The following is a 55815-nucleotide window of genomic DNA, read 5'->3' as shown; positions in this document are numbered from 1 at the left end:
CGGTTCCGACGGGCCTTCGCGAGGTGAACGGACGGGGGGTCAGCCCAGCGGCAGACCCTGCGCCGACCAGCGGTCGCCGTGGCGCTCCAGGGTCAGCGGCAGGCCGAAGCACTTGGAGAGGTTACGGGCGGTCAGCTCGGTGTCGATCGGGCCGGCGGTGAGCACCTTGCCCTGGCGGATCATCAGCACGTGGGTGAAGCCGGGGGCGATCTCCTCGACGTGGTGGGTGACCATCGCCATGGCCGGCGCGAACTCGTCCTGGGCGAGCGCGCCGAGCCGGCGGACCAGGTCCTCCCGGCCGCCGAGGTCCAGACCGGCCGCGGGCTCGTCGAGCAGCAGCAGCTCGGGGTCGGTCATCAGCGCGCGGGCGATCAGGGTGCGCTTGCGCTCGCCCTCGGAGAGGGTGCCGAACTTGCGGCCGGTGAGGTTGGCCATGCCCATGCGGTCGAGCAGGGCGAGGGCGCGGCCCTCGTCGGACTGCTCGTAGGTCTCCTGCCAGCTGACCGTCATGCCGTAGGCGGCGGTGAGCACGGTCTGCAGCACGGTCTGCTCGGCCGGCAGCTTGTCGAACATCGAGGCGCCGGCCAGGCCGATCCGGGAGCGCAGCTCGAAGACGTCGATCTCGTCCAGCTTCTCGCCCAGCACCGAGACCTTGCCCGAGGTCGGGAACAGGTACGAGGAGGCGATCTGCAGCAGGGTGGTCTTGCCGGCGCCGTTCGGTCCCAGGATGACCCAGCGCTCACCCTCGGAGATGGACCACGAGACCTGGTCGACCAGCGCGCGCCCCTCCCGGACCACGGATACGTCCACCAGCTCCAGCACGTCGCTCATGCCTACGCCTTCCCCAAATACAAAAATGTCGGCCGTCGGTGCGGGCGGCGAGCCTACTCCGGCGGCCGGTGGGCACGGGGTGGGTGCGCCGCACGCGCATGGGCAAACCTACGCCACGCGGATGACCGCCGATTCCGTAGGCTGGCTGGATGCTCGCGACTCCTGCCGACAATCCGTACGAAGAGCCCCGTTCGGGGCGGCTGACCGCCTGGGGCAACGCCCTGCTGAGCGGCCTGGTGCCGCCCGACAACGCCGCCGCGGCCGTGCTGGGCGCCGACGAGGGCCACCGGGTGACCGGGCTGCCCGGGGACGCTCCGGGCGAGCAGCACGGGCTGACCTGGGCGCTCGGCCGGCTGCGGGTGCTGGGCGTGAAGGGCCTGCGCCTGGCGCTGCCCTCGGCCGGCCACCCGCTGGGGCTGACCGGCCCGGCGGCCTTCAACGAGCGCGCCATGGCGGCGGGCGAGGCGGTGCTCGCGGTGGGCGTACCGCTCGGCCTGGTGCCGGAGGTCACCGTGTACGGCCCGGAGGGGGACCGCTCGGCCACCGTGCTGTGGCGCTGCGCCGAGGTCAACGACACCCCGCCGGCCGACGTGCCCTCGCTGCCCGAGGCCGAGCGCGAGCTGACGGAGGGGCTGCGCGAGGCCACCGTGCTGCTCACCCGGCTGGACGTGGCGGGCGCCGGCCCGGAGGCGCTGCGCGCCCTGGAGGCGTACCGCCGGCGCGGCCACACCGAGCTGCTCGCCCCCGGCTACCCGCCGCGCGCCGTGCGAGTGCTGGAGTCGGCCCGTCAGGTGTCCGCCCTGCTGGCGATCGCCTCGGGCGGCCACGGCGCGGCCGTGAGCGCCTCCGAGATGGCCGCCCGCCAGTCCGTGCTGGCCCCGCTGCGGCGCACCACCCGCCGCGCTCAGGTGGCGGCCTACAACGCCCTGGTGGACGAACGCGAGGACGGCTAGGACTCGCGGGTCTCGCCGTTGCGGACGGCCCACAGCGCGGCCTGGGTGCGGTCGGCGAGGTCCAGCTTCATCAGGATGTTGGACACGTGGGTCTTCACCGTCTTCTCCGACAGGTGCAGGCTGCGGGCGATCTCCCGGTTGGAGCGGCCGTCGGCGATGTGGCCGAGCACCTCGCGCTCGCGCTCGGTGAGGGTGCCCCCGCGGCCCTGCGGGGCGCGCGGGCCCTCGTCGGCGAGCAGCGCCTCGGCCAGTTCGGGCTGGAGCAGCACGTGACCGGCGTGCACCGAGCGGATCGCCCCGGCCAGCGCCTCCGGGTCCACGTCCTTGTAGACGTACCCGGCGGCGCCGGCCCGCAGCGCGGGGACCATGGTGCGGTGCTCGGTGAAGCTGGTGACGATCAGGATCCGGGCCCGGCTGCCCTCGCCCTTGAGCGTGCGCAGCGCCTCGATGCCGTCGACGCCGGGCATCTTAAGGTCCATCAGGATGACGTCCGGGTCGAGTTCGCGGGCGCGGTCGACGCCCTCGGCCCCGTCGGCGGCCTCCCCGACCACCTCGATGTCGTCCTGGACCTCCAGGAAGGTGCGCAGCCCGCGGCGGACCACCTGGTGGTCGTCGACCAGCAGGACGCGGATCGACGGCGTGCTCTCAGGCACCGGGGACCTCCATCTCGACGAGCGTCCCCTTGCCGGGGGCGGACTCCAGGGTGAGCGTGCCGCCGACGGCGGCCGCGCGGTCGCGCATCGAGGCCAGGCCGAGGTGTCGGCCGGCCCGGCGGACGGAATCGGGGTCGAAGCCGCGCCCGTCGTCGCGCACCCGCAGCACGGCGCCGCGGGCGGGAGTGCCGGCCAGGGTGACGGTGACCCGGCCGGCACCGGAGTGGCGCAGCGCGTTGTGCAGCGCCTCCTGGGCGACCCGCAGCAGCGCGGCCTCCTGGGCGGGCGGCAGGGCCCGGACGCCGTCGGCCGCGAAGGCGAGGTCGGCGGTGTGCGCGCGGTCGAGGACCTGCACCTGGGAGGCGAGGGTGGCGCTCAGCCCGTCCTCCTCCAGGGCGGCGGGGCGCAGTTCGACCACCACCGCGCGCAGTTCGTCGGCGGCCTCGGCGGCGAGCCGGGCGACCTCGGCGAGTTCGGCGCGGGCGCGGGCCGGGTCGCGGTCGACGAGCTTGGCGGCGGCCTTGGCGGTCAGCCGCAGCGAGAAGAGCTTCTGCGAGACGGCGTCGTGCAGGTCGTGGGCGATCCGGGCGCGCTCGCCGGCCAGGGTGAGTTCGCGGCTGCGTTCGTACAGGCGGGCGTTGGACAGGGCGAGGGCGGCGTGCGCGGCGAGGATCCGCAACAGTTCCTCGTCGTGGTCGGTGAACAGGCCGCCGCCGCGCTTGTTGGCGAGGAAGATGACGCCCATCACCTGCGGTTCGTCCTCGGCGGCGTCGGTGTCCAGGACGGGCATGCCGAGGAAGGCGTCCATCTCGGGGTGGGCGGCGGGCCAGCCCTCGAAGGCGGGGGCCTTGCGGACGTCGACGAGGCGGGTGGGGCCGGTCTCGTGCAGGAGTTCGGCGAGCACGCCGTGCTGACGGGGCAGCGGGCCGATCGCCCGCCACTGCTCGTCGGTGACGCCGTCGACCACGAACTGGGCGAAGCCGCCGTGGTCGTCGGGCACGCCGAGGGCCGCGTACTCGGCGTCGAGCAGGTCGCGGGCGGAGGCGGTGATGCGGCGCAGCACCTCGCGCACCTCCAGGTGCCGGCTCATCGCGAGCAGGGCTTGGCTGACGGCTTCGATGCCGGCCAGCGGGTCGCAGGCGGTGGGCGGGCCGTCGGGGGTCCGGTGGTCACCGGTGGTGCTGGGCATACCGCCAAACTACCGCCGTCGCGGGGGCGTCCGCGTCCGTCCCCGGCCGTCCCGGACGCAGGTCCGGGGACCTAGGACCGGCGTCCCCCGGCCCCCGGTCCACGGCCGACGGGACCACGAAGGGCGGCCCTCCCCTCGCGGGGAGAGCCGCCCTGTGCGGCGAGGGGTGTCAGCCCTTCTGCATGACCTCCGGCTCGTGCCGGCGCTGCAGCCGGGTCACGATCACGCCGATCACGATCGAGATGACGACCAGCACGCTCGCGTCGATCGCCCACTGGGCGACGGAGTGCTTCCACAGCGGGTCGTAGTTCGGGTGCTGGAAGTCCTTGTTCCAGGGGCCCATGAGCTCCGACAGGTTGAGCGTGGTGGAGACGATGCCGGTGCCCCAGCGGGCGGGCATCAGCCAGGCGACCTGCTCCAGGCCGGGCTTGCCGAAGATCTGGAACAGGCAGCCGGTGAAGACGACCTGGACGATGGCGAACATGACCAGCAGCGGCATGGTCTTCTCGGCGGTCTTCACCAGCGCGGAGATCATCAGGCCGAACATCATCGCGGCGAAGCTCAGCAGGATCATGCCGATGGTCATCTCGATCATCGGCATGTTCTGGACGATCAGGCCGTGCTCGGGGAGCTTGCGGGGCAGGAAGCCGACCGCGGAGATGATCGCGCCCTGGATCACGGAGAAGATGCCCAGCACGATGATCTTGGACATCATGTACGCCGAGCGGGACAGGCCGGTGGCCCGTTCCCGTTCGTAGATCGCCCGTTCCTTGATCAGCTCGCGGACCGAGTTGGCCGCTCCGGAGAAGCAGGCGCCGATCGCCAGGATCAGCAGGATCGTCGCGGCCCCGTTGTTGAGGTGGAGCTGCGTCTTCGGGTTGGGTGCGAGCCCCGGTTCGTTGGGGATCAGCACGCTGACCGCGCCGATGACCGCGGGCAGCAGCACCGACAGCGCCAGGAAGCCGCGGTCGGAGGCGAGCACCGACATGTAGCGGCGCATCAGCGTCCACAGCTGCGAGCCCCAGCTCTGCGGCTTGGGCGGCTTGATGGCCTCCTGGGCGACCTGGACGTGCTGCACCTCGCCCGCCTCGACGGTCGGGGCGGAGTACTGCTGGTAGTGCACCGAACCGCGGTAGCGGCCGGCCCAGTCGTGGTCCGGGTAGTTCTCGAAGGCCTGGAAGACGTCCGCCCAGGTCTCGTACCCGAAGAAGTGCAGGGCCTCGTCCGGCGGGCCGAAGTAGGCCACCGAGCCGCCCGGCGCCATCACCAACAGCCGGTCGCAGAGCGCGAGTTCGGCCACCGAGTGGGTGACGACCAGGATCGTGCGGCCGTCGTCGGCGAGGCCGCGCAGCATCTGCATGACCTCGCGGTCCATGCCCGGGTCGAGGCCCGAGGTGGGCTCGTCCAGGAAGATCAGCGAGGGCTTGGTGAGCAGCTCCAGCGCGACCGAGACGCGCTTCTGCTGGCCGCCGGAGAGCGCGGTGATCTTGTTGTCGGCGCGCTTGTCCAGGCGCAGCTCGTAGAGCACCTCGTCGATCCGGGCGTCGCGCTCGCGGGCCTCGGTGTCGCCGGGGAAGCGCAGCCGGGCCGCGTACTTGAGGCCCTTCCGGACGGTGAGTTCGCGGTGCAGGATCTCCGACTGCGGCACCAGGCCGATGCGGGAGCGCAGTTCGGCGAACTGCTTGTAGAGGTTGCGGCCGTCGTACAGCACCTCGCCGCGGTCGGCCGGGCGGTAGCCGGTGAGGGCGCGCAGCAGGGTCGACTTGCCGGAGCCGGACGGGCCGATGACGGCCACCAGGGACTTCTCCGGGACGCCGAAGCTGACGTCGTTGAGCAGGATCTTCTTGCCGCCCTTGTGCTCGACCTCGACGGTCAGGTGGCGGGCGGAGAAGGAGACCGCACCGGTGTCGACGAACTCCTGCAGCTGGTCCCCGACCAGCACGAAGCTGGAGTGGCCGACGGTCAGCCGGTCCTGCGGGCCCATCAGCTGGCGCTGCACCGGCTGGCCGTTGAGGAAGATGCCGTTGTGGCTGCCGAGGTCGACGATCTCGTAGCGGCCGTCCGGCAGCTGGCGCAGCTCGGCGTGGTGGCGGGAGACCTGGAGGTCGGACACCACGATGTCGTTGTCCAGCGCACGGCCGATCCTGACGGTGCGCATGCCGGCCGTCAGGCTGCGGATCATCGTCGGCTGCGGGCCGCCGCCACCGCCCTGCTGCGGCGGGGCCGTGAAGCCCTGCTGCTGCGGGAACCCGCCGTGCTGCGGCGGCTGCTGGTCCTGCGGCTGCGGCGCGTACGGCTGCTGTTGCGGCACGTACTGCTGCTGGGGCTGGCCCGGCCAGGCCTGCTGCGGCTGCTGGTACGGGTCCTGACCCGGCCACGGCTGCTGCGGCGCGGCCTGCTGGGGCGCCGGGTTGGGGCTGCGGCTGGTGACGGCCTCGTGCACCGGGGAGGGCTGCGGGGCGGCGGCGTGCGCGGGCGCGGAGAAGGCGAGTCGGGGCCCGTTCTCCGGGTTGCCCAGGTTGACGACGCCACCGGGGAACAGCTGGGCCTGCATGGTGCGGGCGCCGGACACGTACGTGCCGTTGGTGCTTCCGTGGTCGTCCAGCTGCCAACCGCTGCCGTTGAAGCTGATGGTCCCGTGCTGCCAGGAGACCCTGGCGTCGTCGAACGGGAAGTCCGACTGCGGGTTGCGTCCGATGGTGTAGGACCGCCCGGGCTCAAGAGTCCGCTGCTGTCCGTTGATCTCAATGACGAGTTGCGGCACTGCTCGCCTGCCCCGCTCTCTCGGTTCCCCCGAATTCGGCCCCCGGCCGGGGTGCGCTGTTCCTCTGACTGACGGGGGAATCATTCCAGCCCGCCGTCCGCCGATGAAAGTCACCCCGGGTGACTGTGACCAGGCTGCTACCCGCGGCCGCCGGACGGGCCCGGCGCGCGCGTGTCCCGCGACGTGGGACGGGTGCCCTCGGCCCGGCGGCCGACGGGTAGCGTTGGAATCACCATGAACGCATCGCCCCTGGCCGCTGAGCCCCTCCCCGCCGCCCAGCCCCGGACCGCGGACGAGCGCACCCTGCTCGTCAAGGTGTTCGGCAAGGACCGCCCCGGCATCACCGCCGGCCTCTTCGCCACCCTGGCCGGCTTCGGCGTCGACGTGATCGACATCGAGCAGGTCGTCACCCGTGGCCGCATCACGCTGTGCGCCCTGGTCACCCCGCCCCACGCGCCCGGCGCCGAGGGCGGCCTGCGGGCCACCGTGCACCGCTGGGCCGACGAGCAGAAGCTGCAGGCCGAGATCCTCTCCGGCATCGGCGACAACCGGCCGCGCCGCGAGGGCCGTTCGCACGTGACGGTGCTCGGCAACCCGCTGACCGCCTCCGCCGTGTCCGCGCTGACCTCCCGGATCACCGCGGCGGGCGGGAACATCGACCGTGTCTTCCGCCTCGCCAAGTACCCGGTGACGGCGGTCGAACTGGCCGTCTCCGGGGTGGCCACCGAGGAGCTGCGGGCCGAGCTGGCCCAGGAGGCGGCCGCCCAGCGGGTGGACGTCGCGGTGGTGGCCGCCGGGCTGGAGCGCCGTGCCAAGCGCCTGATCGTGATGGACGTGGACTCCACGCTGATCCAGGACGAGGTGATCGAGCTGTTCGCCGCCCACGCGGGCTGCGAGGAGCAGGTGGCCGAGGTGACGGCGGCGGCGATGCGCGGCGAGCTGGACTTCGCCGAGTCGCTGCGGGCCCGGGTCGCGCTGCTGGCCGGGCTGGACGCCTCGGTGACGGAGAAGGTCCGCGCGGAGGTCCGGCTCACCCCGGGCGCCCGCACCCTGATCCGTACGCTGCAGCGCCTGGGCTTCCAGGTCGCGGTGGTCTCCGGCGGCTTCACCCAGGTCACCGACCACCTGGTGGACCTGCTGGGGCTGGACTTCGCGGCGGCCAACACCCTGGAGGTGGTGGACGGCCGGTTCACCGGCCGGGTGGTCGGCGAGATCGTGGACCGGGCCGGCAAGGCCCGCTGGCTGGCCCGCTTCGCCGAGCAGGCGAAGGTGCCGCTGGAGCAGACGGTGGCGATCGGCGACGGTGCCAACGACCTGGACATGCTGAACGCGGCCGGGCTCGGGGTGGCCTTCAACGCCAAGCCGGTGGTGCGCGAGGCCGCCGACACCGCGGTGAACGTGCCGTTCCTGGACACCGTGCTCTACCTGCTGGGCATCACCCGCGAGGAGGTCGAGGCGGCCGACGGCCTCCCGATCGAGTAGGTCCTGTGGACGTATGTGAGGGGCGCGCGGATCCGGCCCGCACGCCCCTCACGCATGTTTCAAGAGTCAGTCCTGCGGCGTGTGGTACGAGACCAGCTCGGCCACGCCCGGCTCGACGCCCTTCCAGGAGCCGCTGAAGCTGAGCACCGCGATCGCCGCCGTCGGGAAGCCGCCCAGGCGCAACCGCTCCAGCGCGTCCCGGTCGCCGGCGTCCCCGGCCAGCACCTGGGTCAGGCCCAGCACCCCGGGGTTGTGGCCGACCAGCACCACATCCGCGACATCCTCCGGGGTCTCCTGGAGGACGGTGATGATCTCGCCTGGGCTGGCCTCGTAGATCCGGTCCTCGTACACCGTCTTGCGGGCCCGCTTGGGCAGCTCGTGCGCCGCCAGCTTCCAGGTCTCGCGGGTGCGCAGGGCGGTGGAGCAGAGCACGAATTCGGGGTTGATCCCGGAATCGGCCATCCAGCGTCCTGCGTCCGGGGCCTGGTGGCGGCCCCGGTCGGCCAGCGGCCGCTCATGGTCGTCCACGCCGTTCGGCCAGTCGGCCTTGGCGTGACGGAGAACGATGATCCTGCGGGGCGTGTCGGCGCTCATACCCAGCAAGCTTGGCAGAAAAGCGGCCCGGGGGCGCGACGCGCCCGGCGGCTGCCACCCCCCAGGGGGTCAGCCCATCGAGGCGGCGACGGTGGCGATGATCGCCACCAGCACCACGATGCCGCCGAAGGCGAGGGCGATGCGGCCGAGCTGCTTGCGGCCGTCAGTGGGATTCGGGTCGAGAACGGGCATGTCCGGATTCTCCCACCCCGAACACGCCCGTCCCCCGCCGGCCCCGCCGCCTTGGCCAGGCCTTGACCTTGCCGGTCAGGCCTTGACCCGCTCGGCCGGGTGAACGGCCTCGTCCTCGATGTGCCGGGCCCGCGCGGCGCGCAGGCCGAACAGCATCTGCGGCACCAGCAGCAGCGCCAGGAAGCCCAGCGGTCCGTACCACTGGCCGGTGGCCTGGTAGATCCGGCCGACCAGGATCGGGCCCGGGATGGAGATCAGGTAGCCGACGCCCTGGGCGAAGGCGGACAGCTGCGCCACCCCGCCCGCGGTCCGGGCGCGCAGCCCGATCATCGTCAGCACCAGCGGGAAGGCGCAGTTGGACAGGCCCACCAGGACCGCCCAGACCCACGGCGCCCCGGCCGGGGCGAGCGCCAGACCGGCGTACCCGGCGATGCCGCAGGAGGCCAGCACCACCACGAACAGCCGCTGGTCACCGCGCCGGGCGGCCAGGTTGGGCAGCACGAAGGAGACCGGCACGCCGATCACCATGGTGACCGCGAGCAGCACCCCGGAGGTGCCCTTGTCGACACCGGCATCCTGGAAGATCTTCGGCAGCCAGCCCATCACCACGTACGCGCCGGTGGCCTGGAGGCCGAAGAAGCAGGCCATCGCCCAGGCGGTGCGGCTGCGGGTGATCGGCAGCTTGGCGGGGGCGACGGCGCCGCCCGCGCGCTCGCCGCGCTCGCGCCGGCCGATCAGCACCGGCAGCCAGAGCAGCAGGGCGAGCGCGCCCAGTCCGGCCCAGATGCCCAGGCCGTAGCGCCAGTCACCGCCGAGCGCGCTGGTCAGCGGCACGGTGACGGCGGCGGCCAGCGCGGTGCCGGCGGACAGCGCCATGGAGTACAGGCCGATCATCGGACCGACCTTCTCCGGGAAGTACCGCTTGATCACCACTGGCAGCAGCACGTTGGAGACCGCCACGCCGGCCAGGGCGAGCGCGGTGAGCAGCAGGAACACCGCGGTGCCGCCGGCGAAGGAGCGGGCCAGCACGCCCGCGGTGATCGCGCCCATGCCGGCCGTGACCACCGCGATCGGGCCGATCCGGCGGGCCGCCGCGGGGGCGGCGAAACCGAACAGCGCGAAGCACAGCGAGGGGACGGCGGTGAGCAGTCCGGCCAGGGTCGGGTTCATCCCGAGGTCGGCGCGGACCTGGTCGAGCAGCGGCCCGAGGCTGGTGACCACGGGACGCAGGTTGACGGCGGCGGCGGCGATCGCGACGGCGAACAGCACGCCGAGGTACTTGGCGGGGGCGGTGGGCCGCTCGGTCTGCGGCCGGGCCTCGGTTCGTGGGGAGGCGGTGGTGTCTGCTGCGGGAGGCATGCGGGCCATCATAGAATGATGGGATGAATTGATGCACCTTGGAATTGGCATGATGTGCCGACCGTTCATCCACCGGCCACCTCCCTCCAGGGGCCACCCACCCCGTAGTCGCAAGGAGTCCCCGTGGCGCTGTCCTCTCCGAGGCGCACCCCGCTGTCCGACCAGGTGATCGCGCAGCTGCGCGCCCAGATCACCTCCGGGGAGTGGCCCGTCGGCTCGCGCATCCCCACCGAGGCCGCCCTGGTCGAGCAGCTGGGGGTGGCCCGCAACACCGTCCGCGAGGCCGTCCGCGCCCTCGCCCACAACGGGCTGCTCGACATCCGCCAGGGCTCCGGCACCTACGTGCTCGCCACCAGCGAGCTGGCCGGGGTGATGCACCGCCGCTTCGCCGACGCCGACCAGGCGCAGGTCGCCGAGCTGCGGGCGGCGCTGGAGACCTCCGCGGCCGGCCTGGCCGCCGTCCGCCGCACCGAGCGCGACCTCGGCCTGCTGGACGCCGCGCTGGACCGGCGCGAAGCCGCCTGGCGCTCCGGCGACGCCGAGGACTTTGTCCAGGCCGACGCCGCCTTCCACCAGGCCGTGGTGGCCGCCGCCCACAACGACGTGCTGCTGGCCGTCTACTCCGACCTCGGCGAGGTCACCCGCGAGCACCTGCGCAACGACGTCGGCCCCGAGCTGATCGCCGAGCGCTACATCGGGCACGACACCATCCGGGACGCCATCCGGGACCGCGACGCCCAGCGCGCCTCGGTCGAGGCCGGCCGCGCCATCGGCGCCTGCGCGACCGCGGAGGCGTGACTCACCCGGTCCCCGGGAAACACCGCTGCCCGGCACCCCTCGACGGGGTGCCGGGCAGCGGAGGACTCAGCCGATCAGGCGCCGATGGCGTGCAGGCCGCCGTCCACGTGGATGATCTCGCCGGTGGTCTTCGGGAACCACTCCGACAGCAGCGCGACGATGGCGCGGCCGGCCGGCTCCGGGTCGCTCAGGTCCCACTTCAGCGGGGAGCGGTGGTTCCAGGTGTCGGCCAGGTCGCCGAAGCCCGGGATGGACTTGGCGGCCATCGAGCCGAGCGGGCCGGCCGAGACCAGGTTGCAGCGGATGTCCCGCTCGCCCAGGTAGCGCGCCAGGTAGCGGTTGGTCGCCTCCAGCGCGGCCTTGGCCGGGCCCATCCAGTCGTACTGCGGCCAGGCGAACTGCGCGTCGAAGGTCAGGCCGACGACCGCGCCGCCATCCTGCATCAGCGGCAGCAGCGCCATGGTCAGCGACTTCAGCGAGTACGCGGAGACGTGCATCGCGGTGGCCACGGACTCCCACGGGGTGTCCAGGAAGTTGCCGCCCAGCGCGTCCTGCGGCGCGAAGCCGATCGAGTGGACGATGCCGTCCAGCGTCGGCAGGGTCTCGCGGACCTGGTCGGCGATGCCGGCCAGCTGCTCCGGGTTGGAGACGTCCAGCTCCAGCACCTTGACCGGCTTCGGCAGCTTCTTGGCGATCCGCTCGGTCAGGCTCGGGCGCGGGAAGGCGGTGAGGATGATCTCCGCGCCCTGTTCCTGCGCGAGCTTGGCGGCGTGGAACGCGATGGAGGACTCCATCAGCACGCCGGTGATCAGGATCCGCTTGCCCTCGAGGATTCCACTCATGATCAGTGACCCATGCCCAATCCGCCGTCGACGGGAATGACGGCTCCGGTGATGTACGCGGCCTCGTCCGACGAGAGGAACCGCACGGTGGAGGCGACCTCGGCGGGCGCCGCGTAGCGGCCCAGCGGCACGCCCGAGACGATCTCCGCGCGGCGCTCTTCGCTGAGCACGGCGGTCATGTCGGTGTCGACGAAGCCGGGGGCGACCACGTTGACGGTGATCTTGCGCGGGCCGAGCTCGCGCGCCAGCGAGCGGGCGAAGCCGACCAGGCCGGCCTTGGAGGCGGCGTAGTTGGCCTGGCCCGGCGAGCCGGAGAGGCCCACCACGGAGGAGATCAGCACCACGCGGCCCTTCCTGGCACGCATCATCAGCTTCGACGCGCGCTTGACCACCCGGAAGGTGCCGGTCAGGTTGGTGTCCAGGACGGAGGTGAAGTCCTCCTCGGACATCCGCAGCAGCAGGGTGTCGTTGGTGATGCCCGCGTTGGCGACCAGCACCTCGACCGCGCCGTGCTTCTGCTCGATCTCGGTGAAGGCGGCGTCGACCTGCGCGGCGTCCGTGATGTCGCAGCGCACCGCGAGGACGTCGTACTTGGCCAGCGCCTCGGGCACCTCACCCGAGCGGCTGGTGATGGCCACCTTGTCGCCCGCTTCGGCGAAGGCCTGAGCGATCGCGAGGCCGATGCCCCGGTTTCCTCCGGTGACGAGAACCGAGCGGCTCAACGATCCACCTCTCTCCGTGTGTGAGCGCGTACGTCGGAATGCGTACGCAGTGTGACGCTATCGGGCGGTCGGCGGCGGCGGCGAATCGGGCTCCCACAGCGCCGCACCGGCGGAACTGTCGCAATCCGACAATCCGCACCCGCAGCACCGGGCGTCCCGGGGCCGTCCGCCGCAGGCCGGAGCCCCGCCGGGATCGGGGCGAGCTGTCCGGGAACAACACGGGCGGGCGTGCCCGTTGCCCCCGTGGTGCGAACCGCCCCGGGACCGGCCGTACCCTTCCCCGAAGAGTCCCGGCGAGGAAACGAAGGCAGGGCGCATGACCAAGGCACGGCCCGGGAGCACCCACCGACGCGGACGACTGCTCGCCCTCACCGCCCTGGCGGCGGGCCTGGGCGCGACCGTCTGGTCGCTGCGCGACCTGCCCGCGGCGTTCGGGCGCCGCCCGGACGGCGAGCGCGAGGAGCGGGTGCGCGACTCCCCCCAGTACCGCGACGGCGTCTTCCACAACGCGCCCTCGACCCTGGCCCGGGCCGGCAGCACCCCGGACTTCGACCGCGACACCGTCCGCCGGATGCTGTTCCAGCGCGAGGGCCGCGTCCCGGCCCGCCCGGTGCCCACCGTACGCCCCGCCGCCGCCGCGACCGGCCCGGCCGCCGAGGGCGTGGAGATCACCTGGTACGGACACGCCTCCGCGCTGGTGGAGGTCGAGGGCTCGCGCGTCCTGCTCGACCCGATCTGGAGCGACCGCTGCTCCCCCGCCGCCCACGTCGGCCCCAAGCGGCTGCACCCGGTGCCCGTCGAGCTGGAGGAGCTGCCGCCGGTCGACGCGGTGCTGATCTCGCACGACCACTACGACCACCTCGACATGGCCACCGTCAAGCGCCTGGTGCGCAGCCAGTCCGCGCCCTTCGCGGTGCCCCTCGGCATCGGCGGCCACCTGCGCCGCTGGGGCGTCCCCGAGCACCGGATCATCGAGCTGGACTGGGACGAGACCTGCACCCTGGGCGAGCTGGTGCTCACCCTCACCTCCGCGCACCACTTCTCGGGCCGCGGCCTGACCCGCAACACCACCCTCTGGGGCTCCTGGGTGATCGCCGGCCCCCGCCGCAAGGTCTTCTACACCGGCGACTCCGGCTACTTCGAGGGCTACGCCCGGATCGGCGAGCAGCACGGCCCCTTCGACGCCGCCCTGGTGCAGATCGGCGCCTACGACGCGGCCTGGGCGGACATCCACATGACCCCCGAGGACGCCGTCCTCGCCCACCGGGACCTCAGGGCCGGGCTGCTGGTGCCGGTCCACTGGTGCACCTTCAACCTGGGCCTGCACCCGTGGGCCGAGCCGATCGAACGGCTGCTCAAGGAGGCCAAGACCCAGGCCGTCCCACTGGCTGTCCCGCGCCCCGGCGAGCGCGTCGACGTGGACAACCCCCCGGAGCTGGACGGCTGGTGGGAGGCCGTCTCCTGACGGCACCGAATCACCCTGGCCGAAACCGCAACGCACCGGGCCGAATACGCTGGCCGGAACCCCGGTGGACGGGAAATGATGCGGTGCGGACGCCCCTGTGGCGCCCGCACCGCCACCCTCCGCGACCTGGGAGCCCGATTGCCTCCGATCCCTCCGGCCGACGGCGCCCGCGCCCTGCACGGGCGCGCCGTCGACCCGCTGTTCCTCGCCCTCCCGCTGCGCTCCCTCGCCGACGCCGCCCTCAGCCGGGCCCGTGAACTCGGCGCCGGTCATGCCGACTTCCGCCTGGAGCGGGTCCGCAGCGCCTCCTGGCGGCTGCGCGACGCCCGGCCGGCCGGCACCTCCGACAGCGTGCAGCTGGGCTTCGCCGTCCGGGTCCTGCTGGACGGCGCCTGGGGCTTCGCCGCCGGGGTGGACCTCACCCCCGAGGCCGCGGCGAAGGTCGCGGCCCAGGCCGTCGCGGTGGCCCGGCTCTCCGGCGGGATCAGCCGGGCGGCCGGCTCCACCGAGCAGGTCGAGCTGGCCGACGAGCCCGTCCACCGGGACGTCACCTGGGTCTCCGCGTACGAAGTCAACCCCTTCGAGGTGCCGGACGCCGAGAAGACCGCCCTGCTCGCCGAGCGCAGCTCCCGGCTGCTGGCCGCCCGGGGCGTCTCGCACGTCCAGGCCGCCCTGCTGACGGTGCAGGAGAACAAGTTCTACGCGGACACCGCGGGCACCATGACGACCCAGCAGCGGATCCGGCTCTACTCCGACCTGGAGGCCACCTCGGTCGACGAGCGCACCGGCGCCTTCGACTCGATGCGCACCCTGGCCCCGCCGGTCGGCCGCGGCTACGAGTACCTCACCGGCGGCGAGTGGGACTGGGACGCGGAGCTCGCCGAACTGCCCGTCCTGCTGGCCGAGAAGATGAAGGCCCCGAGCGTCCGGGCGGGCCGCTACGACCTGGTCATCGACCCGTCCAACCTCTGGCTGACCATCCACGAGTCGATCGGCCACGCCACCGAGCTGGACCGCGCGCTCGGCTACGAGGCCGCCTACGCCGGTACCTCCTTCGCCACCTTCGACCAGCTCGGCAGCCTGCGCTACGGCTCCGACCTGATGCACGTCACCGGCGACCGCACCGCCGAGCACGGCCTGTCCACCATCGGCTACGACGACGAGGGCGTCGCCACCCAGTCCTGGGACCTGATCCGCGACGGCGTCCTGGTCGGCTACCAACTCGACCGCGGCATGGCCAAGTTGAAGGGCTTCGAGCGCTCCAACGGCTGCGCCTTCGCGGACTCCCCCGCGCACGTCCCGGTCCAGCGGATGGCCAACGTCTCGCTCCAGCCCGCCGCCGGCGGCCCGGACACCGAGGGCCTGTTCGCCGGGGTGGAGAACGGGCTGTACATCGTCGGCGACCGCTCCTGGTCGATCGACATGCAGCGCTACAACTTCCAGTTCACCGGCCAGCGCGCCTACGCCATCAGGAACGGCGAACTCGCGGGCCAGGTCAAGGACTTCGCCTACCAGGCCACCACCACCGACTTCTGGGGCTCGATGGCGGCGGTCGGCGGCCCGCAGACCTACGTCCTCAACGGCGCCTTCAACTGCGGCAAGGCGCAGCCCGGTCAGATCGCGGCGGTCAGCCACGGCTGCCCCTCGGCGCTGTTCCGCAACGTCAACGTGCTCAACACCCAGCAGGAGGCGGGTCACTGATGACCGCGATGCAGCCCCACGAACTCGTCGAGCTGGCACTCGGCCTCTCCCGCACCGACGGCTGCGTGGTGATCGCCGACGAGGAGTCCACCGCCAACCTGCGCTGGGCCGGCAACTCCCTGACCACCAACGGCGTCACCCGCGGCCGCCGCCTCACCGTGATCGCCACCGTGGCCGGCGCCGAGGGCACCGCCTCCGGCGTGGTGTCCCGCGAGGCCGTCACCGCCGAGGACGTCGAGGGCCTGGTCCGGGCCGCCGAGGCGGCCGCCCGCGCGGCCGGCCCCGCCGAGGACGCCCAGCCCCTGGTCGCCGACCGGCCGCAGTCCCCGGACTTCACCGCCCCGCCCGCGGAGACCTCGATCGAGGTGTTCGACGCCTTCGGCCCGGCCCTCGGCGAGGCCTTCGCCCGCGCCGCCGCCCAGGGCGAGCTGCTCTACGGCTTCGCCCGGCACGAGCTCACCACCAGCTACCTGGGCAGCTCCACCGGCCTGCGGCTGCGCCACGACCAGCCCACCGGCATGGTCGAGATCAACGGCAAGACGGCCGACCTCACCGGCTCGGCCTGGGTCGGCGCCGCCACCCGGGACTTCACCGACATCGACGTCCCGGCCCTGCACGCCGAGCTGACCAAGCGCCTCGGCTGGGGCGCCCGCAGGATCGACCTGCCGGCCGGCCGGTACGAGACGCTGCTGCCGCCCTCGGCCGTCGCCGACCTGATGATCAACCTCCACTGGTCCTCCGGCGGCCGGGACGCCCACGAGGGCCGGACGGTCTTCTCCAAGCCCGGCGGCGGCACCCGGCTCGGCGACAAGCTCGCCGGCCTGCCGCTGACGCTGCGCGCCGACCCGGACGAACCCGGCCTGGAGGCCGCCCCGTTCGTGCTGGCCCACAGCAGCGGCGGCGACGTCTCGGTCTTCGACAACGGCACGCCGATCACCGCCACCGACTGGATCCGCGAGGGCGTGCTGACCGAGCTGGTCACCAGCCGCCACGCGGCCGGCCTCACCGGCCTGCCGCTGCGCCCCGCGATCGACAACCTGGTGCTGGAGACGGCCGACCAGGAGTCGGCGCCGACCCTGGACGAGATGATCGCCCGCACCGAGCGCGGCCTGCTGCTCACCTGCCTCTGGTACATCCGCGAGGTGGACCCGGCGACGCTGCTGCTCACCGGCCTCACCCGGGACGGCGTCTACCTGGTGGAGAACGGCGAAGTGGTCGGCGCGGTCAACAACTTCCGGTTCAACGAGTCCCCGGTCGACCTGCTCGGCCGGATCACCGAGGCGGGCCGCACCGAACGCTGCCTGCCCCGCGAGTGGAGCGACTACTTCACCCGCACCGCGATGCCACCCGTGCGTGTCGCGGACTTCAACATGAGTTCGGTCAGCCAGGCCTCATAGCCGCTGGCCAACGGGGGGATACGAAGAACATGATGGACGAGAAGCGGCTGGTCAGGTCGAGCAAGATGCTGTCGCGCATCCTGCGCCACGAGCCGGAGCTGGTGGGGATCACGCTGGACGGCTCCGGGTGGGTCCGGGTCGAGGTCCTGCTCGACGCCCTCGCGGCGAAGGGCAGGCCGCTCACCAGGGCCGAACTCGACCACGTCGTGGCCACCAACAACAAGCGCCGCTTCGGCTTCTCGCCGGACGGCCTCTCCATCCGCGCCAACCAGGGCCACACGGTGGCGGTCGACCTCGGTCTGACCGCCGCCGCGCCGCCCCACGTGCTCTACCACGGCACCGCCGACCGCCACCTGGCGTCGATCTTCCGCGAGGGCCTGCGCCCGATGACCCGGCAGGACGTGCACCTCTCGGCGGACACCGAGACCGCGACCCGGGTCGGCGCCCGGCACGGCCGCCCGGTCGTGCTGACCGTGAACGCGGCCGCGATGGCGGCGGCCGGCCACGAGTTCCGGCTCAGCGAGAACGGCGTATGGCTCACCGACGCCGTACCCCCGCAGTACCTCTCCCGGCGCTCCTGACACCAGCTGGGGCCGTACGGCCCTCCGATCACGCCCGACCGGGTGGGCCCCGCCCACCCGGTCTCGTCGTCCCCGGCGCCCGGGCGTACCGTGAGGAGGCCGCGCGGCACGGCGCGCGGGTGCGTGGACGAGGGCGGTAGGACACATGGGCAAGAGCGCCGAAGGCGAACAGGTCTACCGGATCACGGGGGCGCGCAGCAGCCTCACCGAGGACGTCCGGGGTCGCCAGCGCCGTTACGTCATCTCGATGCTGATCCGCACCCTCTGCGTGCTGCTCGCGGTGGCGCTGTGGGACGTCCAGCGCTGGCTCGCCTTCGCGGCGCTGGCGGGCGGCGTGCTGCTGCCGTACTTCGCGGTGCTGGTCGCCAACGCGGGCCGGGAACAGGCGCCGAGCCTGCCGAGCACCTTCGACTTCCCCTCCGAAACCCCGCTGATGCTCGGCCCGGGTGGTACGGGTGGGGCTGGTGCGCCCACTGGTACAGGACAGGCAAAGACCGCTGGCACCGGAACTTCACAGGGCACGGACTGACCGTCCGCTTCACGGTGGTTGAGCCCGAATCGGCTCGGCGAAAGCTCAAAAGAAGCTCAGATTAATCATGCAAGACCTCCCCATCCGAGGGTCTCGGCGTGACATACTGCGTACGCGCTCCGCATCCCCCGTCGGAGCGACGGACCGACGCCGGGCGGCTCCCCCCGTGGCTGCCCGGCGTCGCCATGCCCGGATCCGGTCGGGCCCGGGCGGCGTGACAGACTTGGCGGTGACGACGCACCCGCCGAGCACCGAGGACGGCCCCCGATGGACACCCCGCAGACCCCGATCTGCTCCGCCAAGGGCTGCCGGGCGGACGCCCGTTGGGTGCTGGTGTGGAACAACCCCAAGCTGCACACCCCGGACCGCCGCAAGACCTGGCTCGCCTGCGAGGAGCACCGCGAGCACCTGTCCCAGTTCCTGGGCGTGCGCGGCTTCCTCAAGGAGGTCGTCGCCTTCGCCGACTGGGCGCCCGAGGAGGACCAGGGCGCGCTCTAACCGCCGATCGCCGACATCGGCCGCTCGGGCTGGTGGAACTCCGGGTCGTCGATCCCGGCCCCGGCCTTCTTGCCCCACATCGCCGCCCGCCACAGCGCGGCCAGCTCCGCGTCGTCCGCCCCCGAGCGCAGCGCGGTGCGCAGGTCGGTCTCCCCGGTCGCGAACAGGCAGTTGCGCACCTGTCCGTCTGCGGTCAGCCGGGTCCGGTCGCAGGCCCGGCAGAACGGCCGGGTGACGGAGGCGATCACGCCGACCCGGCCCGGGCCGCCGTCCACCGTCCAACGCTCGGCGGGCGCCGCACCCCGGCGCGCGGACGCCTCCGGGGTGAGCTCGAAGCGGGTGCGCAGCAGTTCGAGGATCTCGCCCGCGGTGACCATCGACGAGCGGTCCCAGCCGTGCTGGGCGTCCAGCGGCATCTGCTCGATGAAGCGCAGCTCGTAGCCCCGCTCCAGGCACCAGGCCAGCAGGTCGGCCGCCTCGTGGTCGTTGACCCCGCGCATCAGCACCGAGTTCAGCTTCACCGGCGCCAGTCCGGCGGCCTCGGCTGCGGCCAGCCCGTCCAGCACGTCCTGGTGGCGCCTACGGCGGGTGAGGGTGAAGAACACCTCGGGGTCGAGGGTGTCCAGCGAGACGTTGACCCGGTCCAGCCCGGCCTCGCGCAGCGCGGTGGCCGTCCGGGCCAGCCCTATGCCGTTGGTGGTCAGCGACAGCTCGGGGCGCGGCTCCAGCTCCGAGCAGGCGGCCACGATCGCGACCAGTCCGGGGCGCAGCAGCGGCTCGCCGCCGGTGAAGCGGACCTCGCGCACGCCCAGGTCGCGCACGGCCAGGGTGACCAGCCGGACGATCTCCTCGTCGGTCAGCAGGTCGGGCTTGGCCAGCCACTGCAGGCCCTCCTCCGGCATGCAGTACGTGCAGCGGAGGTTGCACCGGTCGGTCAGGGAGACCCGCAGGTCGACGGCCTGCCGTCCGAAGGTGTCGAGCAGCACGTGGCTTCCCTTCCCGAAGAGCGGCCGGCTTCCGAGAAAGCAGCCGGCCCGGCCACCGTCACGGCGGGGCCGGGCCAGCATAGTCATGCCGCAACGATCAGTGGGCACCCAGCCCGGTCAGCGAGCGGACCTCGAGTTCAGCGTACTTCGCCGGGTCGGGACGTTCCTTGGACAGCAGGGTGCCCAGCCAGCCGGCCAGGAAGCCGATGGGGATGGAGACCAGGCCGGGGTTCTCCAGCGGGAACCAGTGGAAGTCGGAGTGCGGGAAGAGCGAGGTCGCGCCGCCCGAGACCACCGGGGAGAAGACGACCAGCAGCACCGAGCTGATCAGGCCGGCGTAGACCGAGCTGACCGCGCCGGCGGTGGTGAAGCGCTTCCAGAACAGCGAGTAGAGCAGCGTGGGCAGGTTCGCCGAGGCCGCCACCGCGAAGGCCAGCGCCACCAGGGCGGCGGTGTTGAGCTTGTCCGCGTAGAGGCTGAGCACGATCGAGACCGCGCCGATCCCGACGGCCGCCCACTTGGCCGAGCGCACCTCCTCCCGCTCGCTCGCCTTCCCGCGCCGGATCACGTTGGCGTACAGGTCGTGCGCGAAGGAGGCCGACGAGGCCAGGGTGAGCCCGGCGACCACGGCGAGGATCGTGGCGAAGGCGACCGCCGAGATCACCGCGAGCAGGATCGCCCCGCCGGTGCTGCCACTGCCGCCACCGAGCGCCTCGGCCAGCTGGGGGGCGGCCGCGTTGCCGGCCGCATTGGCCGCCTTGATCTGCTTGGAGCCGACCAGCGCCGCCGCGCCGAAGCCGAGTGCGAGGGTCATCAGGTAGAAGACGCCGATGATGCCGATCGCCCAGAGCACCGACTTCCGGGCCGCCTTGGCGGTGGGCACGGTGTAGAAGCGGACCAGGATGTGCGGCAGGCCGGCGGTGCCGAGGACCAGCGCGATGCCGAGACTGATGAAGTCGAGCTTGGCGGTGCCGGTGCCGTACTTCTGCCCGGGCTGAAGGAAGGCCTCGCCCTTGCCGCTGGCGCTCGCCGCCGCGCCGAGCAGCTCCGAGGGGTTGAAGTGGTACTTGGCCAGCACCAGGACGGTCATCAGCGCCGCGCCGGCGATCAGCAGCACGGCCTTGACGATCTGCACCCAGGTGGTGCCCTTCATGCCCCCTATCACCACGTAGATGATCATCAGCGCGCCGACCGCGACGACGGTCCAGCGCTTGGCGGCGTTCCCCTCGACCCCGAGCAGCAGGGTGACCAGCGTCCCGGCGCCGACCATCTGGGCCAGCAGGTAGAAGATCGACACCACGATGGTGGACACGCCCGCGGCGGTGCGCACCGGGCGCTGGCGCATCCGGAAGGCGAGCACGTCCGCCATGGTGAACCGGCCGGAGTTGCGCAGCGGCTCGGCGATCAGCAGCAGCGCGACCAGCCAGGCGACCAGGAAGCCGATCGAGTACAGGAAGCCGTCGTAGCCGGCCAGCGCGATGGTGCCGGCGATGCCGAGGAAGGACGCGGCGGACATGTAGTCGCCGGAGATGGCCAGGCCGTTCTGGAAACCGGTGAAGCCGCGCCCGCCGGCGTAGAAGTCGGAGGCGCTGCGGTTCCGCCGCCCGGCCCAGAGGGTGATGGCCAGGGTCGTCAGTACGAAGAGGCCGAACAGGGCCATCGTCAGGCCGCGGTGATCGGTGGCGGAGCTGGCGAGCACTGTCATTCGGCGGCCTCCCGGGGGGCGTTGACGACGGCACCGTGGGCCTCGCGGATCGCGGCGGCGGGCGGGTCGATCCGCCGGTCCGCGTAGCGGGCGTACCAGCCGGCGATGACGAAGGTGGTGACGAACTGCAGCAGCCCGAGCACCAGGGCCACGTTGATGTGCCCGAGGACCCTGGTGCCCATCAGGCCGGGGGCGTAGCAGGAGAGCAGGACGTAGAGCAGGTACCAGAGCACGAAGCCGATGGTGACCGGGAAGGCGAAGCTCCGGAACGAGCGCCGCAGGGTACGGAACTCCTCGCTGTCGTCGATGAGTTGGACTTCCGTGGCGGTAGTGGTGATCGGCGGCGAATCCACTCTGTCTCCTCACTCCTTCGGTGTGGCGGTCACACGAGGGGATGAATCGAACGTGAGGGGCGTCACATTCCTCGTGCGCGCCGCGCAATGCTAGGAGCGTCGCGCCCACCCCGGAAGGGGTTGACCGCGATCAGCTGGTCGTTCACCCCCTCGCGCCATCCAATTGGCCGAAAAACACCTCTCCGGTCACTCATGGATCCGGCCGCGGCAACCGAAAAGGGCGGCACCGTCCAACGGTGCCGCCCTTTTGACGAAAGGTCAGAAGGCGATCCGGACCTTCAGCGCGGAGCGGTCGTCCATCGCCCGGTAGCCGTCCGGCACGCCGTCCAGGTCCACCGTCCGGTCGAAGACCAGGCCCGGCTCGATCGCGCCCGAGAGCACGTCCGGCAGCAGCTCGGGAATGTACGCCCGGGCCGGCGCGACGCCGCCGTTGAGCGAAACGTTTCGGCCGAACATCTGACCGATGTCGACGCCCGCGCTGCCGCCGTGCGGCACACCCACGTAACCGACCGCGCCGCCGTCCCGGGCGATCGAGATCGCCGTCCGCATCGACTCCTCGGTGCCGACCGCCTCCAGCACCGCGTGCGCGCCCAGCCCGCCGGTCAGCTCCTTCACCGCCTCGATCGCGGCATCGCCGCGCTCGGCCACCACGTCCGTCGCCCCGAAGCGCCGCGCCAGCTCGGTCCGGGCCGGGTGCCGGCCCAGCGCGATGATCCGGCCCGCGCCCAGCCGGTTCGCCGCCAGCACGCCGCACAGGCCCACCGCGCCGTCGCCGACCACCGCGACCGTCGCGCCCGGGCGCACCCGCGCCGACACGGCCGCGTGGTGCCCGGTGGACATCACGTCGGACAGCGCCAGCAGCCCCGGCAGCAGCTTCTCGTCACCCGCCGCCTCCTTGGGCAGCTTCACCAGCGTGCCGTCGGCGAACGGCACCCGGACCGCCTCGCCCTGGCCGCCGTCCGAGCCGACCTCCCCCCAGAAGCCGCCGTGCGGGCAGGACGTCTGCAGGCCTTCGAGACAGAACTCACAGACGCCGTCCGACCAGACGAAGGGGGCGACCACCAGGTCGCCCTTGGCGAAGCCGCGGACCTCGGCGCCGACCTCCTCGACCACGCCCAGGAACTCGTGCCCGATCCGCTGCCCGGCCACCCGCTGGGCCACCCCGCGGTAGGCCCACAGGTCACTGCCGCAGATGCAGGCGTTCACCACCCGCAGCACCACGTCCGTCGGGCGCTGGATCACCGGGTCCGGTACCTCCTCGATCCGGATGTCGTTCGGTCCGTGGATCACCGTGGCACGCATGCGTTCTTCCTCACACAAGTCCGGCCGAGCGGCCGGAAACGATCTCGACCAGATGTACGACACCCCCGCCGACCACTCTATTCCGGCCGCCCGACCGGAACATTTCGACCGGACCGCGTCAGCTCGCCCCTTATCCTGTTGGACCATGCAACCGATCCAGCCCGAGACGTACGGCGCGCCGCGGACCGCCCCGGTTCCCGCCCAGCGCTCAGCCGCCCCCGCCGAGGGCTTCGCGGTCGTCGACGTCGAGACCACCGGTCTCGGCCGCTCCGACCGCGTCATCTCGGCGGGCGTCTACCAGCTGGACCACGACGGCGAGGTCACCGACCACTGGTACACCCTGGTCAACCCCGAGCGGGACCCGGGCCCGGTCTGGATCCACGGCCTCACCGCCGAACTGCTCTCCGGCGCGCCGACCTTCCCCGAGATCGCCGACGAGTTCGCCACCCGCCTGGAGAACCGCGTGCTGGTCGCGCACAACGCGCTCTTCGACTGGAACATGATCTCCCGCGAGTTCTCCCGGGCCGGCCGCCACGCCCCGGTCGAACAGCGGCTGTGCACCATGGTGCTCTCCCGCGACCTGCGCCTCCCGCTGCCCAACGGCAAGCTCTCCTCGCTCGCCGCCCACTTCGGCGTCCAGCAGCGCCAGGCCCACAACGCCCTGGACGACGCCCGGGTGCTCGCCGAGGCCTTCCGCCCCAGCCTCCACCTGGCCCGCCTGGCCGGCCTCCCGCTGCCGCTGCAGACCTGCGTCGCGGTCACCGACCTCGGCGAGGACGAGCCCGCCACCCCCGGCCGCGGCAACTGGACCGGCTCCCAGTACCGCCAGGCCAAGAAGCGCCCGCCCTGCCCGTACCCCAACCCGGGGCGCTGGGAGGACGGCAAGCCGCTGGTCCAGGGCATGCGGGTGGCCTTCACCGGCGACACCGCCACCGACCGCGAGGTGCTGGAGGACCGCGCCGCGGAGGCCGGACTGCACATCGCCACCTCGGTCAGCCGGCTGACCAGCCTGCTGGTCACCAACGAGCCGACCAGCTGGAGTGGCAAGGCCCGCAAGGCCCGCGACGTCGGCACCCCGATCGTCACCGAGGACGCCTTCCTCCAGCTGCTGCGCGAGGTCGCCCCGCACCCCGGTGCGTGAGCCGGTTGTGAGGTCGGCGTACCGTTCCCATGTGTACCGATTTCTGCTGACCCGCCAGTGGCTGATCACCATGCTGATCGCGCTGCTGCTGATCCCCGCGACGATCAAGCTGGGCTTCTGGCAGCTGCACCGCCACGAGGCCCGGGTGGCCCGGAACGAGCTGATCGGCAAGGCCCTCACGGCATCGCCGACGCCCTTCGACACCCTGGCGCCGGCCCCCGGCGCCGCGGTGCCCTCCGACCTCACCTGGCGTGCCGTGACGGCCACCGGGCAGTACGACCCGGCGCACGAGTTCGTGGTCCGCAAGCGGACCGACTCCAACGGCACCATCGGCTACTTCGTCGTCACCCCGCTGAAGCTCTCCGACGGCAAGGGCACCGTCCTGGTCAACCGCGGCTGGGTCCCCTCCGGTGACGGCGCCACCGAGTACCCGCCCGTCCCGGCCGCCCCGACCGGCGAGGTCACCCTCACCGGCCGGCTGCGCGCCGACGAGACCACCGGCAGCAGCGGCGGCTTCGTCCGGGACCGGGCCGGCCTCCCCGCCCGCCAGTTCAACCTGATCAACACGGAGCAGCAGTCCAAGGAGACCGGCACCACCCTCCTCGGCGGCTACCTGGAGCTCACCGCCACCACCCCGGCCCCGGCCGACCAGCCCCAGCTGATCCCCGAGCCGAACCACTCGGACATCGGCCCGCACATGGCCTACGCCATCCAGTGGTGGCTGTTCACCGCGATGATCCCGGTCGGTGTCTGGGTGCTCATCCGCCGCGAGGCCAAGGACCGCGCCAAGCAGGCCGCCGAACCCGAGGTCGAGCTCGACGCCCTGCCCGCCTGAGGGCCCGGCCGCGCTAGAGGACGTCCTCCAACTCCCGCAGCAGCCGGGCCTTCGCCCGGGCGCCCACCACCGACCGCACCGGCTGCCCGCCGCGGAACAGCATCAGGGTCGGCATCGACAGCACCCCGTACGCCGCCTGGGTCCGGGGGTTGCGGTCCACGTCGACGCTCACCACCCGCATGCGGTGGGCCTCCTCCCGCGCGACGTCCGCCAGCACCGGCGCCATCATCCGGCACGGCGGGCACCAGTCCGCAGTGAAGTCCACCAGCACCGGCCCCTCGGCCGCCAGCACCTCCGTCGCGAAGGTCTCGTCCGTCACCGCCGGCACACCCGCGATCCGCACCATCGTCTACTCCTCCGTCAGTTCACACTGGGGCGGCTGCTCGGAGACGGCGAGTTCGTCCCGCGCCCGGACGGCCCGGTCGAACTGCCCGGCCACCTGCTCGCGCACCTCCTGGAGCCGCCCGATGCACTCGTCCAGCTCGGCGAGCTTGCGCCGGTAGACCTCCAGCGAGGCCGGGCAGGAATCCCCGTCCGGGTGTCCGGCCCGCAGGCACTCCACGAACGGCCGGGTCTCCTCCAGTTCGAAACCGAAGTCCTGGAGCATCCGGATCTCCCGCAGCAGCCGCAGGTCCCCCTCGTCGTACGCCCGGTACCCGTTGCCCGCCCGCCGGGCCGGCAACAGCCCCAACTGCTCGTAGTACCGCAACGCCCGCGTGGTCGTCCCCGCCCGCTCCGCCAACTCCCCGATCCGCACGCCGAACCACTCCTCCCGAACAGCCGGTACCGACCGTAAACCTTCCCCCCGACGTCAACGCCAGAGCGAATCCGCAGGACAGGGCTTCGCCCGGCAAGATGTCCCCATGGATCTCGGACTGAAGAACAAGGCCTACATCGTCACCGGCGCCACCCGGGGCCTCGGCCTCGCCGCCGCCCGCGAACTCGTCGCCGACGGCGCCCACGTGCTGGTCAGCGGCCGCACCCAGGAAGCCGTCGACGCCGCCGTCGCCGAGCTCGACGGCCCCGGCACCGCCCACGGCCTGGTCGCCGACAACGCCGACCCGGACACCGCCGAGCGCCTGATCGCCGAGGCGAACCAGCGCTTCGGCCGCTTCGACGGCATCCTGATCAGCGTCGGCGGCCCCCAGGCCGGCCCGGTCGAGACCACCCCCGAGTCCGCCTGGCGCGACGCCTTCGAGTCCGTCTTCCTCGGCGCCCTCCGCCTCGCCCGCACCGCGGCCGCCGCCCTGCCCTCCGGCGGCGTGATCGGTTTCGTGCTCTCCAGCTCGGTCCGCCAGCCGATCCCCGGCCTCGGCATCTCCAACGGCCTGCGCCCCGGCCTCGCCATGGCCGCCAAGTCCCTCGCCGACGAGCTCGGCCCGCGCGGCATCCGGGTGCTCGGCCTGCTCCCCGCCCGGATCGACACCGACCGGGTCCGCGAACTCGACGCCCTCGCCCCCGACCCGGAGGCCGCCCGCGCCGAGGCCGGCGCCGCCATCCCGCTCCGCCGCTACGGCACCCCCGAGGAGTTCGGCAAGGTCGCCGCGTTCCTGCTCTCCCCGGCCGCCTCCTACCTGACCGGACTGATGGTCCCCGTCGACGGCGGCGCCCTCCGCTCGCTCTGACCTACTCCAACTCCCGGTGCCCCCGCCGGCCCCGCCGCCGAGCGGACCGGGGCCGCTTCCCGGCGGGGGCCTCCTGCAGCACCCGGATCCGCAGATCGGCCGGCAGCTCCGCCAGCCTCAGGCTCCGGACGGCGTCCGCCCGCGGCCCGTCCTCGAAGTGCTCCACCAGCCCCACCGGATCCCCACCCGGCGTCAGCCGTACGGCCCCGCGCAACCGGGGGTGCCCGGGCGCCCGCACCAGCCGCACTGCGGCCCGCTCGACCTCCGGCAGCACCGTCGTGCCGTGCTCCAGCGCCTCCTCCAGCGCCCGGGCGCTCACCTTCAGCCGCAGCCCGCCCGTCCCCGGGGTCGGCACGTCGATCGCGGCCAGTCCGGTCCGCCGCAGCTGCGCGACCAGCCACCACGCCATCCCCACCACCAGCACCGACAGCCCGCCGATCACCGTCGGCCACCACCAGGAGGACCCCACCCACCGCCCCCGGGAGCGCGCGCTGACCACCGGCTGATGCGGCGAGGTCAGCGGCCACCAGCCCGGCGGGTCGACGCCCAGCCGCCGGTACAGGTCCAGCCCGCCCGCCAGCACCAGCACCCCGACCCCCAGCAGCACCACCCCCACCAGCCCCAGCAGTATCCGGTTGACGACCGTCCGGCTCACCCCGACGCCTCCCCCGCCCGGTCGGCCGGCTGGTCCGGCGTCCCGTCGGCCACCACACCCGCCGACCCGCGCCAGGACCGCACGTCCAGCCGCAGCGGCCGCGCCAAGCCCACCCGCCCCAACTCCTCCCGCAGCTGCCGCTGCACCAGCGCCGGATCCACCGGCCCGCTCACCGACACCCGCACCCGCCGCCGACCGACCCTGATCCGCAGGTGGTCGATGCCCGTCAGCCCGGCGGCCCGGTCCGTCAGCAGGTGCCCGATCCCGGCCCGCTCGATCGCCGCGTCCGTCCCCCCGTACGGCCTCAGCACCAGCCACCGCCGCAGCCCGGGCGCGATCGCCAGCCACAGCAGCCACCCGCCCAGCAGGGTCGAGACCCCGGCCCCCACCAGCACCCACAGGTCGTCCAGATGACGTGTGGCCAGCTCGTCCGCGATCTGCGCCCGCCACCGCCGGGCCGGCTGCCCGACCCGCACCGCGACCACGTCGTACAACAGCGCCCCCGCCACCACCAGCACCACCGTGGCGACCAGCGCCGCCGCTGCCGCCCGCCCCGCCCGCAGCCGGGGCACCCTCCGCGCCGAGCCGGCCTCCGGGTCCCGGCTCACCACGCTCCCCCGGCGACCAACTTCTCGACCACCACGACCACTTCGGACACCCTGGTCCCGGTCAGCCCCACCACCCGCCCCGCGACCCGTTCCCGTACGCCCCGGGCGAGGCCCGCGAGATCGGCGGGGAACGGCGCGTCGACGGCCACCCGCACGGTCACCGTGCTGCCCGGCCGGGCCACCGACACCCGGGGCGGCGCCCCCTTCACCGACCGCCCGGCCCACGCCTCGGAGAGCACCTCCCGGGCCGCCTTCCCCGCGATCCGCGCGTACACCCGGTCGGCGATCCGGAGCCGCCCCCGGCGCGCCGCACCGGGGGCGGGAGCGGGAACCGAGGCCCCCATCAGCGCCGCCGGTCGCGGCCGCGGAACAGGTCCCCGAGGTCGCCCAGGTCGATGTCGCCCTCCAGCAGCCGCCCGGCCACGAAGCCGACCAGCCCGAGCGCCGCCACCAGCAGGAACGCCGCGAACCCGCCGAAGTACCCGGCGAAGCCGAGGGCCATGCCCACCACCAGGCCGACGATGGCCAGGTTCATCCGCTACTCCCTCGTCCTCCGCCGGTCGCTACTTGAGCTTGGGCCGCTGCCCGGATGTCGTCACCGACTCCTCTTCCTCCTCGAACTCGGGTTCGTCCGGGAGGTGGACGTCGTTGACCGCGATGTTGACCTCGACGACCTCCAGGCCGGTCATTCGCTCGACCGCGTCGATGATGTTCTCCCGCACCTGGCGGGCGAGTTCGGGGATCACCACGCCGTACTCCACCACCAGGGCGATGTCGATCGCGGTCTGCTTCTCGCCGACCTCGGCCTTGATCCCGCGCCCGATGCTGGACCTGCCGCCGGGCACCTTGTCCCGCATCGCGCCGAAGGTCCGGGCCAGCCCGGAGCCCAGCGCGTGGATGCCGGAGACCTCCCGGGCGGCCATCCCGGCGATCTTCTCCACCACGCCGACGGCCAGGGCCGTCCGGCCGCGCTCACCGGCAGCCCTTCCACCGTCCCCGCCCGCGCCGGGCGCGTGCCTGGCACTGGCGGGCGGTCCGGGCGGCGGCGCACCGCCGGGGTTCTTGTGCATGGTCGCGGGCGTCGGAGTGTCAGGCATGGGGCGCATCTCCCTCGTAGCGGCTCCAGCTATATCGCAAACCTCCCCAACTCTGGCATTTCGCCACGACCCCCGCCCGCCGAGCGCGTCCCCGGAAACGCCGGAGGCCCGGCCCCGGGGCTTTCCCCAGGACCGGGCCTCCCGGCGGAACGCGGCGGTCAGTCGCCGATGCCGGCGAGCTCCCGCAGTCGCCGCGCCTGTGCCACCCGTTCGGCCGAACGCTGCTCCCCGTACGACCGTCCGGAGGCACCCTGCAGCAGCGCCTTGGTCTCGATCACGGCCCCGCGCGGGGCGGCCAGCAGGGCGGCGGCGAGGTCCCGGGCGGCGGAGTCCAGCTCCGCGCCGGGGACGGCCAGGTTGGCCAGCCCGATCGCGGCGGCCTCCTCCGCGCCGACCCAGCGGCCGGTCGCACAGATCTCCAGCGCCCGGGCGTAGCCGACGAGTTCGACCAGCGGCTTGGTGCCGGCCAGGTCGGGGACGAGCCCGAGCGAGGTCTCCTTCATCGCGAACTGGACGTCGTCGGCGACCACCCGCAGGTCACAGCCGAGCGCGAGCTGGAAGCCCGCCCCCACGGCGTGGCCCTGGACGACGGCGATGGAGACCAGGTCGGCGCGGCGCCACCAGGTGAAGGCCTCCTGGTACGCGGCGATGGCGTCGTCCAGCTCCTGGTCCGCGGAGCCGGCCAGCTGCAGGAAGGTGGGCTCGCCCGGGATGCCCTCGGGGGTGAACATGGCGCGGTCCAGCCCGGCCGAGAAGGAGACGCCCTCGGCGCGCAGCAGCACCACCCGGACGCTGCCGGGCAGTTCGCGCCCGGCCTGGGCGAGGGCGCGCCAGAGCGCGGGCGACTGGGCGTTGCGCCGCTTGGGCTGACAGAGGGTGACGACGGCGAGCTCGCCGTCGATCTCCAGGCGGACGCCCTCCCGCTCCCAGCTCGGGGCCTGCGGGTCGGTGGCGGGGGCGGTCATGCGGGAACCTCCGGTGGCGGGGGACGTGGCTACCGGAGAGTAACAAACCTGGACGCGGACGGGCAGGGCCCCGGCCCGGAAAGATCGGAACGGGCAGGGGGCCCGGGTTCCGGACATGACGATCGGCGGCCGGTCCGCTCGACCCGAGGGCGGACGCCCAGCTGTGGCCAGCTGCCGTCTCCTCGGTCGGCGCCCTGCCGCCGCGTCATCCAGCTTGGAGCCGACGGACCGTCAGGAACCGGCCGCGGCGGTCGCCTTGTTCTTGCCCCGCGTGGCACCACCGCGGCCCCGGAGGATCACTCCGGACTCGCTCAGCATCCGGTGCACGAAGCCGTACGAACGACCGGTCTCCTCCGCGAGAGCGCGAATGCTCGCCCCGGAGTCGTACTTCTTCTTGAGATCGGCCGCGAGCTTCTCACGCGCGGCACCGGTCACCCGGCTGCCCTTTTTCAGAGTCTCGGCCACCCGTGCCTCCTCGTAGCGTTGCTCGGTCAGATTCCCATGATCACCCATCGACCGCGTCCTGGCCACCCATTCGACAAGGTCGATGTCGCAAATGCGTGGTCCTGCGGTGGTGATCCGAGTGCATCAGGGCGCTCACGCAGAGTGCACGCCCCCGGGCGGGTGCCGCCGTCTGCCGAGAAAGAGCTGATCAGCAGCGTCGGCCCGACCACGATCGAGTGGCGGGCCGACGGGAAGTGCTTAAACGGAATCCGGGTCTTCTTCATTCCCGGACACGCCGAAAGGACTAGATTTTCTGGTCCGAAAAGCGGATGGGGCGTCTACTTCCGGTCAGGCCAGCGAGACCAGATCGGCGTACGACGGGTTCCACAGGTCCTCGACCCCGTCCGGCAGCAGGATGATCCGCTCCGGGTCGAGCGCCTCGACCGCGCCCTCGTCGTGGGTGACCAGCACGACCGCACCGGAGAACTCGCGCAGCGCGCCCAGGATCTCCTCGCGGCTGGCCGGGTCGAGGTTGTTGGTGGGCTCGTCCAGCAGCAGCACGTTGGCGGAGGAGACCACCAGGGTCGCCAGGGCCAGACGGGTCTTCTCACCACCGGAGAGCACCCCGGCCGGCTTGTCCACGTCGTCGCCCGAGAACAGGAACGACCCGAGGATCTTGCGGATCTGCACCAGGTCGGTGTCCGGCGCGGCCGAGCGCATGTTCTCCAGGACGCTGCGCTCCGCGTCGAGCGTCTCGTGCTCCTGGGCGTAGTAGCCGATCTTCAGGCCGTGGCCGGGGATCACCTCGCCGGTGTCCGGCGCCTCCACCCCGGCCAGCATCCGCAGCAGGGTGGTCTTGCCGGCGCCGTTGAAGCCCAGCACGACGACCCGGGAGCCGCGGTCGATCGCCAGGTCCACGTCGGTGAAGATCTCCAGCGAGCCGTAGGACTTGGACAGCCCGCTGGCGGTCAGCGGGGTCTTGCCGCAGGGGGCCGGGTCCGGGAAGCGCAGCTTGGCGACCTTGTCGTTCGCCCGGACCTGCTCCAGGCCGGAGAGCAGCTTGTCGGCGCGGCGGGCCATGTTCTGCGCGGCCACCGTCTTGGTGGCCTTGGCGCGCATCTTGTCGGCCTGCGCGTTCAGGGTCGCGGCCTTCTTCTCGGCGTTGGCCCGCTCGCGCTTGCGGCGCTTCTCGTCGTCCTCGCGCTGCTGCTGGTACTGCTTCCAGCCCATGTTGTAGACGTCGATGGCGGAGCGGTTGGCGTCCAGGTAGAAGACCTTGTTGACGACCGTCTCGACCAGGTCGACGTCGTGCGAGATGACGATGAAGCCGCCCTTGTAGGTCTTCAGGAAGTCCCGCAGCCAGACGATCGAGTCCGCGTCCAGGTGGTTGGTGGGCTCGTCGAGCAGCAGCACGTCGGAGTCCGAGAAGAGGATCCGGGCGAGCTCGACGCGGCGGCGCTGACCACCGGAGAGGGTGTGCAGCGGCTGGGCGAGGATGCGGTCCGGCAGGCCCAGCGCGGCGGCGATGGTGGCGGCCTCGGCCTCGGCGGCGTACCCGCCCTTGGTGAGGAACTCGGTCTCCAGGCGCGCGTACTTCTTCATCGCGTTGTCCCGGGTGGCGCCCTTGCCGTTGGCCATCCGCTCCTCGTTCTCGCGCATCTTCTTCAGCACGGTGTCGAGGCCGCGGGCGGAGAGGATGCGGTCCTTGGCGAGGACGTCCAGGTCACCGGTGCGCGGGTCCTGCGGGAGGTAGCCGACCTCGCCCGAACGGGTGACCGTACCGGCGGCGGGCAGACCCTCGCCGGCCAGCACCTTGGTGAGCGTGGTCTTGCCGGCGCCGTTGCGCCCGACCAGGCCGATCCGGTCGCCGGCGGCGACCTTGAAGCTCGCGGACTCGATCAGGATCCGGGCACCGGCACGCAGCTCGAGGGCGTTGGCGGAAATCATGGCTGGGACTACTCCTGGGACGTGGGCGGGCGGCCGGGTACGGGCCCGGGCAGCGGGAAGTGGGGCTTCATCGGCGGTCGGCGCGGTGGAACTGGGCGCCGCCGCCCGCTATTGCCCGGAGAAGATAGCCATGACGGCCAGTCTACCGGGCCGCGCGAAACGCCCCGGGGCGCTACCTCCCCGGGGTACCCGCAGGGGCTCGGCTACTGCTGCGCGGCCGCCTGGTCGGTCCCCGGGGCCGCCTGGTCGGTCGCCGGGGCAGACGGGGCGGCCGGGGTCGCCGGGGCCGCGGGGACGGCCGCCGTCGGGCTCGCCGACGGGTCGGCGCAGCCGCTCTGCGGGCGGACCGCGGCGAACGGGGCGTCCACGCTGGAGCAGGCCGTCTCGGGGGCCGCGGCCTTGGTGTCGAAGACCTTGGGCGGCACGATCGGGCCGTCGGTGATCTCCACCCGGCTGAGGTCCAGCACCTTGACTGTCGCGGCCGGGCCGGTGATCATCGACCACCCGTTGCTGTCCAGCCGGTAGCCGGTGATGCCGCCGGAGACGGCCACCCCGCTGCCGTTGGTGCACGTGCGCGGGATGAGCACGGCGTAGTCGGTGTGGACGGTGCGCAGCGGGTCGTAGAGGCAGCCGTTGGACGGCCGGTCGTTGTACCGCAGGTCGCCGTCGGCGTCGCGCAGGCCCATGGTCAGGTTCGGCGTCACCACGGCCAGCCAGGGCGAGCCGGCCCGCTGGACGGTGTGCAGCGCGGCCGCGGCCCGCTGCTTGGCGGTGTCCTTGCGCTGGGCGTCGGTCCGCTTGTCCGCGCCCGGCTCGCCGTCGGCGCGCAGGTAGTCCGCGAGGCCCGGCACGGCGCGGTGCCAGCGCACCTCGTGGTCGCCCGGGCGCACCGAGGTGACCAGGCCGTCGTCCCAGACCACGATCGCGTTGTCCCCGGCCATCGCCAGGTAGAGCGCCTCGGCGCCCTCGCGGCGGTACGTCCAGGCCCGCTCGCCGGTCTGCTTGTGGTACGCCTCCAGCCCGGGGCCGACCACCTTGAGGTCCAGGTCGGCCGAGCTGAGCGACTGGGAGTTCACCGGGGTCGCGTCCGCGTCGGCCGGCCCCGCCACCCGGTCGCCGAACGGCACCGGCTTGTTCGCGTGCGCCGCCGCACCGGCCGCAAGGACCAGCATCACCGCCAGGGCAGGCAGGATCGAGCGGGGGGTGAGGACACGCGGCGGCTTCCAGGACACGGCCGGAGCGTACCTTTCACCGGGCGCGCGAGTCAGCCGGAATCGCTCCCGGGCCGTCCCACCCACCGCACGCCCGATCGTGCGCGCCCGTCCCGTACGCCCGCCCGCCCACCTGCGCCGTCAGCCCCCCGGCCGGTCGGCGGGGCCCGCCGCGGCGGGCCCGGAGGGCCCCGCCGGACCGTTACAGAGCTGATACACGCGGCCGGGCCGGAGGGGTGTTGCGGCAGACGGCGTTCGAATATCGCCCACTTTAGGGTGACATTCGGCTTTTCCGTCCGTCGCCGGGCCTACTGTCGGCGAGCGTGGCGCCACCGTCCGTCGACGTGGTCAGCGCCCGCCCCGCCCCCCGCGACGTCCGGAGGACAGACCATGCGCATCGGCCGCCTGACGCTGGCCGCCGCCACTCTGCTGCTGATGGCCACGGCCAGCGTCCCGGCCGGGACGCCGCTCAGCCAGACCGAACGGCACACCCTCTCCTCGGACGCCTTCGAGCCGCGCGGCACGGCCCCCCGCCCGCCGGTCCAGCGGCCCAAGCACGAGCCGCCGTTCGGCGCCTTCGTCGGCTCCTGGGACAAGTACATCCCGCAGATCGGCAAGTACTCCCAGTGGCTCGGCAACGCGAACATGCAGGTCGGCCACACCTATCTGGCAGGCAACGGCTGGGCGGACGTCGAGGGCGAGCCCGTGGTGCTCGGCATGTGGTCGCAGTGGCGGCTGGCCGACCCGTCCCGGCTGCTTGTGCTCGGCGTGCCGATGCTGGTGCCCAACGAGGCGGACGTGCCGGACGGCGAGGTCGCCCGGCTGCTCGGCCAGGGCGCGCGCGGGGATTTCGACAGCCACTTCCTGCGGCTCGCCCGCCGGCTGGTGGCGCTCGGCGGCGCGAACACCGTGATCACCCTCGGTTGGGAGATGAACGGTGTCACCTACACCCACCGCTGCAAGCCCGACCCCTCCGCCTGGAAGGCGTACTGGCGGCGGATCGTCGGGGTGATGCGCTCGGTGCCCGGGCAGCGGTTCCGCTTCGACTTCGCCCCCACCCGGGGCCTGGACGCCATCCCGTGGACCAAGTGCTACCCCGGCGACGACGTGGTCGACATCATCGGCATGGACAGCTACGACCAGCCCGCCGGCAGCACCTTCGACGACTTCGTGCGCGAGCCGTACGGCCTGCAGGACCAGGTGGAGTTCGCGGTCAAGCACGGCAAGCCGGTCTCGTACCCGGAGTGGGGGCTGTTCCGCAACGGCGACAACCCCGAGTACGTCCGGCGGATGGTCGACTGGATGCGCACCCACGACACCGCCTACCAGACCGTCACCGACTACTGCCCGCACGGCTTCTTCCAGTGCCGGAGCAATCCGCGCTCGACCGCGGTGTTCAAGCAGCTGATGTCCGGTTCGCCGGGGGCGCCGCTCGTGCTGCCGACGGCGCCCCCGGCCCCGATCGTGCCGGTGGCGCCGAGCGCCCCCACCGCACCGGCGACACCGACCGTGCCCACCCCGCCGACCGTGCCGGGCCTGCCCGCCCTGCCGGGCGCGACCGCGAGCCCCTCCGCCGCTGCGTCGCCGAGCCCGTCCGCGGCCGGGACGCCGTCGCGGCGCTGAACGGCGGTCAGGCCCGGCGGCGGGCCAGCAGCGCCTCCTTGAGCCGGGGGAAGCGGGTGCGCAGCCGGTGCACCGCGGCCTGCCGGGCGCGCACCGCGCCGGCCCGGGCGGCGGCCGCCGGGGCCACCCCGGCCGGGCCCAGCAGCAGACGCTGGTTGGGCAACTGGTCCGGCCGCCAGCGCTGCTTGTACGGTTCCTGGCCGCGCAGCAGGCCGAGCACCGGGATGCCCGTGCCGACCGTCTCGTCCAGGGCCGCGCTGAACAACAGCCCGGCGATGTCCAGCCGCTCGCGCAGCCGCGGATGGGCGCCGTACATGTACAGCCCGCCGAAGGAGGGGCAGAGCAGCAGCAGGTTGACCGCGACCAGCTCGCCGTCCAGGTGGAACTGGTGGACGGCCGCCCGGCCGGTGGCCACCAGGCCGACGGTGGACTCGGTCAGGTGCCGGGCGAAGCGCTCGGTGCGGTGCTCGGCGGTGACGCCGCGCTCCTGCCACTGCAGGAAGTGCAGCCGCAGCAGCCCCTCCAGGGCGGCCGGCACCTCGTCCACCGGCGTGGAGCGGACCCGCACCCCGGCCTCGGCGATCTTGCGCAGCTTCACCCGGCTGCGCTGGGCGGTCTTGCCGGGCACCCGCTTGAGCAGCCGCTCCATCGGGACGGCCGGGAGGTACTGGCACAGTGAGTCCTGGTGGCGGCGGCGGAAGCCGAGCCAGTGTTCGTACACCCGCTGCACCGCCGCCTCGGGGTGCACCTCGCGCAGCTCCAGCCAGTGCCAGGGGCGGGTGAGCGGCAGGGCGGCGGCGAACTCGGCGGCGGCCCGGTCGGCGCAGTCGTCGTCGAGCAGGACGTCGCAGTAGTCGACCAGCCCGGCGCCGAGACCGGTGAGACCGCCGAACGGGCCGCCGCGCCGCATGAAGGCGCCGGCGCCGACCAGCCGGCCGTCCCGGCGGACCAGCACCACCAGCAGCGCGCCGGGGCGGCCGTAGTGACGCCACCAGGAGCGCTGCCAGGCGGCGGCCTGGAAGAAGGTGGCGGTGCGGCAGCGGACCGCCAGGTCGTCCCACTCCTCGGCGACGGTGTCCAGTGCGTCGTCCTCGCGGCGCAGCTCGGTGGTCCAGACGGGCGTGGCCGACTGGGCCGGCAGACCGGCGGCGCGGGCCTCGGTGCTCATCGCCCGCTCCCGGCGGCGGCCTTCTCCTCGGCCGGGGGCTTGGACCCCGCATCGGGCTTGCCGCCCTGGGTGGCTGCGGCCTCGGCCTTCGCGGCGGTCTTGGACTCGGCCTTGGGCTCGGCCTTCGCCTCGGTCTTGGGCTCGGTCTTGGGCTCGGTCTTGGGCTCGGTCTTGGGCTCGGTCTTGGACTCTGCTTTCGACCGGGCCCTGCCGCTCTGCGCCGCGCTGCGCTGGCGGGGCGCGGCCGGGGCGGCCTCGGCCGGCTCGGGAGCCTCCGGTGCCGCGGTCGCCGCCGGAGCCCCAGCGGCCCCGGGGGCCTCCGCCTCGACGTCGGCCGTGCCGCCGCGCCGACGGGTCATCAGCACCAGCGACCCGAGCAACAGCCCGGCCGCGGCGCCGACCGCGACGTCCAGTTTGGCGGACGGCGTGGTCGGCTTGTCCGGCTCGGCGGCCGGGGCCAGCGTCACCAGCCGGACGTTGGTGTCCTTACTGCTGGTGTTGGCGAAGGCGACCAGCGAGCGGGCCACCGCGTCGGCGGTCCGGGAGGCCTCCTGGGCGCGGGTCCCGGTGCCGGTGATCTCGATCATCGGGGCGTCCGGGGAGGTCGTCCCGGACACCAGGGACTCCAGCCCGGACCGGGTGTGGCCGGTCTCGGCGGCCGCGACCGCGAGCACCTGGGGCTGGCCCGCGAGCCGCCCGTAGGCCTGGGCGAAATTGGTCGCGGTCGCCGACTCCCCCGGGTTCTGGGGCACCACGAGGACGTAGGCGCTGGCGGAGTACGAGGGGGGCGAGACGACGGCGTACCCGGCGCCGGCCACGGCGCCCAGCGGCACCGCGAGCGCCACCGGCCACCAGCGGCGGACCAGGTGGCGGGCGCTTCGGCGCGGTGTGGTCATGGGTGTGACTCCTTGGGTCTGGAACGGCGGTACCGGCGGCGGGCGGTCAGACGCGGGCCAGCCGGTCGTAGAGGGCGCCCAGGTCGGCGGCGACCCGGGCGATGTCGTAGTGGCCGACGGCCGGGGGGTGCGGCAGCGGGTCGGCGATGTGGCCGCTCAGCTGCCGCAGGTCGCGCAGCGCGGCGGCGTACGCGGCGGGCTCGGAGGGGATGCGGCGGGCCTGCGGGGCGGCGCTGGGCGGGAGTTCGTCGAGCGCCGGGCAGGCGCTGTGCCGCACCGGCAGCCCGGCCGCGAGGCCCTCCAGCACGCCGAGGCCGAAGGTCTCCGCGGTGGAGGGGGCCGCCAGCACGTCCATGGCGGCCAACAGATCGGGCACGTCGTCGCGCTCGCCGGTGAGCACCAGCCGCTCCCGGACGCCGAGTTCGGTGGCCCGGCGCTCCAGTTCGGCGCGCTCGGGGCCCTCCCCGACCAGCATCAGCCTGGTCGCCGGGTCGAGGTCCACGAGCGCCGCCACCAGCACCTCGAAACGCTTGCCGGGGACCAGTCGGCCGACCCCGCCGACCACCCAACTGCCCTCCGGCAGACCCAGTTCGGCCCGGACCCGGCCGCGGGCGGCGGACCGCTCGGCGGGCGGGCGGCGGTAGCCGGCGGTGTCGATGCCGTTGGGGATCAGCTCGATCCGGGTCGGCGGGACGCCCCAGGAGCGCAGCGTCTGGGCGACCTGCCGGGAGACCGCGACGGTGGTGCTGCCGAGGCGCTCGGCAGCCAGGTAGAGGCCCTTGACGCCCCGGGTGACCGGCCGGCCCTCGATCACCCCGGCGTGCAGCGAGTGCTCGGTGGAGACCACCGCCCGCACCCCGGCCAGCCGCGCGGCCAGCCGGCCGTACAGCTGGGCGCGGTAGAGGTGGGTGTGCACCAGGTCGTAGCGGCCGGCCCGGACCAGCCGGACCAGCCGGGGCAGCGCGCCGAGGTCCCGGTTGCCGCGCATGCCGAGGTGGTGGACGGTCACCCCGTCCGCGCGCAGCGCGTCGGCGACCGTGCCGGGGTTGGTCAGGGCGAGCACCTCGCAGCGCTGGTGCGGCGGCAAGTGGCGCAGCAACAGGTGGAGTTGACGCTCCGCGCCGCCCGAGGCGAGCCCGGTGACGATGTGCAGCACCCTCACGGCCGGCGCTCCTGGCGGCCGCGCTTCAGCTCGGCGACGGCGTCCCGCAGCTGGTGCCGGCCCTTCTTGGCGCGCAGCCGCCAGGCGCCGTCGCGGTCGCCGACGTAGCAGCGGGGCAGGGCGAAACGGCCGGTGAGCGGGGAGTGGGCGATGGCGCAGGCGTAGTCGTACCCGGCGTCGCGCACGGCCAGGGTGGCGGGCGAGTCGACGGCGCCGTACGGGTAGCAGAAGCCGGTGACCGGGCCGCCGACCACCTCCTCCAGCAGCCGCCGGCTCTCCCGGGTCTGCGCCGCGAGGACGTCGGCGGGCAGGCCGGGCAGCGCCTGGTGGCCGAGGCCGTGCGAGCCGATCTCCCAGCCCGCGGCGGCGAGTTCGGTGACCTCCTCGACGGTGAGCAGCTTCTTGCGCGGACCCTCGGTGTCCCAGCCGTTGTCCTGGCCGAGGAGGTCGGCGACCACGTACGCGGTGGCGGTGAAGCCGTACGCCTGCAGAATCGGTACCGCGTAGCGGGCGAAGTCCGCGTAGCCGTCGTCGAAGGTGAGGCCGACCAGCTTGTCGTCCCGCCCGTGCCCGTTGGCCCGGGCCCGCATCAGCTCGCGGATCGAGACCCCGCGCCGCCCGCGCCTGTGCAGCCAGGCGATCTGCTCGGCGAACCGCTCGGGGCTGACGGTGAGTTGGTATGGATCCTCCTCCTCGACCGCCACCGAGTGGTACATCAGGATCCACGGCGAGGAGGAGCCTGGGTCGGCGGGTTCACCGACCGGACGGCGGCTCCTGGGCAGTCGCGCCCGGTCGGGCGGGGCGTTTGTGACGCCCGCCTGGGCCGAACGGACGGTTCCCCGTTCATTGTCCATGGGGAAACTTCCCTTCATCGGCGACGATTGGCGGGTCCAGGGCCTCTCCGGCGGACCTCGTCGGATCGGCGGCTGACGACAGTGCGGCGAGGCGCGTGCCCGGACGCCGCGGGCCCGGCGGGATCCGCCGGAGAGGCGCCCGACCCATGACCCGGGCGGCGGCGAGGACCGGGCCCCGCACCTCCCGCGCACCGAGTCCGGTGCCGAGGGCGGCGAAGGCCAGCGCCACGGTGAGGCCCCCGGCGAGGGTCGAGAACAGCGGGTCGGCGGCCAGGCCGGCGGCGGCGGCGCCCAGCGCGGTGGCGCCGGCGGCGGTGCCGACCAGCCGAGCGTGGCCGCCGAGCACCCGGCGCAGCCTCAGCGGGATGCCGCGCAACACCAGGCCGCGCAGCAGCAGCACGGCGGTCGCGGTGATCCCGGCCGCGTTGCCGGCGGCCAGGCCGAGGGCGCCGAAGCGGGGCGTGGCGAGCAGGCCGACGGTGACGGTCACGCCGAGCCCGAGCAGCATCGCGGCGAGCGGGTACCAGTCCAGCAGCCGGCGGCCGCCGTCCTCGGCCCGCGGATCGCCGGCCCGGCGGACCACCGGGCGCAGCGAGAAGTACGGTCGGATCATCACGCCGGTCAGCGCCTGGGCGGGCAGGCCGAAGCTGTACACCCGGATGACGTCGGCGGTGGCGGCGGTGTCGTGGGGGCCGAAGGCGCCGCGCTGGAACAGCAGCGAGACCACCGAGGGGGCGCAGGCCATCAGGAAGGCGGTGCCGAGCAGGACGACCGCGGCGGCCTGGCCGAGGTCCTTCTCGACCCGGTCGCGGGCGGCCGTGAGGTCCCCCGCCGCGAGCGCCCGGGCGACCAGCGGGAAGGTGACGGTGCAGATCAGGATGCCCGCCGTCATGGCGAGTTGGGAGACCTTGGCGGCGTAGTTGAGGTGCGAGATGGTGCCGGGCGGCAGCGCCGAGCCGAGGTAGCGCTCGACGAATACCTGGGACTGGCGGGTCAGCGTGAAGGCCGCCACCGGCAGCAGGGCCAGCGGCATCAGCACCAGGGTGTTGCGGCTGCGCCGGCTGCGGCCGGCGCCTGCCTGACCGGCCTGACCGGTCCGCAGCCGGCGCAGGAACGGGCCGACCAGCAGACCGGCCATCAGCAGGCTGCCGAGCCCCACGCCGAGGGCGGCGGAACGCACGCCGAGCAGGCCGTGGAAGCCGAACAGCAGGGCCAGGATGCCGAGGTTGTAGGCGACGTAGATGCCGGCCGGGGCGGTGAAGCTGTGGTGGGCGCGCAGCGCGGCGGCCAGGTAGCCGGCCACTCCGAAGGGCAGCACGGTGATCGCGGTGATCCGGGTGCAGACGACGGCCAGGCTCGGATCGGGCAGGCCGGGGGCGAGCAGCTCGACCAGCTGGGGGGCGCCCAGGGCGGCGGCCAGGGCCAACCCGCTGAGCGCCAGCAGCAGCCAGGGCAGGGTGGCGCGGACCAGGTGGCGGACCGGGTCGGGGGCGTCCGGGTCCTCGTCGCGCAGCACCAGGGCGAGGGCGAAGGCGGGCACCATGAGGAAGGACATGGCGTCCTCGATCAGCAGCGGGGCGGCCGTCTCGGGGACGGTCCAGGCGACCAGAAAGGCGTCGGTGCCCTGGCTGGCGCCGAAGTAGCGGGCCAGCAGGAGGTCGCGCAGCAGCCCGAGGCCGGACCCGGCCGCGCTGAGCACGGCGGTGATGCCGAAGGCCTTGACGAGGAACCCGCCGCGGGGCACCGGGTCGGGCCCGGGGGCGGGGGCTTCGGCCGGGGCGCTGCGGGGGGCCGGAAGGGAGGCGAGCGCGGCAGGCTGATCCGTGGTCACAGTGTCATCGCCCGCTCGTCGCAGTCGGCACCGGAGTGCCCCTTCGGCTCGGGGCGGGCCGCCTCCGGGAAGGCCGCGCGGGCGGCGAGGCCGAGGACGACGGAGGTCAGCACGGTGGTGGTGCCGCCGATGTCGGCGTAGAGGAAGTCGACCAGCACCCAGGTGAGCAGGGCGAGGGCGGCGAGCACCGTGCCGCGGCGGTGGCGGAGGCAGCCGAGCAGCAGGCTGAGGAAGAGCGCGGCGTAGGCGGTGATGCCGATCAGGCCCTGCTCGCTGAGCACCAGGAAGTACATGTTGTGCGGGGAGAGCAGCGGCTCGCGTTCGAAGCCGATGGTGGAGTCGGCGGCGTCGCTGCCGGAGGACAGCCGCAGCGGGGCGTGGCTGTCGCGCAGTCTGGGGAAGGCCTTCGGTCCGGCGCCGTGGACGGGGTGGTCCTGCCAGATCCGCCCGGCGGTGGCCCACAGGTCGTAGCGGTCGGAGACGGACTGGTCGGGCGCGGCGGAGACGGAGCCGATCGAGCTGAGCCGCTCGGTGACGCCGGAGGCGCCGAGGCCGAGGCCGCCGATCAGGACGACGGCGGCGGCCAGGCCCAGCACGGCGCTGCGGACCAGCAGCCGGGCGTCCGCGCGCAGCAACAGCATGGTGGCGGCGACGCCGGTGGCGATCCAGCTGCCGCGGCTGAAGGAGACGGCGAGCGGGAAGGCGAGGAAGGCGGCGGCGGCGAACATCGCGCGCCGCAGCCGGGCGTTGCCGCCCGGTCCGCGTTCGCCGAGGGCGAGGGCGAGGGCGGCGAGCAGCCCGTAGCTGACCACGGTGGACATCGCCATGATGTCCAGCGCGCCGAAGGTGCCGACGGCCCGGATCGGCTGGCCGGTGTAGGAGGCGCCGGTGCGGGTGAGGTACTGGTTCGCGCCGACCACGCCCTGGATCAGGGCGGCGAGCACGAAGGAGCCGAGGACGAGCCGCTGGTCGGTGCGGTCGCGCAGCGAGCAGAGCACGGCGACGGGCACCAGGACGAACACCTGGGTGAGCCGGACGAAGCCGGTGAGGCTGGTGGCCGGGTCGATCGAACCGGCGGTGGCGACGGCGGCGGCGACCACGATGGCGCCGAACAGCACGCCGGTGGTGCGGCTGATCGCGGGCAGCCGTCCGCGCAGCAGGTTGAGCGCGGTGAGTGCGACCAGGGCGAGCGAGGCGACGTCGGCGGCGGTGACGTGGACGGCCGCGGTGACGTCCTTCTCCCCGGTGGGCACGCAGACCAGCAGGACGGTGGCCGCGGCGAGCAGGCTCGGCCGGTCCGCGAGCGCGGGCAGGGCCCGCCGTAAGGCCGGACGTGGAAGGTCCGGAAGAGTCAGGGCCACGCCGGGTCAGCTCCCGTCCGGGTGGAGCATCAGCGCCGCCGTGCGACACAGGATCTTGACGTCCTGCCAGAGGCTCCAGCTCTCGATGTAGCGGTTGTCGAAGCGGGCCCGGTCCTCGATCGAGGTGTCCCCGCGCAGGCCGTTGACCTGGGCGAGACCGGTGAGGCCGACCGGGACGCGGTGTCGGTCGGCGTACTCGGGGTAGGCCTGGCTGAACCGCATGACGAAGTACGGGCGTTCGGGGCGCGGGCCGACCAGGCTCATGTCGCCGCGCAGGACGTTCCACAGCTGCGGCAGCTCGTCCAGCGAGCTCTTGCGCAGCAGGCGGCCGACGGCGCCCATCCGGTGGTCCTGGGAGATGTTCCAGCGGGTCGCCGACTCGTGCTCGTTGCTGGGGCGCAGGGTGCGGAATTTCAGGACGGTGAAGACCCGCCCGTCCAGGCCGGTGCGCTGCTGGCGGAAGAGCACGCCGGGGCCGGTGTCGAAGCGGACGGCGAGGGCGCACAGCGCGAGGACGGGGGCGAGCAGCAGCAGGCCGAACCCGGCGGCGGTGACGTCCAGGGCGCGCTTGACGGCCCAGCCGGGGCGGCGCATGGCCGGGCCGCCGAGCCGCAGGCAGGGAAAGCCCCACAGGTGGTCGGCGCCGGCGATCGGGGCGGTGGGTAGCGAGCCGTGCTCACGCAGTGCGGGCACCAGCCAGACCTGGCAGCCGAGCCGGGCGGCGTCGCGCAGGGCGGCGGCGGTCTCGGCCTCGTCGGCGGCTCCGGCGGTGGCGATCACGTGGTGGATCCGGTGCCGGCGGACCTCGCGCTCCAGCACCTCGCGGCCGCCGAGCACGGGCAGGTCGATGTCGCCGGCCAGCAGCGGCGGGTCGGCGTCCAGGAAGCCGACCGGGCGCATGCCGTACTCGCCGTGCTCGCTGAGCGCGGCGGCGACCTTGCGGCCGAGCCGGCCGGCGCCGAGCACCAGGACGGGGCTGGGGCGGCCGCGGCGGATCCGCCGGACCAGGTGGTAGAGGACGCCGCGACTGACGGCGGCGATCAGCAGCTGGGCGCCGAGCAGGACGGTGAGGCGGGCCGGGGTGGCCGGGCCGCAGTCGGGCCAGCGGCCGTCCAGGCAGCCGGCCAGGGTGACGGCGAAGGCGGTGGCGACCACGGCCCGGACGGCGAGGGCGGGCAGTTCGTCCAGGACGGACAGGGTGAGCCTGGTGCGGTAGAGGCCGCCGGCCAGGTTGAGCAGCAGGAGCAGGGGGAGGACTGCGGCGGCGCCGACCAGCGGGGCGAGCGGGACGGTCGCCCGGTTGGCGATGCCGGTGGCGGTGCACAGTGCGATCGCGTCGACCTGGACCAGTGCGAGCGGCAGGGCGAGCCGGGAGCGGACCGCCCTGCGGTGCCGGCGGGGCGCCGGCACGGCCTGGGTGTACGCCGCCCTGGTCGGCCGGTCGAGCAGCCCGGTGCCGGGCAGACGCGGTCCGGACAGGGGCCCGCCGGATCGCGGCACGCTCTCGTGGTCAATGGTCATCAGCGCACGAACTCCCCTGCTGTGTGCCCGGGGTGACGACCCCCCGGCATCGATAGGCGAGGGGCGGCCGTCCCGGCCCGGTGGGCGCGGTCCTGACAGCACCTGCTATCGCTGGCGGCTCTCGGTGGTCCCGCGAAGGGGCCCCCGATCGCGGAACTACTGGTCACCTTGGACGCGGCCGCGAGGGGCCCGGACGCGAATTTCCGGGACGAAATCGAATCGAAGCAGGCAAAATCCGACAATACCGAATCTGGCGATGTGGGCCGGAAGTTGACTTGCCGTTTCATTCCAGCCGCCCATTAATAGGTATTTCGGATTTGACGCCTCACCCATATCCGGTTGAGGGTGCGAATACTCCGGCGCCGGAACGGCGGGGATTCACGGCATGTGAAACGATCAGATCCGCTCTGGGACACGGGTCCGGCGCCGTCCGGCCGCCGGTCCGGCGCCCAGCAGGTCGCGGTACAGGGCGTCCACCTGTTCGACCACGGTACGGACGTCATGCCGGGCCACCACGTGCTCCCGCAGCCGGGCGCCGCGTCGCTCGCACTCGATCGGATCGGACAGCGCTTCCGCCATCCGGGTGGCGAGCGCGTCCACCTCCTCGGGCGGCACCACCGACCGCGCCCGCTCCCTCTGCGGCAGGCACTCCCGGGCGCCCGGCACGTCGGTCAGCAGCACCGGACGGGCGACCGCCATCGCCTCCAGCGGCGCCAGCGCCATGCCCTCCCAGCGCGAGGGCAGCACCACCAGGTCGGCCGCCGCCAGCCACGGGCGGGGATCCGGCACGTCCCCGACCAGCCGCACCCGGCACGGCTCGACCGACTCCCGGACCGTCTCCGCCACCCGCTGCTCCTCCGGCCCGCCGCCGACCAGCGCCAGCCGGGCCTGTGGCACCCGGCGCAGCACCTCCGGCCAGGCGGCCAGCAACACGTCCTGGCCCTTCTGTCGGCACAGCCGCCCGACGCACACCGCCAGCGGCGCGTCCAGGTCCAGCCCGAGCGCGATCCGGGCGGCCCGGCGGTCGGCCGGCGCGTAGTGGCGGACGTCCACGCCGTTGGGCACCACCGCCCAGTCGGCATGCACCCCGGCGGCCACGCCGTCCGCCCGTTCCTGGACGCTGACGCACAGCAGCCGGTGCGCCCAGCGGGTCGCGAAGCGCTCCCAGCGCAGCGTGGCGGCGGCCATCGGGCCGTCCACGGCGGCGAAGGACCAGGCGTGCGGCTGGAAGACGGTCGGCACCGCACCGCGCACGGCCAGCCGGCCGGCCAGCCCGGCCTTGGCGCTGTGCAGGTGGACCACATCGGGCGCGGCGGCCCGGACGATCCGGCGCAGCCGCCAGGCCTCGGCGGCGGTGGCCGGGCCGGGCGAGCGGTCGGCGGGCCAGCCCCGGACCAGCGCGCCCACCGCGGTGGCCTCCTCGGCTAGCCGCCCGCCGCGCGGACAGGCGACCAGCACCCGGTGCCCGGCCTCGCGCTGCCCCCGGGCCAGATCGACGACGACGCGGGCGACTCCGCCGTCCACCGGCTGCGAAATGTGAAGGATCGTCATATGCACGGCGGCGAGCCTAGGGTGGCTCCCCCGCGCCGCGTGGCCCCCGTCACCCGCAGGTGGCGGGCTGTCCACCCGTACGGCTTGCGGCTCGTACGGGCGGACGAGCCGCTCGAAATTCCGGGCGATTCACCCGGTCCACCGGAACGGCCTGCGCGCCAGTCCGGTTCCATAGATCCGGCTCAGCGGATCCGGTTCTGCTTCTGCGGATCCGGCTCAGCGGACCTCGGCGGCCAAGTTGGCCAGCACCTGGTCGTGGATCCGGTTCAGGCCCTTGGGGGCGAAGGTGCGCTCGAAGAAGCCGCCGATGCCGGTCGCGCCCTGCCAGGTGGCGGTGACGGTGACCTTCGAGCGGCCCTCGCCGGCGGCCGAGACGGTCCAGGTGATCACCATGCTGGAGTTGGCGTCCTTCTCCACCAGCTGGTCCGGCTTGGGCGCCGAGACGGTGAACAGGCAGTCGCGCACCCGCTTCTCGGTGGCCTGCAGCTTCCAGTGCACCTGGGTGCCTGCGCCGGTGCCGCCGACCCGCACCTCGTACTCGCTGTACTGCGTCGGCAGCAGCTTCGGGCGGGTCACCTGGTAGTCGGCCAGCGCCTCGTACACCCGCTCGGGGGCGGCGTCGTAGACCCGCTCGGTGGTGGCCTGCACCTGTCCCATGACCTTGCTCTCCTCGTGTGGTGGGTACCGATCTCCGTACCGTTCTCACCGGCAAGCCAATCACAGCGGCGCGGCGGTTACTCGGCGGGATAGGGTGACCGGTGTGCTCGATCTGGTGACTGCGCTGCGCTACGTGGACCCGCTGCGGGCCGGCGGCTCGGTGCCGGGCGTCGTGGAGACCGACGACCTGGGGACGTACGTGGTCAAGTTCACCGGTGCCGCCCAGGGCCGCAAGGCGCTGGTGGCCGAGGTGATCGTCGGCGAACTGGCCCGGCGGCTCGGGCTGCGGGTGCCGGAGCTGCGGCTGGTGGACTTCGACCCGGTGGTGGCCGCGGACGAGCCGGACGCCGAGATCCAGGACCTGCTCAAGGCCAGCGCCGGGCTCAACCTCGGGATGGACCTGCTGCCCGGGGCCGCGGACTACCGGCCGGGGATGATCCCGGTGGACTCCGCCGAGGCCGGGCGGGTGGTCTGGCTGGACGCGCTCACCGGCAACGTCGACCGCACCGTCCACAACCCCAACCTGGTGGTCTGGCACAAGCGGCTCTGGCTGATCGACAACGGCGCCGCGCTGATCTTCCACCACCGCTGGGCCACCGCCGAGGCGTCCGTCGGCAAGCGGTACGACCTCAGCGCCCACGCGCTCGGCGCCTGCGCCCCGGACGTCCGGCTGGCCGACGAGGACCTCGGGCCGCTGGTCACGGTCGAGCTGCTGGAGCAGGTGGTGGCGCTGGTCCCGGACGAGTGGCTGGCCGACGAGCCCGGCTTCGACTCGGTGGACGCCGTCCGGCACGCGTACGTCAGCCACCTGGCCGCCCGGGCGGTGCTCTCCGAGGAGTGGCTGCCGGAGGGCTTCGCCACCCCCGAGCAGCTGCGCGAGGCGGAGCTGCGGCACGCGGCCCGGACCCGGGCCGGTCGGCCGGCCTGGTTGCGGGAGGTGCCGGACCTGCACGGCAAGCCGTCGGTGGAGACGGTCTGGGAGCACCACTTCGAGGGCTAGGACTCGGGTGGGCTAGCTCCAGCTCAGCGAGAAGTACTCGATCGCGGTGCCGGCCAGCAGGCCGAAGCCGACCAGCGGGAACGCGACGTCCCTGGACAGCCGCTGCACCCGCGCGATCAGGAGCGTGGCGCCCAGTCCGAGCAGCGGGCCCGCGACCACGAGCAGCGGGAAGAGCAACGCGGCGGCACGGCCGCTGGCGAACGCCATCACCCCGACCATGAAGGCGCCGAGGCCGAGGGGCACCAGCATCGGCGCGGCGAGGAGGAGTTCGACCACGCCGAGGGCCAGTGCGAGCTGCTTGCGTGGGCGGGGGAGGGTCTCGGCCATGCCGCTCGACTCCTGTGGTGGATCCGGTGGTTACGGATCCCCATCCTGTGCGGCGGGGGTGGCTGCGGCCTGAGTACGGGTACTCAAACGCAGCTGGGGAGCGGGACCATGGGCCCCGCTCCCCAGCTCAGCGTTCGGTGCTCAGCGCTCGGTGGTCAGCGCGTCAGCGCCACCACTGGACCGCCTTCTCGGCGTTGATGATGCCCGCGCCGTAGAAGCCGTTGTCGTCCGCGCCGCCCTCGCAGGTGGCCGTGAACTGGCCGGTGTTGCCCGGGTTGTACACGCCGGTCGGGCAGGCGTGGGACTCGGCCTGGTTGGTCAGCAGCTCGGTCAGCTCGTCCGGGCTGGCCCACGGGAAGGTGCTGGCGAGCAGCGCGACCACGCCGGTGACGTGCGGGGTGGCCATCGAGGTGCCCTGCATGTACCCGTACTTGTTGCCCGGGATGGTCGACAGGATGCGACCGTTCTTGTCCGGGGTGTTCGGGATCTGGTAGCGGGCGTCACCGCCCGGCGCGGCGACGGTGACGACGCCCTTGCCGTAGCTGGAGTAGTACGACTTGTCGCCGTTGACGCCGACCGCGGAGACCGCGATCACGCCGGGCAGCTCGGTCGGCAGCGACAGGCAGTCGTTGGTGACCGGGCGGGTGCCGGGCTTGGTGTCGTCCGGGCTGGAGACGTCAGTGGTCTTGTGCGCCAGGTCGATGTTCTCGTTGCCCGCGGCGGCGACGTTCAGGACGCCCTTGCGCTGCGAGAAGGCGACGGCCTTGCGGATCGCGTCCGAGACCGCGGCCTGGTCCTTGTCGTTCGGGCAGTTGAACATCCACGGGTCGACGTAGTAGCTGTTGTTCGTCACCTTGAAGCCGTGCTCGCCGGCCCAGACGAAGCCGCAGACCGCGTTCTCCGGGTAGATGAAGCCACCGTCGTCGACGACCTTGACCGCGGCCAGCTTCACGTTCGGGGCGATGCCGACGATGCCCTTGCCGTTCTTGGCGGCGGCGATCGTGCCGGCCACGTGGGTGCCGTGGTCGCTGGTGGTCGGCTGCCAGGCCTTCCAGTCGGTGTTGGTCTTGCCGTCGATGCAGGAGACCGACTGCGAGGCGTCCACGTTGGCGGCCAGGTCCTCGTGGGTGGCGTCGATGCCGGAGTCCAGCACGCCGACGGTGACGTTGCGGCTGCCCAGCGAGATCTTGTGCGCCTTGTCGACGCCGATCTGGCGCATGTCCCACTGGTTGGGCTCGTACGGCTCCTGGCCGTCGGCAGCGGCGGCGGCGCCGGTCGGCTCGGCGGCGACCTCGGCCTTGCCCTGGTCCGCGGCGAGGATGCCCTTGGTGCGGCTGGCGCCGACGGAGTCGACGCCCTTGGCCAGGCGCAGCTTCTCCGCGAACTTGGTGTCGTTGGAGCGGGCGACCACGACGCCGACCTGCTCGTACGACTGGACCACCGTGCCGCCGAGGCCGGTGATGGCCTTCTCGACCTTCTGCACCTGACCGTGGTTGGCCTTGGTGTTGACGACGTAGCTGAGCAGCGGACCGGTCGTCGAGTCACCGGTGGGCGCCGCGACGGCGGTGCCGGCCGGGAGCGCGAGGGCGCCGGCGGTGGCGAGCACGAGGCCCACTGCCGCGTACCGGGTCCGGCTGATCCGAGTAGCTCTCATTGGGGTTGGCCCTCCCGAGTCGTCATGCGGCAGCTGCGGTGTGGCAGGTGCGCTGGGATGACCGGGACGTTAATGAATATTCGCTGAAAAGCGCAAGAGGTAGTCATCTAATCGTCACATCTCGACCAACAGCGGAGGTTAACGCTCCATCGGTCAACAAGGGCAACAGAGCTGAAGATTGTTAAAAAGTGATGGTTCGCCGACGAGCCGACGCAGCTGGGCATGTACGCGAAAGACCGCCGGAGCGCCTACTGGAGCGCGTACAACCGGCGTGCGTTGTCAGCGGCGATCAGTCGTGCCAGCCGCTGGGCGTCCGGGGCCGAACAGGCACCGCCCGCCTGCCAGTCGGAGAGCAGCATGCCCAGTCCGTACCGGAACTGTGCGGCGCCCACCGAGAACAGTTCGGGAAGTCCGTAGGCATCGGTGGAGAACAGCAGTTTTCCGAACGGCGCCAGTTCCAGCATCTCGCCGAGCACCGCCGCCACCCGCGGCCCAGTGTACGAGGCCGTCAGCCCGAGATCGGTGTACACCGTCGGAAAGGCCTGGGCCAGCCAGGCGGCCTGTCGGTGGTACGGATAGCCGTGCAGCAGCACCAGCGGGACGCCGCTCGGCTCGGCGGCGCGGACGAAGTCGGTCAGCAGGGACGGGTCTGCGCGGTGCAGGGTGAGGTCGGGATCGCCGAAGCCGGTGTGGAGCTGGAGCGGCAGGCCCAGCTCGGCACAGACGTCCACGGCCGTCCAGAGCAGGTGGTGCAGCAGCACCGGGTCGGCCAGCCGGGCGCGCCCGTTGCGCAGCCGGGCCCCGGCGGCGGCCACCACGGAAGGGCGCGCGGGCCGTTCCGCCGGGACGGCCAGACCATGCCGGTAGGCGAGCACCGACTTGACCGCGACCGCGCCGGTGGCGGCCGCCGCCAGGGCCTCGCCGACGGCCCGCGGCCAGTCCTCGGCGCCGGACGCCACCGTCTCGGCCACCGTCTCCAGTCGGACCACCTCGCGCACCACCGCCCCGGTGGCCTCGGCGAGTTCGGTCAGCGGCAGCAGCTCGCGGCCCGCGGCGGCGGTCAGCCCGGTGTCCACCAGGCAGGTGTCCAGCCCGGTGGCCGCGAGCAGCCGGCGGGTGGCCTCGGCGGCGCCCAACTCGCGCCGCCGGGCCAGGTAGTCGGCGGCCGGGGCGTGCGCGGGCAGGCCGAGCGCGGGCGGACACCAGCGCCGCACGGCCAGGCCGAGTGCGCTGTCGAAGGGCGAACAGCCGGGCGCGGGCGGGCGGTCGGACTCGGTGAGCAGCCCGGCCAGGGCGTCGTCGGCGAGGTCGGCGGCCACCACGCTGTGGCAGTGGTGGTCGACCAGCGCCGGCACCTCCAGGGCCTCCGGGACCTCCGGACGGGCCACCGGTCAGTACCTCCAGCGCGTCGCCGCGACCAACTCCTCGGGGCCGACGGCCGCGTACTGCTCGGCCTCGGCTCGGCGCACCGCCAGCACCGCCTGGTGGAGCGGCTCGCCGAGCGCCTCGCGCAGCACCGCCGAGCGCTCGTACGCGGCGATCGCCTCGGCCGGGCCCTGCGGCAGGCGGGGCACCGTGCCGGGCTCGGCGGCGGCCGGATCACCGGTGAACTCCGGCGGCAGGACGTGGCGTTGCTCCAGCCCGGCGAGCCCGACGGCGATCACCGCGCCGACCGCCAGGTACGGGTTGGCGCTCGCGTCGAAGCACTTGACCTCGGCGTTCGCGGTGGCGGCCCGCTCCCCGGTGGAGCCGGTCACCAGGCGTAGCGCGGCCTCCCGGTTCTCCAGGCCCCAGCACTGGTACGCCCCGGCCCAGTGCGAGGGCACCAGCCGCAGGTACCCGGCGGGGCTGGAGCAGCCCAGCACCAGGAGTTCGGGCAGGGCCTGGAGCACCCCGGCGAGGAAGCCCTCGGCCTCGGCCGTCAGCCCGTGCGGGCCGGAGCCGCCGTGGCCGAGGTTGCGGCCGTCCCGCCAGAGGCTGAGGTGCAGGTGCCCGCCGTTGCCGACCCCGTCGGGCTCGACCACCGGGGCGAAGGACGTCCGCAGGCCGTACCTGGCGGAGACGGCGCGGATGGTGTGCCGGACCAGGACGGAGGTGTCGGCGGCGCCGACCGGGCCCTCGGGGGCGACCGAGACCTCGAACTGGCCCGGCGCGTACTCGGGGTGGACCTGCAGCACGCTGAGCCCCTGCTGGCCGAGGGCGCGCAGGACGTCCCGCAGGTAGTCGGAGAGGTCGGTGAGGCGGTGCATGCCGTACGCGGGGCCGTGCGTCGGGTACTGCGGCGGCTCGTTCGGGGCCCCGGCCAGGGCCACCACCCACTCGACCTCGATGCCGGCCTTGAGGCTCAGCCCGCGGGCGGCGGCCGCGGCCTCCATCCGGCGGGCGAACAGCCGTTGGCAGCCGGGGTGCGGGCCGCCGGCCTGGGTGTGGCGGTCCCCCGGGGCCCAGGCCCAGCCGGGCTGGGCGGCCAGCGGGACGAGCCGGTCGAGGTCGGGGTAGAGCCTCAAGTCCCCGGTGGGGCCGCCGATGATCGGGCTGGTGGTGATGGTGTCGTCGGCGAGGAACACGTCGAAGCAGGGCGCTGTGCCGACGCCCCACTCGGCCGCGTGCACCAGGCTGCCGAGCGGCACGGCCTTGACCCGGGAGATGCCGGCGTTGTCCACCCAGGTGACGGCCACCACCTCGACAGCGGCGGTGCGCAGCCGGTCGGCCGCCTCCTCGGCCCGCGCGGCGCGCTCGGCCCGCGGGGGCAGCGCGACGGCGGCCGCGACGGCGGCCGCGGATGCGCCGGGGCCGAGCGGCTCGGCGGGACCAGCGGCCTGGGAGGTGGTGACGGTGCCCATGCCACCATGCTGCCCCTGGAACCGGGTGCGGGTAACTCCCCTATCGAGTGGAACAAACGGACGCCCGTCCGCCCGTTCACTCGTTCGGGGCTGCGGCGTCCAGTGCGCTCCCGGGCACGGTGTGTTCGGCTTTCCACTCCCGCCCTCTTCCTACCGGCGAGTAGCTTCGCTACAGTGGCCGCACGCACCACCGCCGGGCTTCGGGAGCCGCACCGGCAGGAGGTCGCGGTCGCCGTGTCTGCGGTGCCCGCGCGGTGCGTCTTCACCGGCCGGTGCCGCGAACCGCGGCGGGCCGGGTTTCTCTCCTTGTATCAGCGTCGCTTCCTTCACCTTCGAGCGCCTGAGTACCACGGCACACCCCGCAGTTCGGCCGGAGCGGACCGGCCGGCGCCCGGGTCTGCCGGACCCGTCATCTCCCCAAGCCCCCGCGCGTGAACCCTCCTCCGGCGGCGGCCGCCCCCGTTTCGCCGACGGGTGCGGCGGCCCGCCCGCCGGAGCACGCGCGGGCCCTTCATGACTAGGAGTCAGGACATGGAGCGTCCCTTCCCCACCGTGGCCGTCGTCGGCCTCGGCACGATGGGTGCCGGCGTCGCGGTGGCGGTCGCCAGGAGCGGCCGCCGGGTGATCGGCATCGAGGCCACCGAGGACTCCGCCGCCCGGGCGCTGGCCCGGATCGAGGAGGCGACCGCGCACGCGGTCGACCGGGAGCGGATCACCGCCGAGGAGCGCACCGCGCTGCTGGCCCGGATCTCGGTCGGGCACGCGCTGGCGGCCGCCGCCGAGGCGGACCTGGTGATCGAGGAGGTCCCCGAGCAGCTGGAGCTGAAGCGGGAGGTCTTCGCCGAGCTGGACCGGATCTGCCCGGAGGGCACGGTGCTGGCCACCGGCACCACCGCCCTGTCGGTGACCCGGATCGCGGCCGCGACCGCCCGTCCGGAGCGGGTGCTCGGCCTGCACTTCTTCAACCCGGTGCACACCATGAAGCTGGTCGAGGTGGTCCGCACCGTGCTGACCTCCCCGCAGACCGCCGAGGACGCCGCCGCCTTCGCCCGCGATCTGGGCAAGGAGCCGGTGGCGGCCGGCGACCGGGCCGGTTTCGTGGTGAACGGCCTGCTGTTCGCGTACCTGAACCAGGCCGCCGCGATGTACGAGTCCAAGTACGCCTCCCGGGAGGACATCGACGCCGCGATGCGGCTCGGCTGCGGCCTGCCGATGGGCCCGCTGGCGCTGCTCGACCTGATCGGCGTCGACACCGCGCGCACCGTGCTGGAGGCGATGTACGAGCAGTCCCGCGACAAGCTGCACGCGCCCGCGCCGATCCTCGGCCAGCTGGTCTCGGCCGGACTGCTGGGCCGCAAGTCCGGGCGCGGCTTCTACACCTACGAGGCGCCGGGCTCGTCCAAGGCCGTGGACGCGGCGACCGGACCGGCCCGCGCCAAGGTGCCCGGCCGCGCCGTGCACACGGTCGGGGTCTGCGGCTCGGGCACGATGGCCACCGGCATCGCCGAGGTGTTCGCCAAGGCCGGGCACCCGGTGCTGCTGGCCGCCCGCAGCCAGGAGAAGGCCGAGAAGGCCAAGGCGCAGCTGGCGAAGTCGCTGGAGCGCTCGGTCACCAAGGGCCGGCTGAGCAGGGAGCAGCTGGACGCCGCGCTGGCGCTGGTCACCCCGGTCGGCCAGTACTCCGAGCTGGCCGAGGTGGACCTGGTGGTCGAGGCGGTCGCCGAGGACCTGGCGGTCAAGCGGGAGCTGTTCGCCACCCTGGACAAGATCGTCCGCCCGGGCGCGGTGCTCGCCACCACCACCTCCTCGCTGCCGGTGATCAGCTGTGCGACCGCCACCTCGCGGCCGCAGGACGTGATCGGCATGCACTTCTTCAACCCGGCCCCGGCGATGAAGCTGGTCGAGGTGGTCTCCACCGTGCTGACCGCACCGGACGTCACCGCGACGGTGCTGGAGCTGACCGCGAAGGTGCGCAAGCACCCGGTGGAGTGCGGCGACCGGGCCGGTTTCATCGTCAACGCGCTGCTGTTCCCCTACCTGAACGACGCGGTGCGGATGCTCCAGGAGCACTACGCGACGGTGGACGACATCGACACCGCGATGAAGCTGGGCTGCGGCTACCCGATGGGCCCCTTCGAGCTGCTGGACGTGGTCGGCCTGGACGTCTCGCTGACCATCGAGCAGGTGCTGCACCAGGAGTTCCGCGAGCCGGGCCTGGCCGCCGCGCCGCTGCTGGAGCACCTGGTGGCGGCGGGCTGCCTGGGCCGCAAGACCGGCCGCGGGTTCCGCGACCACGCGCGCCGGTGACCACGGCACGGGCCGGGGGCGAGCAGGTGCCGTACGACCCGGCAGCGGGGTCGGGCGGCGCCCACGGCAACGGCGGCGCCGCGTACGGCTCCGGGTCCGGCGCGCGCCCCGGCTGGACCCCGGGGGCGGTGTCCGCTCGCTGGCCCAGACCGGCCGTGACCGGCCCGGTCACGCCGGTGCGCCGGGGAAGGGCCGCGGGCGCGCAGCCCGGGCCGTGTAGCGTTCCGGACATGGATCGGGTTCAGTCAGCCTCCCCGCAGCACTCCGCCGGACCGCGCGGCACCGACCGGACGGCCGGCCCGTCCGGGGGCGCCGCTCCGGAGGCGGGGCCGGGCAGCCGCCGGGCGGCGGCGCAGCGTCAGCAGATGCGCCAGGACCTGGCCGCGGCGGCGATGGAGCTGTTCGCCTCGCAGGGCTACGAGGAGACCACGGTCGACCAGATCGCCGCGGCCGCCGGGGTGGCCCGGCGCACCTTCTTCCGGTACTTCCGGTCGAAGGAGGAGGCGATCTTCCCCGACCACGACGACACCCTGGTCCGGGTGGCCGACCTGCTGGCCAGCGCCGAGCCGGAGGAGCACCCGCTGGACGTGGTCTGCCGCGGCATCAAGGAGGTGCTGCGGATGTACGCCTCCACCCCGGGGGTGTCGGTCGCGCGGTACCAGTTGATCCGTCAGGTCCCGACGCTGCGCGAGCGCGAGATCGCCGTGGTGGCCCGGTACGAGCGGCTGTTCACCCGCTACCTGCTGGGCCGGTTCGACACCGGTGAGCCGATCCCGTCGGGCTGGCAGCGCGGCGGCGAGGACGACTCGATGCTGGCCGAGGTGTCGGCGGCGGCGGTCGTCGCGGCGCACAACCACGTGCTGCGGCGCTGGCTGCGGGCCGGCGGCCGGGGGGACGTGGAGGCGCAGCTGGACCACTCCTTCGAGGTGATCCGGCGGACCTTCTGGGCCGCCAGCTCGCCGGGTGCCAGACGCCGGGGCTCGGTGGTGGCACCGGGTGCCAGTGGGATGCCAGGGGACGGGGTGGCGGAGAGCGCACTGAGTGCCAGCCCCGCAGGTGAGGTGCTCATCACAGTAGCCCGTACGGACGCTCCACTGGACGTCGTGGTGGACAGCATCCGGGCCGCACTGAGCAGCGCCCGGGACGCCTGAGGCCCATAAAACAGCAGGTCAGGGGCATATTGAGGGCCCGCGCCGAATCGTCGGCGCGGGCCCTCGGCGTACCCGCACTACGAGGGTCTCGCGCCTTTCCAGAGCGTCGGAATTCCTGACACCCGGTGTCTTTACGAGTGGCACAGGGTGCCACTACCTTGTTACTCACCAGTCGCGGCGCCGCGGCTCCCCACCTCGGCGCGCCGTCGTCCGGCGTTCCCACACCCCGGGAGCTGTGCCAGACCAGCAGTGCAGACCCGCCCGGACCACCACCGGGCGACCGCCTGACCGCCAACCACCCACCTCAGCGAAGCCGGTGTCCGCTCCCGGCTCCCCCAGACGCCCTGTGACCCTCACACAGGTACGCCTTCGGAGGCAGCCATGCAGGAAATCCTCGACGCGATCCTCAGCTCCGACGCCACGTCGGCGGACTTCGCGGCGATCAAGCTCCCCGAGTCCTACCGGGCGGTCACGCTCCACAAGGA

Annotated in this window: 53 protein-coding genes; 16 read left to right on the top strand and 37 right to left on the bottom strand. The window is 73.4% G+C overall.

Annotated features, from left to right (window positions below; all coding sequences use genetic code 11):
• Positions 1-39: 39 nt before the first annotated feature.
• Complete coding sequence (locus ACIG5E_RS32510; protein ID WP_396239517.1) at positions 40-831, bottom strand: ABC transporter ATP-binding protein; 792 nt, start codon at positions 829-831, stop codon at positions 40-42.
• A 149-nt stretch (positions 832-980) separates the two neighbouring features.
• Here ACIG5E_RS32510 and ACIG5E_RS32505 point away from each other — a divergent pair, with 149 nt between their 5' ends.
• Entirely contained in the window at positions 981-1784 is an 804-nt protein-coding gene (locus ACIG5E_RS32505) for a hypothetical protein (protein WP_396539586.1), read from the top strand.
• Here the strand turns inward: ACIG5E_RS32505 and ACIG5E_RS32500 are convergent.
• The 3 genes from ACIG5E_RS32500 to ACIG5E_RS32490 form a co-directional block, all read right to left on the bottom strand.
• Positions 1781-2437 (bottom strand): response regulator, encoded by a 657-nt coding sequence (locus tag ACIG5E_RS32500; RefSeq protein ID WP_396539584.1) that lies wholly within the window; start codon positions 2435-2437, stop codon positions 1781-1783. The genes ACIG5E_RS32505 and ACIG5E_RS32500 overlap by 4 nt on opposite strands.
• On the bottom strand, positions 2430-3626 hold the full coding sequence (locus ACIG5E_RS32495) for a GAF domain-containing sensor histidine kinase (protein WP_396539582.1): 1197 nt from the start codon (positions 3624-3626) through the stop codon (positions 2430-2432). The genes ACIG5E_RS32500 and ACIG5E_RS32495 overlap by 8 nt, the downstream gene beginning before the upstream one ends.
• Positions 3627-3795: 169 nt before the next feature.
• Positions 3796-6390, bottom strand: a complete 2595-nt coding sequence (locus ACIG5E_RS32490; protein WP_396539580.1) for an FHA domain-containing protein — start codon at positions 6388-6390, stop codon at positions 3796-3798.
• Positions 6391-6624: 234 nt separating this feature from the next.
• Between ACIG5E_RS32490 and serB the strand changes: the two genes are divergently transcribed.
• Complete coding sequence (serB, locus tag ACIG5E_RS32485; RefSeq protein ID WP_396539578.1) at positions 6625-7872, top strand: phosphoserine phosphatase SerB; 1248 nt, start codon at positions 6625-6627, stop codon at positions 7870-7872.
• 66 nt (positions 7873-7938) lie between these two features.
• Here the strand turns inward: serB and ACIG5E_RS32480 are convergent, their stop codons facing one another.
• The 3 genes from ACIG5E_RS32480 to ACIG5E_RS32470 all read right to left on the bottom strand — a co-directional run bounded on the left by ACIG5E_RS32480 (position 7939) and on the right by ACIG5E_RS32470 (position 10017).
• Positions 7939-8466: a SixA phosphatase family protein gene (locus ACIG5E_RS32480; RefSeq protein ID WP_396539576.1), complete on the bottom strand. Its 528-nt coding sequence runs from the start codon at positions 8464-8466 to the stop codon at positions 7939-7941.
• Positions 8467-8535: 69 nt separating this feature from the next.
• Positions 8536-8658 (bottom strand): SGM_5486 family transporter-associated protein, encoded by a 123-nt coding sequence (locus ACIG5E_RS32475; protein WP_396539573.1) that lies wholly within the window; start codon positions 8656-8658, stop codon positions 8536-8538.
• A 75-nt stretch (positions 8659-8733) separates the two neighbouring features.
• Positions 8734-10017, bottom strand: a complete 1284-nt coding sequence (locus ACIG5E_RS32470) for a CynX/NimT family MFS transporter (protein WP_396539571.1) — start codon at positions 10015-10017, stop codon at positions 8734-8736.
• A 123-nt stretch (positions 10018-10140) separates the two neighbouring features.
• Between ACIG5E_RS32470 and ACIG5E_RS32465 the strand changes: the two genes are divergently transcribed.
• Entirely contained in the window at positions 10141-10815 is a 675-nt protein-coding gene (locus ACIG5E_RS32465; RefSeq protein WP_396539569.1) for a FadR/GntR family transcriptional regulator, read from the top strand.
• Between the two features lie 74 nt (positions 10816-10889).
• Here ACIG5E_RS32465 and fabI read toward each other — a convergent pair whose 3' ends face one another.
• Positions 10890-11657 carry an enoyl-ACP reductase FabI gene (gene fabI, locus ACIG5E_RS32460; RefSeq protein ID WP_380412844.1) on the bottom strand — a complete coding sequence of 256 codons (768 nt, stop codon included), beginning with the start codon at positions 11655-11657 and terminating at the stop codon, positions 10890-10892.
• Positions 11658-11659: 2 nt separating this feature from the next.
• Positions 11660-12379 (bottom strand): 3-oxoacyl-[acyl-carrier-protein] reductase, encoded by a 720-nt coding sequence (fabG, locus tag ACIG5E_RS32455; RefSeq protein ID WP_396539566.1) that lies wholly within the window; start codon positions 12377-12379, stop codon positions 11660-11662.
• A gap of 316 nt (positions 12380-12695) precedes the next feature.
• Here fabG and ACIG5E_RS32450 point away from each other — a divergent pair, with 316 nt between their 5' ends.
• From ACIG5E_RS32450 to ACIG5E_RS32425, 6 genes are all read left to right on the top strand, one after another.
• Positions 12696-13844, top strand: a complete 1149-nt coding sequence (locus tag ACIG5E_RS32450; protein ID WP_396539564.1) for an MBL fold metallo-hydrolase — start codon at positions 12696-12698, stop codon at positions 13842-13844.
• Positions 13845-13982: 138 nt separating this feature from the next.
• Positions 13983-15545: a TldD/PmbA family protein gene (locus tag ACIG5E_RS32445; protein WP_396539562.1), complete on the top strand. Its 1563-nt coding sequence runs from the start codon at positions 13983-13985 to the stop codon at positions 15543-15545.
• Entirely contained in the window at positions 15545-16942 is a 1398-nt protein-coding gene (locus tag ACIG5E_RS32440) for a metallopeptidase TldD-related protein (protein WP_396539560.1), read from the top strand. Before ACIG5E_RS32445 ends, ACIG5E_RS32440 begins: the two co-directional genes overlap by 1 nt.
• Before the next feature lie 32 nt (positions 16943-16974).
• Entirely contained in the window at positions 16975-17523 is a 549-nt protein-coding gene (locus ACIG5E_RS32435; protein WP_396539558.1) for an RNA 2'-phosphotransferase, read from the top strand.
• A 145-nt stretch (positions 17524-17668) separates the two neighbouring features.
• The gene (locus ACIG5E_RS32430; RefSeq protein WP_396539556.1) at positions 17669-18052 is read left to right on the top strand and encodes a DUF3099 domain-containing protein; all 384 of its coding nucleotides are present in this window, start codon (positions 17669-17671) and stop codon (positions 18050-18052) included.
• A 267-nt stretch (positions 18053-18319) separates the two neighbouring features.
• A complete protein-coding gene (locus tag ACIG5E_RS32425) occupies positions 18320-18550 on the top strand; it encodes a hypothetical protein (protein WP_396539554.1) in 231 nt (76 codons plus the stop codon).
• Here the strand turns inward: ACIG5E_RS32425 and moaA are convergent.
• The 4 genes from moaA to ACIG5E_RS32405 form a co-directional block, all read right to left on the bottom strand.
• Positions 18547-19536, bottom strand: a complete 990-nt coding sequence (moaA, locus tag ACIG5E_RS32420; RefSeq protein ID WP_396539552.1) for a GTP 3',8-cyclase MoaA — start codon at positions 19534-19536, stop codon at positions 18547-18549. The genes ACIG5E_RS32425 and moaA overlap by 4 nt on opposite strands.
• A gap of 97 nt (positions 19537-19633) precedes the next feature.
• Positions 19634-21241 (bottom strand): cation acetate symporter, encoded by a 1608-nt coding sequence (locus ACIG5E_RS32415; protein WP_396539550.1) that lies wholly within the window; start codon positions 21239-21241, stop codon positions 19634-19636.
• Entirely contained in the window at positions 21238-21594 is a 357-nt protein-coding gene (locus tag ACIG5E_RS32410) for a DUF485 domain-containing protein (protein ID WP_396539548.1), read from the bottom strand. The genes ACIG5E_RS32415 and ACIG5E_RS32410 overlap by 4 nt, the downstream gene beginning before the upstream one ends.
• A gap of 258 nt (positions 21595-21852) precedes the next feature.
• Complete coding sequence (locus ACIG5E_RS32405) at positions 21853-22896, bottom strand: zinc-dependent alcohol dehydrogenase family protein (protein WP_396539546.1); 1044 nt, start codon at positions 22894-22896, stop codon at positions 21853-21855.
• Positions 22897-23041: 145 nt separating this feature from the next.
• Between ACIG5E_RS32405 and ACIG5E_RS32400 the strand changes: the two genes are divergently transcribed.
• Together ACIG5E_RS32400 and ACIG5E_RS32395 are read left to right on the top strand one after the other, a co-directional pair.
• Entirely contained in the window at positions 23042-24037 is a 996-nt protein-coding gene (locus ACIG5E_RS32400; protein ID WP_396539544.1) for a DEDDh family exonuclease, read from the top strand.
• A gap of 31 nt (positions 24038-24068) precedes the next feature.
• Positions 24069-24872 (top strand): SURF1 family protein, encoded by an 804-nt coding sequence (locus ACIG5E_RS32395; RefSeq protein WP_396539542.1) that lies wholly within the window; start codon positions 24069-24071, stop codon positions 24870-24872.
• Between the two features lie 13 nt (positions 24873-24885).
• Here ACIG5E_RS32395 and trxA read toward each other — a convergent pair whose 3' ends face one another.
• Entirely contained in the window at positions 24886-25218 is a 333-nt protein-coding gene (gene trxA / locus ACIG5E_RS32390; RefSeq protein ID WP_396539540.1) for a thioredoxin, read from the bottom strand.
• Between the two features lie 3 nt (positions 25219-25221).
• Positions 25222-25629 carry a MerR family transcriptional regulator gene (locus tag ACIG5E_RS32385; protein WP_396539538.1) on the bottom strand — a complete coding sequence of 136 codons (408 nt, stop codon included), beginning with the start codon at positions 25627-25629 and terminating at the stop codon, positions 25222-25224.
• Between the two features lie 106 nt (positions 25630-25735).
• Between ACIG5E_RS32385 and ACIG5E_RS32380 the strand changes: the two genes are divergently transcribed.
• Positions 25736-26497 (top strand): SDR family oxidoreductase, encoded by a 762-nt coding sequence (locus ACIG5E_RS32380; RefSeq protein WP_396539536.1) that lies wholly within the window; start codon positions 25736-25738, stop codon positions 26495-26497.
• Between the two features lies 1 nt (position 26498).
• Here the strand turns inward: ACIG5E_RS32380 and ACIG5E_RS32375 are convergent, their stop codons facing one another.
• From ACIG5E_RS32375 to ACIG5E_RS32335, 9 genes are all read right to left on the bottom strand, one after another.
• Entirely contained in the window at positions 26499-27152 is a 654-nt protein-coding gene (locus tag ACIG5E_RS32375; RefSeq protein ID WP_396539534.1) for an alkaline shock response membrane anchor protein AmaP, read from the bottom strand.
• Positions 27149-27760, bottom strand: a complete 612-nt coding sequence (locus ACIG5E_RS32370) for a DUF6286 domain-containing protein (RefSeq protein WP_396539532.1) — start codon at positions 27758-27760, stop codon at positions 27149-27151. The genes ACIG5E_RS32375 and ACIG5E_RS32370 overlap by 4 nt, the downstream gene beginning before the upstream one ends.
• Positions 27757-28104: a hypothetical protein gene (locus tag ACIG5E_RS32365; RefSeq protein ID WP_396539530.1), complete on the bottom strand. Its 348-nt coding sequence runs from the start codon at positions 28102-28104 to the stop codon at positions 27757-27759. The genes ACIG5E_RS32370 and ACIG5E_RS32365 overlap by 4 nt, the downstream gene beginning before the upstream one ends.
• Positions 28104-28295 carry a hypothetical protein gene (locus ACIG5E_RS32360; RefSeq protein ID WP_188308459.1) on the bottom strand — a complete coding sequence of 64 codons (192 nt, stop codon included), beginning with the start codon at positions 28293-28295 and terminating at the stop codon, positions 28104-28106. The genes ACIG5E_RS32365 and ACIG5E_RS32360 overlap by 1 nt, the downstream gene beginning before the upstream one ends.
• A 28-nt stretch (positions 28296-28323) precedes the next feature.
• Positions 28324-28830, bottom strand: coding sequence for an Asp23/Gls24 family envelope stress response protein (locus ACIG5E_RS32355; protein ID WP_396539605.1), 507 nt, complete (start codon positions 28828-28830; stop codon positions 28324-28326).
• Between the two features lie 185 nt (positions 28831-29015).
• Complete coding sequence (locus ACIG5E_RS32350; RefSeq protein WP_396539527.1) at positions 29016-29822, bottom strand: enoyl-CoA hydratase/isomerase family protein; 807 nt, start codon at positions 29820-29822, stop codon at positions 29016-29018.
• Positions 29823-30053: 231 nt separating this feature from the next.
• A complete protein-coding gene (locus tag ACIG5E_RS32345) occupies positions 30054-30287 on the bottom strand; it encodes a helix-turn-helix domain-containing protein (RefSeq protein ID WP_030285640.1) in 234 nt (77 codons plus the stop codon).
• A 327-nt stretch (positions 30288-30614) separates the two neighbouring features.
• Positions 30615-32213 (bottom strand): ABC-F family ATP-binding cassette domain-containing protein, encoded by a 1599-nt coding sequence (locus ACIG5E_RS32340; RefSeq protein ID WP_396539525.1) that lies wholly within the window; start codon positions 32211-32213, stop codon positions 30615-30617.
• A gap of 203 nt (positions 32214-32416) precedes the next feature.
• Positions 32417-33445, bottom strand: coding sequence for a hypothetical protein (locus tag ACIG5E_RS32335; protein WP_396539523.1), 1029 nt, complete (start codon positions 33443-33445; stop codon positions 32417-32419).
• A gap of 369 nt (positions 33446-33814) precedes the next feature.
• Between ACIG5E_RS32335 and ACIG5E_RS32330 the strand changes: the two genes are divergently transcribed.
• Positions 33815-35047, top strand: a complete 1233-nt coding sequence (locus tag ACIG5E_RS32330; RefSeq protein ID WP_396539521.1) for a glycoside hydrolase family 26 protein — start codon at positions 33815-33817, stop codon at positions 35045-35047.
• Between the two features lie 7 nt (positions 35048-35054).
• Here ACIG5E_RS32330 and ACIG5E_RS32325 read toward each other — a convergent pair whose 3' ends face one another.
• From ACIG5E_RS32325 to ACIG5E_RS32285, 9 genes are all read right to left on the bottom strand, one after another.
• Positions 35055-36215, bottom strand: a complete 1161-nt coding sequence (locus tag ACIG5E_RS32325) for a GNAT family N-acetyltransferase (RefSeq protein WP_396539519.1) — start codon at positions 36213-36215, stop codon at positions 35055-35057.
• On the bottom strand, positions 36212-37111 hold the full coding sequence (locus tag ACIG5E_RS32320; RefSeq protein ID WP_396539517.1) for a Wzz/FepE/Etk N-terminal domain-containing protein: 900 nt from the start codon (positions 37109-37111) through the stop codon (positions 36212-36214). The genes ACIG5E_RS32325 and ACIG5E_RS32320 overlap by 4 nt, the downstream gene beginning before the upstream one ends.
• Positions 37112-37157: 46 nt before the next feature.
• Positions 37158-38273 carry a glycosyltransferase gene (locus tag ACIG5E_RS32315; RefSeq protein WP_396539515.1) on the bottom strand — a complete coding sequence of 372 codons (1116 nt, stop codon included), beginning with the start codon at positions 38271-38273 and terminating at the stop codon, positions 37158-37160.
• On the bottom strand, positions 38270-39127 hold the full coding sequence (locus ACIG5E_RS32310; protein ID WP_396539513.1) for a polysaccharide deacetylase family protein: 858 nt from the start codon (positions 39125-39127) through the stop codon (positions 38270-38272). The genes ACIG5E_RS32315 and ACIG5E_RS32310 overlap by 4 nt, the downstream gene beginning before the upstream one ends.
• Positions 39117-40958, bottom strand: a complete 1842-nt coding sequence (locus ACIG5E_RS32305; RefSeq protein WP_396539511.1) for a lipid II flippase MurJ — start codon at positions 40956-40958, stop codon at positions 39117-39119. Before ACIG5E_RS32305 ends, ACIG5E_RS32310 begins: the two co-directional genes overlap by 11 nt.
• Complete coding sequence (locus ACIG5E_RS32300) at positions 40955-42319, bottom strand: O-antigen ligase family protein (protein WP_396539509.1); 1365 nt, start codon at positions 42317-42319, stop codon at positions 40955-40957. Before ACIG5E_RS32300 ends, ACIG5E_RS32305 begins: the two co-directional genes overlap by 4 nt.
• Positions 42320-42325: 6 nt before the next feature.
• On the bottom strand, positions 42326-43840 hold the full coding sequence (locus ACIG5E_RS32295) for a sugar transferase (RefSeq protein WP_396539507.1): 1515 nt from the start codon (positions 43838-43840) through the stop codon (positions 42326-42328).
• A 396-nt stretch (positions 43841-44236) separates the two neighbouring features.
• Complete coding sequence (locus ACIG5E_RS32290) at positions 44237-45391, bottom strand: glycosyltransferase (protein WP_396539505.1); 1155 nt, start codon at positions 45389-45391, stop codon at positions 44237-44239.
• 216 nt (positions 45392-45607) lie between these two features.
• Positions 45608-46048, bottom strand: coding sequence for an SRPBCC family protein (locus tag ACIG5E_RS32285; protein WP_396539503.1), 441 nt, complete (start codon positions 46046-46048; stop codon positions 45608-45610).
• 103 nt (positions 46049-46151) lie between these two features.
• Between ACIG5E_RS32285 and ACIG5E_RS32280 the strand changes: the two genes are divergently transcribed.
• A complete protein-coding gene (locus ACIG5E_RS32280) occupies positions 46152-47048 on the top strand; it encodes a HipA family kinase (protein WP_396539501.1) in 897 nt (298 codons plus the stop codon).
• Positions 47049-47060: 12 nt separating this feature from the next.
• On the opposite strand, the gene ACIG5E_RS32275 is transcribed toward ACIG5E_RS32280, so the two are convergent.
• The 4 genes from ACIG5E_RS32275 to ACIG5E_RS32260 form a co-directional block, all read right to left on the bottom strand.
• Positions 47061-47375, bottom strand: a complete 315-nt coding sequence (locus tag ACIG5E_RS32275) for a hypothetical protein (RefSeq protein ID WP_396539499.1) — start codon at positions 47373-47375, stop codon at positions 47061-47063.
• Positions 47376-47538: 163 nt separating this feature from the next.
• Positions 47539-49029, bottom strand: a complete 1491-nt coding sequence (locus tag ACIG5E_RS32270; RefSeq protein WP_396539497.1) for a S8 family peptidase — start codon at positions 49027-49029, stop codon at positions 47539-47541.
• 248 nt (positions 49030-49277) lie between these two features.
• Positions 49278-50417: an amidohydrolase family protein gene (locus tag ACIG5E_RS32265; protein WP_396539495.1), complete on the bottom strand. Its 1140-nt coding sequence runs from the start codon at positions 50415-50417 to the stop codon at positions 49278-49280.
• Positions 50418-50420: 3 nt separating this feature from the next.
• Positions 50421-51872 carry a glutamine synthetase gene (locus ACIG5E_RS32260; RefSeq protein WP_396539493.1) on the bottom strand — a complete coding sequence of 484 codons (1452 nt, stop codon included), beginning with the start codon at positions 51870-51872 and terminating at the stop codon, positions 50421-50423.
• Positions 51873-52403: 531 nt separating this feature from the next.
• On the opposite strand from ACIG5E_RS32260, the gene ACIG5E_RS32255 reads away from it, so the two are divergent.
• Both ACIG5E_RS32255 and ACIG5E_RS32250 read left to right on the top strand, forming a co-directional pair.
• Positions 52404-54179 (top strand): 3-hydroxyacyl-CoA dehydrogenase family protein, encoded by a 1776-nt coding sequence (locus ACIG5E_RS32255; RefSeq protein WP_396539491.1) that lies wholly within the window; start codon positions 52404-52406, stop codon positions 54177-54179.
• 230 nt (positions 54180-54409) lie between these two features.
• Positions 54410-55330: a TetR family transcriptional regulator gene (locus ACIG5E_RS32250; RefSeq protein WP_396539489.1), complete on the top strand. Its 921-nt coding sequence runs from the start codon at positions 54410-54412 to the stop codon at positions 55328-55330.
• Positions 55331-55815: the final 485 nt, after the last annotated feature.

The organism is Kitasatospora sp. NPDC053057, from assembly GCF_044546945.1.
In the GTDB taxonomy this organism is placed as follows: Bacteria; Actinomycetota; Actinomycetes; order Streptomycetales; family Streptomycetaceae; genus Kitasatospora.
Note: the sequence above shows the minus strand (reverse complement) of the source record. Positions and strands in the feature narration are given on the sequence as shown.

What these genes read in the sequence shown, in the direction of transcription:
- ACIG5E_RS32440 (WP_396539560.1), top strand. Translation starts at nt 15,545, where the DNA reads ATGACCGCGATGCAGCCCCACGAACTCGTCGAGCTGGCACTCGGCCTC.
- trxA (WP_396539540.1), bottom strand. Translation starts at nt 25,218, where the DNA reads ATGGTGCGGATCGCGGGTGTGCCGGCGGTGACGGACGAGACCTTCGCG.
- ACIG5E_RS32330 (WP_396539521.1), top strand. Translation starts at nt 33,815, where the DNA reads ATGCGCATCGGCCGCCTGACGCTGGCCGCCGCCACTCTGCTGCTGATG.
- ACIG5E_RS32285 (WP_396539503.1), bottom strand. Translation starts at nt 46,048, where the DNA reads ATGGGACAGGTGCAGGCCACCACCGAGCGGGTCTACGACGCCGCCCCC.
- ACIG5E_RS32310 (WP_396539513.1), bottom strand. Translation starts at nt 39,127, where the DNA reads ATGGACAATGAACGGGGAACCGTCCGTTCGGCCCAGGCGGGCGTCACA.
- ACIG5E_RS32480 (WP_396539576.1), bottom strand. Translation starts at nt 8,466, where the DNA reads ATGAGCGCCGACACGCCCCGCAGGATCATCGTTCTCCGTCACGCCAAG.
- ACIG5E_RS32275 (WP_396539499.1), bottom strand. Translation starts at nt 47,375, where the DNA reads ATGGCCGAGACCCTCCCCCGCCCACGCAAGCAGCTCGCACTGGCCCTC.
- ACIG5E_RS32430 (WP_396539556.1), top strand. Translation starts at nt 17,669, where the DNA reads ATGGGCAAGAGCGCCGAAGGCGAACAGGTCTACCGGATCACGGGGGCG.
- ACIG5E_RS32360 (WP_188308459.1), bottom strand. Translation starts at nt 28,295, where the DNA reads ATGAACCTGGCCATCGTCGGCCTGGTGGTGGGCATGGCCCTCGGCTTC.
- ACIG5E_RS32350 (WP_396539527.1), bottom strand. Translation starts at nt 29,822, where the DNA reads ATGACCGCCCCCGCCACCGACCCGCAGGCCCCGAGCTGGGAGCGGGAG.
- ACIG5E_RS32250 (WP_396539489.1), top strand. Translation starts at nt 54,410, where the DNA reads ATGGATCGGGTTCAGTCAGCCTCCCCGCAGCACTCCGCCGGACCGCGC.
- ACIG5E_RS32255 (WP_396539491.1), top strand. Translation starts at nt 52,404, where the DNA reads ATGGAGCGTCCCTTCCCCACCGTGGCCGTCGTCGGCCTCGGCACGATG.
- ACIG5E_RS32510 (WP_396239517.1), bottom strand. Translation starts at nt 831, where the DNA reads ATGAGCGACGTGCTGGAGCTGGTGGACGTATCCGTGGTCCGGGAGGGG.
- ACIG5E_RS32435 (WP_396539558.1), top strand. Translation starts at nt 16,975, where the DNA reads ATGGACGAGAAGCGGCTGGTCAGGTCGAGCAAGATGCTGTCGCGCATC.
- ACIG5E_RS32325 (WP_396539519.1), bottom strand. Translation starts at nt 36,215, where the DNA reads ATGAGCACCGAGGCCCGCGCCGCCGGTCTGCCGGCCCAGTCGGCCACG.
- ACIG5E_RS32405 (WP_396539546.1), bottom strand. Translation starts at nt 22,896, where the DNA reads ATGCGTGCCACGGTGATCCACGGACCGAACGACATCCGGATCGAGGAG.
- ACIG5E_RS32270 (WP_396539497.1), bottom strand. Translation starts at nt 49,029, where the DNA reads ATGAGAGCTACTCGGATCAGCCGGACCCGGTACGCGGCAGTGGGCCTC.
- ACIG5E_RS32495 (WP_396539582.1), bottom strand. Translation starts at nt 3,626, where the DNA reads ATGCCCAGCACCACCGGTGACCACCGGACCCCCGACGGCCCGCCCACC.
- ACIG5E_RS32400 (WP_396539544.1), top strand. Translation starts at nt 23,042, where the DNA reads ATGCAACCGATCCAGCCCGAGACGTACGGCGCGCCGCGGACCGCCCCG.
- ACIG5E_RS32365 (WP_396539530.1), bottom strand. Translation starts at nt 28,104, where the DNA reads ATGGGGGCCTCGGTTCCCGCTCCCGCCCCCGGTGCGGCGCGCCGGGGG.
- ACIG5E_RS32380 (WP_396539536.1), top strand. Translation starts at nt 25,736, where the DNA reads ATGGATCTCGGACTGAAGAACAAGGCCTACATCGTCACCGGCGCCACC.
- ACIG5E_RS32475 (WP_396539573.1), bottom strand. Translation starts at nt 8,658, where the DNA reads ATGCCCGTTCTCGACCCGAATCCCACTGACGGCCGCAAGCAGCTCGGC.
- ACIG5E_RS32450 (WP_396539564.1), top strand. Translation starts at nt 12,696, where the DNA reads ATGACCAAGGCACGGCCCGGGAGCACCCACCGACGCGGACGACTGCTC.
- ACIG5E_RS32290 (WP_396539505.1), bottom strand. Translation starts at nt 45,391, where the DNA reads ATGACGATCCTTCACATTTCGCAGCCGGTGGACGGCGGAGTCGCCCGC.
- fabI (WP_380412844.1), bottom strand. Translation starts at nt 11,657, where the DNA reads ATGAGTGGAATCCTCGAGGGCAAGCGGATCCTGATCACCGGCGTGCTG.
- ACIG5E_RS32260 (WP_396539493.1), bottom strand. Translation starts at nt 51,872, where the DNA reads ATGGGCACCGTCACCACCTCCCAGGCCGCTGGTCCCGCCGAGCCGCTC.
- ACIG5E_RS32425 (WP_396539554.1), top strand. Translation starts at nt 18,320, where the DNA reads ATGGACACCCCGCAGACCCCGATCTGCTCCGCCAAGGGCTGCCGGGCG.
- ACIG5E_RS32295 (WP_396539507.1), bottom strand. Translation starts at nt 43,840, where the DNA reads ATGACCATTGACCACGAGAGCGTGCCGCGATCCGGCGGGCCCCTGTCC.
- ACIG5E_RS32415 (WP_396539550.1), bottom strand. Translation starts at nt 21,241, where the DNA reads ATGACAGTGCTCGCCAGCTCCGCCACCGATCACCGCGGCCTGACGATG.
- serB (WP_396539578.1), top strand. Translation starts at nt 6,625, where the DNA reads ATGAACGCATCGCCCCTGGCCGCTGAGCCCCTCCCCGCCGCCCAGCCC.
- ACIG5E_RS32340 (WP_396539525.1), bottom strand. Translation starts at nt 32,213, where the DNA reads ATGATTTCCGCCAACGCCCTCGAGCTGCGTGCCGGTGCCCGGATCCTG.
- ACIG5E_RS32470 (WP_396539571.1), bottom strand. Translation starts at nt 10,017, where the DNA reads ATGCCTCCCGCAGCAGACACCACCGCCTCCCCACGAACCGAGGCCCGG.
- ACIG5E_RS32355 (WP_396539605.1), bottom strand. Translation starts at nt 28,830, where the DNA reads ATGCACAAGAACCCCGGCGGTGCGCCGCCGCCCGGACCGCCCGCCAGT.
- ACIG5E_RS32320 (WP_396539517.1), bottom strand. Translation starts at nt 37,111, where the DNA reads ATGACCACACCGCGCCGAAGCGCCCGCCACCTGGTCCGCCGCTGGTGG.
- ACIG5E_RS32505 (WP_396539586.1), top strand. Translation starts at nt 981, where the DNA reads ATGCTCGCGACTCCTGCCGACAATCCGTACGAAGAGCCCCGTTCGGGG.